The sequence below is a fragment of the Alcaligenes sp. CHO6 genome (genome assembly GCF_037120595.1).
Taxonomy (GTDB): domain Bacteria; phylum Pseudomonadota; class Gammaproteobacteria; order Burkholderiales; family Burkholderiaceae_B; genus Alcaligenes; species Alcaligenes ammonioxydans.
Genome location: NZ_JBANCI010000005.1, coordinates 230,687 through 275,167, shown reverse-complemented (window position 1 = coordinate 275,167; position 44,481 = coordinate 230,687). Strand labels below are relative to the sequence as shown.

Sequence of the window (44,481 nt, the reverse complement as noted above, 5' to 3'; positions counted from 1 at the left end):
GGCTGTATTTCCCGGTCACGCCCTGTGCTGCGTCCACGAAGGAATAGGCGACGTTTTGACGGAAAGGGCCGCCGGCCAGCTTCAGGGTGCCGTCGATATGGGCGGCCCCCCCGACGACCAGACGATCGTTTGCACCAGCAGGGCCAACCTCCAGTTCATGTATTGAGCCAGCATGGGCGGTGTAATCGCCGCTGACGGTCAGTGTGCCCACCGAGTTGCCGGGGGCCAAGGTGCCGTAGTTATCGACCTGTGCGACCGTACCGGCCCCCCCCAGCGTTCCCTCACGCTCAACGATCACAGCAGAAGCCAGCGTGCCATTGACGGCCAGACGACCACCGCTGACGGTGGTGTCGCCGGTATAGCTGTTATTGCCCGTCAGCTCCAAAGAGCCGGCGCCGCGCTTGTGCAAGCCGCCTGTGCCCTTGATGTCATTGGCGAAAGTCGAGTTGTAGCCCAGCGTATCGACGTCGAACAGGCGGGTAAATTGCGCGGGCCCTTGCACGGCCTTGCCTACATTCATCAGGCCCCAGCCGTACGTGCTGGGGTCGCCCATGTCGGTGGCGGTAGTCAGCAGGGTTTGCTGCAAATGATAAGCGGTGAAATAGGGGAAGGCCTCCTTGACCAAAGCCGCTCCACCCGCGACATGCGGGGCGGCCATGGAGGTGCCGCTAAAAGCGATATAGCCACCCGAGGAATTGACCGAATTGATGCCGGGCTTATCGTCACCCCCCGGGGCGGCCAGACACCACTCGGCAGCAACTCCGCATTTATTGGCGTAGGAAGCCAGGGAGCCATCCTCAGCCAGGGCCGTTACAGCCAGCCAGTTGTCTTTCAGCTCGGGGAACCAATAGGGGGAGCCAGCCAGCAGGTCAGGGTGGTCCTGAGATTCGTTGCCGGTAGCAAATACCATGAGAGAGCCTGCTGCTACGCTGTTGTGAAATGCGTTGATCGCCAGCGGCTGCCAATCCAGTACACCTTCGGGGGAGCCATAATCCACGACATTGCAGGGGGGGGGGGAACTGACATCATTGCAGCCATTGACCCCCAAGCTGCTGTTGATGATAGGCAGCTTGAACTGTGCCAAATAGTTCCAGCCTTGCGAGGCGACGCGATCAAAGGCGGCGGCCGCTTCACGCGGGTCGGGTTCATATGGATCATTGCCAAGCATGTCGTCGTCCTCATCCGTGCCGTCGTAAGCGACGGCAAAAAGCTGACTGTTGAACGCGACACCATGCATGCCAACGCCGTCACGACGTGCGCCGATAATGCCTGCAACGTGGCTGCCGTGACCTGACGGTGGGTCGGAGTCTATGCCTTGGCCGTTGGCGTAGGCGGTATTTGTGTTGAAGTCAAAGCCGCCTGCAATGGCCCCTGCAAACTCAGGGTGCTTGGCCTCAATGCCAGAGTCCAGATAGCCGACAGTGACGCCTTTGCCGGTAAAACCCAGTGAATAGGCTTTGGCGGCATTGACCATATCTAGACCAGACTGGCGCTTATATTCTTTGCTGCGCCATTGTTCCAGTGTGCTGTCAGGCTCAGCATACGCAATGCCGGGCAAAGCCAGGGTCAGCATCGCCATCTGCACCAGAACATAGGTGCTGCGTGTCTTGTTCGACATCTCTTCCTCTCCAGGGGGGTCTTAGACGTGGCGGCAAGTCGTCGTGCATGGGTACCGATCAGTTTTCCGCATTACATTTAACGTCATGGCCGTTGAATCTTATAGCGACTGAATTTACGTTTTGTCATTTTTAGCGTTTGAGAGCGGCAAAAACGTGACACCTTTATCTCTTGGCGAGGCGGGTGCGCGGAGGCTTTACGTAGGAAGAGGGGCGTTTAATCGAGGGGCTGCTCAACTGCTGAGAAAACCAGCGGCTCCGGATTTTATTGCGGTAGCGGCAGCAAAGTGACAACAAATCGGCCTTTTACCCGAAACCCACTAGACTGAATTTGCGGTGGAAAACCGCAGTAAGCGGTCAAGGCACAGGCAATGGAGTAGAGCGGTAGTGCGTATTGATTCAAGGAGGCGTCAGTCCTGACCTGTTGATGATTCTGCCAACAGGGCACGTACCGGTTCAGGCTTCAACGTACGTGCGGCAGCAAAGCCTGCAATATGGCGCACGCGTACCAGATCCAAAGCAAAGAAGTGAAAGTCCGTGAAATGACAGAGAAACTCCATATCGGGGAAGCGTCTTATATAGGCTTTCCGGGCCTGATCAAAATCGGCCTGACCTCGTTCGAGCTGGCGGGCCAGCACCTGAAAGGTGACGCGTGGCAGGTCATGGACGGCATCCTGTCCATGTTCGCTTTGGCTGACCATCAGACTGGCGTCGGGACGTTGCATGAGATAACGGGTGTGGGCCGCCATTTCACTGATGTGAATGATGATGTTGGCTTGCTCGGGGCAGATCGCAAAGGGAACGCGGGAAACCACCGGCAAACCCTGGTTGCTGAGCGTGCCCAGCGAAGCAGTCCGTTCGCTGCGCAGTAGGCGTTGGAGGCTGAGCAACAATGGATCATCCATAGACATAAAAACACCTATTCTGAAAAAGCGTCCATACAGCGTCTTGTGCGGGAGGTGCTGCGAAGGGGATATTAGCTTGAGTGGCCCGACAGAAAAGCCTCCTCATGGCACCGTTGTCGCGTTATCCGTTGCCGGGCACCTTTATCTTGCTAATGGCTCAGCGATCAAGAAAGCCCCATGCTGCTTCTTCGTGTAGCTGCCCACCGAGGAACGCTTTTACCTGGGGGGCTGCCCAGTGCTAAACAATACCGATATGGCATTTACAAAACAGGCCGACATAAAGCCGGCCTGTTTGCGGAATGTGAGGCGCGAGGCTTACACCAGCACGCGCTCGATACCACCGTCGTTGGCACGGCGGACGTAGTCCGCCATCCAGTTCTCACCCAGCATGTGCTTGGCCATTTCCACCACGATGTAATCCGCATCCATCTTGGTTTCGTCCTCGTAACGGGACAAGCCTTGCAGACAGGAAGGACAGGAAGTCAGCACTTTGACTTCGCCCTGGAAACCATCGGCGCGAACAGCATCCTGGTTCTTCTGCAGCTCTTCGTGTTTGCGGAAACGGATCTGCGTGGAGATGTCTGGGCGTGACACCGCCAGCGTGCCGGACTCGCCACAGCAGCGGTCTGCCTTGATGGTGCTATCGCCCACCAGGGATTTGACCGTTTTCATGGGGTCCTGCAGCTTCATGGGACTGTGACAAGGGTCATGGTACATATAGCGTACGCCTTGCACATCTTCCAGTTTCAGTCCTTTTTCCAGCAGAAACTCGTGAATATCGATCAGACGGCAACCGGGGAAAATCTTGTCGAACTCGTAGCCTGCCAACTGGTCGTAACAGGTCCCACAGCTCACCACCACGGTTTTGATGTCCAGGTAGTTCAGGGTGGTGGCCATGCGATGGAACAACACACGGTTGTCGGTGATCATCTTCTCGGCTTTGTCGCTTTGGCCGCTGCCACGCTGCGGGTAGCCACAGCACAGATAGCCTGGAGGCAGCACAGTCTGCACGCCAACATGCCAGAGCATGGCCTGGGTTGCCAGACCGACTTGCGAGAACAAGCGCTCCGAACCACAGCCGGGGAAATAGAACACGGCTTCCGAATCTACCGAGGTGGCTTCGGGATTGCGAATGATAGGGATATAGTCCGAGTTCTCGATGTCCAGCAGTTTACGGGCAGTCTGTTTGGGCAGGCCACCGGGCATCTTGCGGTTGACAAAGTGAATGATCTGCTCGCGAATCGGTGCCTTGCCAATCGTGGCAGGCGGCGCACTGACCTGTTTGCGTGCCGGCGCCGCCAGCAGATTGTGAGCAGCACGCTGCGCCTTGTAGCCCACCTCGATCATGGCGGTACGCGTCGCTTTGATGACGCGCGGATCTTTGGCGTTCAGAAAGAACATGGCCGCGGCCGAGCCCGGATTAAAAGACTTCTTGCCCATGCGGTTCAGCAAGGAACGCATTTCCATGGACACATCGCCAAAGTCGATATCGACCGGACAGGGGTTGTAGCACTTGTGGCACAAGGTGCAGTGGTCGCCCACGTCTTCAAACTCTTCCCAGTGCTTCAGGCTGATCCCGCGGCGTGTCTGCTCTTCGTACAGGAAGGCTTCGATCAACAAAGAGGTGGCCAGAATCTTGTTGCGGGGCGAGTACAGCAGGTTGGCGCGTGGCACATGGGTGGCACAGACCGGTTTGCACTTGCCGCAACGCAAGCAATCCTTGATGGCGTGTGAGATGGAGCCAATCTCGCTGCGTTGCATGATCAGCGATTCGTGGCCCAGCAGGTTGAAGCTGGGGGTCCAGGCGCGGCTCAAGTCCGCACCGGGCATCAGCTTGCCAGCGTTGAAGTGGTTGTTCGGGTCCACTTCGCGCTTGTAGTTCTGGAAAGGTTCCAGCTCTTCTTGAGTCAGGAACTCGTACTTGGTCAGGCCAATACCGTGCTCACCGGAAATCACGCCGTCCAGACCGCGTGCAATTTGCATGATGCGGGCGACGGTGACATTGGCTTGCTGCAGCATGCCGTAGTCATCTGAGTTCACGGGGATGTTGGTGTGTACGTTTCCGTCGCCAGCGTGCATGTGCAGGGCGACAAATACACGGCTTTTGAGCACGCGGTCGTGAATGGCCTGCAGTTCGGCCAGCACCGCAGCACAGTCGGCGCCTGGGAAAATGTGTTCCAGATTCTCGCGAATCTCGCTCTTCCAGGATGTGCGGATGGTGTGGTCTTGTAATAGCTGGAAGATCGAGGTGTCCGGGTCGGCCTGCAAACGGGCGTCGATGGCGGCGCTGTCCAGCGGCACGCCAATCTCGGCCAGCTCGGCCCGCGCGTCTTTCAGGGGCTTGTCCAGGTTGTCCTGCAACCACTGCCAGCGCTGGCGCACGCTGCGTACCACCTGAAGGGCGTCGTGACGACGCTCGTTCAGAATTTCTTCGCGGGTGTGCTCGGCATCGTTGTGGTCCTCGATCTTGCCAACGGGCAGATCGCCTTGCAGGAAATCTTCCAGCTCACGGGTAAGACGCAGCTTGTTGTCCGTGGATAGCTCGATATTGATGCGTTCAATTTCTTCGGTGTACTCGCCCATGCGGCGTAGGGGGATCACCACGTCTTCGTTGATTTTGAAGGCGTTGGTGTGGCGGGCAATGGCAGCAGTACGGGCACGGTCGGCCCAGAACTTCTTGCGTGCTTCGGCACTGACCGCCACAAAACCCTCACCGGAGCGGCCATTGGCCAGACGCACGACTTCCGAGGCGGCCGTTGCCACAGCATCGGGGTCATCGCCCACGATGTCGCCAATCAGAACCATCTTGGGCAGGCCATCGCGCTTGCTCTTGGTGGCATAGCCCACAGCGCGCAGATAGCGTTCGTCCAAGTGCTCCAGACCGGCCAGAATGGCGCCGATACGCTTGCCTTCGCCATTCAGGTAGTCAATGACTTCCACAATGGAGGGCACGGCCTGTTTGGCCTGGCCGAAAAACTCCATACAGACGGTGCGAGTATGCGCCGGCATGCGGTGCAATACCCAGCGCGCCTGTGTGATCAGGCCATCACAGCCTTCTTTCTGGATACCTGGCAAACCGGCCAGGAATTTGTCGGTTACGTCCTTGCCCAGGCCTTCCTTGCGGAAACGGCGGCCTTCAATGTGCAAGGTTTCGCTGCGCAGCAGTTGGGCGCCGGGGGCGTAACGGCCATCAAACCATTTGACTTCAAAGTGGGCCATTTCCACGTCGTGGATCTTGCCCATATTGTGCTCAAGACGGGTCACTTCCAGCCAGTTGCCCTGGGCATCGACCATGCGCCACCAGGCCAGGTTGTCCAGCGCGGTGCCCCACAGTACGGCTTTTTTACCACCCGCGTTCATGGCGATATTGCCGCCGACACAGGAGGCATCGGCAGAGGTGGGATCGACCGCGAAGACGGTACCTGCGGCTTCGGCCGCATCGGCGACACGGCGGGTAACCACGCCGGCGCCGGTCAGAATCGTGGTGACCGGTTCGGACATGCCAGGCAGCGTGATTTGTTCAGGCTTGCCAATGGTGTCCAGCTTTTCGGTGTTGATCACAACCGAGCGCCAGCTCAGTGGAATGGCGCCACCGGTATACCCGGTACCACCTCCGCGCGGGATGATGGTCAGCTTCAGTTCAATACAGGCGCGAACCAGGGCGGCCATTTCGTTTTCGTGATCGGGCGTGAGCACGACAAACGGGTACTCCACACGCCAGTCGGTCGCGTCAGTGACGTGCGAGACACGCGACAGGCCATCAAACTTGATGTTGTCCTTGGCGGTCAGACGCGAGAGTGAACGCACGATCTTCTGGCGCAGTTCGCGGGTATCGGTAAATTCCTGCTCGAACGCAGCGACGGCACCCCGGGCGGCGTGCAACAGGCGCAAAACCTTTGCATCGCGATCGGGCACGGCACTGTCACGACGCTGATCGATCTCGTTCAGACGATGATTCAGGGCTTCGATCAGTTGATGCTGGCGCTTGGGATTGTCCAGCAGATCGTCCTGCAAATAGGGGTTGCGCTTGACGACCCAGATATCACCGAGGACTTCAAACAGCATGCGGGCGGAGCGGCCGGTGCGGCGTTCGGAGCGAAGCTCGGACAGCTTTTCCCAGGCTTCCTCACCCAGCAGTCGCAGGACAATTTCCCGGTCTGAGTACGAGGTGTAGTTGTAGGGGATTTCACGCAGGCGCGGCGTGTCGTTGTTGCGTGCCTGGGCAGCCAGGTGCTTGCTTGCAATGGGGGCGTTCATGGCGATAATTGGCAAGGCCCGTCAAAGGGCGGCTCAACGAGGAGCAGATAGGCAAAAGACAAGTGTATACGAATCGTCGCCGGGCTGCCCCCTTACTACCGGCGGGAAACAGGGTTAATGAGAGGTTTGCGGCGAGTTTGCAGCAATTTACCAACCCAGCTTGGGGAAAATCCACAGCAAACCGGCAGTCATGGTGATATAGCGCCCCAGTTTGCCCACCGCCATGTAAAACACGCTGGGCCAAAAAGGCAGACGCAGCCAGCCGGCTACCGCGCACAAGGGATCGCCCACGACGGGTAGCCAGGACAACAGCAGGGCGGGCGGGCCCATGCGGATCAGCCAGCGCTGCCCCAGCTCATGCCAGCGGCCAGCGGCCTTGTTTCTGGGCTTGGTCTCGTCCTCATCCGTGCTTTGGGGATGTTTCTCGCGCCAGGCCTCATAGGCTTTTTCGGCCGCCAGGCCCGTGGCATAGCTGATGGCGCCACCCGCCGTATTGCCGACTGTTGCCACCAGCACCGCGGGCCAGAACATATCGGGAGCCAGATTGATATACGCGAAGACAGCCGGTTCGGAACCCAGGGGAAGCAGGGTCGCCGAGACCAGACTGACGATGAAAATGGCACTGAGGCCCACTTCCGGTAAAGACAAGGTGTTCAAGAGCCAAGCAATGAGATCAGAAGTCCAGGCTTGCATAAGTAAAGTGGGTGGGTAAGAGAGGAAATAATGGACGCCAGTGAGGGCTTGCGCCTATGGTATTCTGTTTTTCTTTCCCGGTGAGCGGTCTCAGGCAGGGGCCTGCGGCTGGCCTTGGTGGCAAAACCGGTTGTTAAGTAAAGCTGAGTCATGTCGAACGATTACCTAAAGCGCATTCTGACCTCGAAAGTGTACGATGTAGCCATCGAAACACCACTTGAACCCGCTCCTCAGGTATCGGCACGAATTAGTAACACGGTGCTGCTCAAGCGCGAAGACTATCAGCCTGTTTTTAGCTTCAAGCTGCGCGGTGCCTATAACAAGATGGCCAATTTGTCGGCCGCAGAATTGAAGCGGGGCGTATTGGCCGCGTCGGCAGGCAACCATGCCCAAGGGGTGGCCATGGCAGCGCGCAAGCTCGGCTGCCGTGCCGTCATCGTGATGCCCACCACCACCCCGCAAGTAAAGATTGATGGCGTGCGCAACCTGGGTGGAGAAGTGGTGCTGGAGGGCGAGAGCTATTCCGACTCCTATCAGCATGCTCTGGAGCTGCAAAAAAGCGAAGGTTTGACCTTTGTACACCCGTTCGACGATCCCGATGTGATCGCCGGGCAGGGCACGGTGGCCATGGAAATACTGCAGCAGCATTCAGGCCCGATTGAGGCGGTGTTTGTGGCGATTGGCGGGGGTGGGCTGGCGGCTGGTGTTGCTACCTACATCAAGGCCTTGCGCCCTGAAATCAAGGTCATTGGCGTTCAGACCGAAGATTCTTGTGCCATGGTGCGCAGCATCAAGGCGGGTCGCCGCGTGAACCTGGCCGATGTGGGCCTGTTTTCGGATGGTACTGCTGTCAAACAGGTCGGTTCGGAAACGTTCCGTCTGGTGCGTCAGTACGTGGATGATTTTGTCGTCGTGGATACGGACGCGATTTGTGCGGCGATCAAAGATGTATTTCAGGACTCCCGCAGTGTGCTTGAGCCTGCCGGTGCCCTGGCCTTGGCCGGTGCCAAGCGTTACGCAGCCCAGCACAAGCTTAAAAACAAGACCCTGATTGCGGTGACCTCGGGCGCGAACATGAACTTTGACCGCATGCGCATGGTTGCCGACCGCGCCGACGTAGGTCAGGCTCGTGAAGCACTGTTTGCCTTGACGATTCCCGAGGCCAAAGGCAGCTTTCGCCGCCTGTGCGACGCCTTGGGGACCCGTTCGGTCACCGAGTTCAACTACCGCATGTCCGATCCTGAAAAGGCACACGTTTTTGTGGGGATGTCGATTTCTTCGGAAGCAGAAATCGAGAAGCTGGAAGAGCGATTTGTAAAAAAAGGCTTTGGTACCTTGAACCTGACCGGTAACGAACTGGCTAAAACCCATCTGCGACATATGGTGGGTGGTGTATCCAGTCAGGCGACCGACGAGGTCTTGTTGCGTTTCGAGTTTCCGGAGCGCCCCGGCGCGTTGCGTAAATTTCTCTCCAGCATGAATCAGGACTGGAATATCAGTCTGTTTCATTACCGTAACCAGGGTGACGATTACGGTCGTATTTTGATCGGTATCCAGGTTCCTGCTTCGGACAAGAAAGAGTTCAAGGCCTTTTTGGGCAATCTTGGCTACCCGTATTGGGATGAGACCGGCAACCCCGCTTACAAGTTGTTCCTGTAACACGGGCGAGGACTTGAAGGCCTTAGGGCTTGCGGTCAGCAGCATCCGCATAAAAACACCTCACTTTATCAAGTGAGGTGTTTTTTTGTGCTTGAGTTCGAGAGCGGCAGGCCGGGCCGCGATCCAGCAAGGCGCCTTATGTTGTTGCCCGAGGGCTCGTCAGCAAAGAATGGCTCAGGTTGCCGGATAGTCTTGCGTCCCGAGGGCAGAACGAAGGAGAGCAAGCCGCGACAGAGGCTTTGTTGTTGGCCTCTTGCGAAACTAGGCCAGACAGCGTTTCAGGGCCTGCCGCAACGACTCCAGACTTTCATTGAGGCGCGTGAAGGCCTGCTCCTGACGAGCCGCCAGTGCCTGCGCCTGCTCCACGGTCACCACTTCGAAACCCAGGCTCTGACCGGGTACGCGTTGGGCGATCTGGGCCAGGTCTACGCTGGCGACTTGAGCGATGCGGGCATAGCCGCCTGTAGTTTGCCGGTCGGCCATCAGCACAATGGGCTGTCCATCGTTAGGCACTTGAATGGTGCCAAAACACGTGGGGGCGGACAGCAGTTCTTCAGATGACGTACGGCGTAAGGGCTGACCTTCCAGACGGTAGCCCATGCGTTCTGATGCGGGGCTGATGCGATAGTGCTGGCTTTGAAACAAGACCAGCGACTCGTCGGTAAACAGATCCGCTTGATCCAGAATGACGCGCAGGCGCTCCCGTGGGCTCAGGGCCAGGGCGGCGGGCAGGTAGATGCGCAATTCATCCAGCTCGGCCTGAAGACGACTGAGCACCGTTTCGTCCTTGGGGAGTGGCCGGGCCAGCGCAATCTGGTCGCCTTTTTTCAAAGCGCGGCCTTCAAATCCACCCAGGCCTACACGCATATGGGTGCTTTGGCTGCCCAGTATGGGTTCGACCTGAAATCCGCCATGCACCGCCAGGTACGCACGCGCACCGTGGCCGGGTTTAGCGGCTGGCAGGCTTAGCGTTTGTCCGGCGCGCGCCAGCGTCGGGCGTAGCGCAGCGACGGGCTGGCCATCCAGGGTGGCATCCAGGTCTGCGCCCGTCAGGACAAACAAGGCGGGTTCATCAAAACGCAGGCTGGGGCCTTGTACCGTCATTTCCAGACTGGCCAGATCCTGTTCGGGGGTATTGCCTGCCAGCAAATGGGCCAGGCGGTGAGCACGCTCGTCCATCGCGCCGCTGGGCGATACGCCCAGATGCTGGTGTCCATACCGGCCTCGGTCCTGCAGGCTGCTTAGCATGCCCGGCTTGAGGATATGTACCGTCATGCGGGAGTCCAGAGATCAAATTGTTCGTGCGGCAATGGCACAAAGCGCACCTGGTCGCCGGGGGCAAGCAAGGCCGCGGGAGAGCGCCGGGCATCGAACAAGCTGACCGGCGAGCGGCCGATCAAATGCCAGCCTCCGGGAGACTCGTTGGGGTAAATAATGGTCTGCCGGTTGGCAATTGCCACCGAGCCCTTGGGCAGCACGGTGCGCGGCGTAGCACGGCGCGGTACATTCAGCGGTTCAGGCAAGATGCCCATATAGGGAGCACCCGGTGCGAAGCCCACCATAAATACCAGTTGGGGCTGACTGCCGTGCAGCTCAATGACGTGTTCCTGGCTCAGCCCCAACTGCTCGGCAAGGATTGGCAGGTCGGGGCCGAAGGGGCCGCCGTAGCAAACAGGAATATCCACCAATGCGCCGGGGGCGACCTGATCGCTCACGGCATCCAGGTCGACCAGTGCGTGATGGACATAGTCGCGCAAACGGGCGAGCTGGTCCGTGCTGCCATCGGGATAGAAGTGGATGGCCACCGCCGTAAAGCTGGGGACCAGATCACGGACGCAGGCCGGTGCCTGCTCACGCAGCAGACGCGCAGCCCGGGTACAGCGCAGGCCCGTGTCCAACGATAGCTCGCCGCTGAACTGCACGCGCAGACAGCGGTCGCCCTGTTCGCTAAGTTGCCAGGAGGTATGCATCTTTATTTGGCGAAAAGCGAATCCAGATTGTTGAAGGCTTTGAACTCAAGGGCATTGCCCGATGGGTCCATGAAGAACATGGTGGCCTGTTCACCGGGTTCACCTTTAAAGCGGATATACGGTTCGATGACAAACTGGGTGCCGGCGGCGACCAGTTTGTCTGCCAGGGCCTGCCAGGTGGGCATGTCCAGGACGACGCCAAAGTGTCGAACGGGCACATTATGAGCGTCCACCGCGCTGGTGGCGTTGCTGCCACATTCCGACGGGGCCAGGTGTGCCACGATCTGGTGGCCGTAGAAATTGAAGTCGATCCACTGGTCAGAGGACCGGCCTTCGGGACAGCCCAGGGTCTGTCCGTAGAACTGGCGTGCAACGGCCAGGTCATGGACCGGAAAAGCCAGGTGGAAAGGGCGCAGCTCGTTGGTATGGGACATGCTTGGCTCCTGTGCGGCATAAGGCCGGCAACGTGGTCTTCAGAGCCATTTATTGTAGGGCCAATATGGCCCCGTATGTTCTAGCTGTCCTGGAGTCGGACCCGGCTCTTGGGGAAACGCAACATAAACACGCTGCCTACGCCCAGACGGCTTTGAATCTGCAGATCGGCATTATGTCGCACGATAATGTGTTTGGTGATCGCCAGGCCCAGCCCGGTGCCGCCTGTGGAACGGGAGCGGCCCTTGTCCACACGGTAGAAACGTTCAGTCAGGCGGGGAATATCCTGGGCGGCGATGCCGATACCGGTATCCTGAACGCTGTAGCAGGCTTCCCCATTGTCATTCAAATACCAGCGTACGGTGATGGTGCCATCCTTGGGGGTATAGCGCACCGCGTTGGTAATCAAATTGGAGACGGCCGAGCTCAGCTCGGTTTCCATGCCCTGAATGGCAATGCGGGGATCTATGTCCGTGACAAAGCTGTGCTGCCCGCCCGAAATGGCCTCGCCCTGTTTCAAGGCGCTTTCAATCAACTGGCTGACCTGTACGACGTCACCTTCGACGGTGGGGGAAGATTCCAGGGTGGACAAGGTCAGCAGGTCGGACACAATCGACTGCATGTGGCGCGTTTGCTCCAGCATCATTTGCTCGTAGCGCTGACGCTGTTCCAAAGGCAGGCTGTCGGCCGGCATATCCTGCAGCGTTTCCAGAAAACCCAGCAATACCGTCAGGGGGGTGCGCAGCTCATGGGACACATTGGCCACAAAGTCTTTGCGGGTCGTCTCAAGCATTTCAACCTGGGTGACATCGCGAGTCACAATCAGGAACTGGCCCAAACCGTAAGGCGTCAATTGCAATAGCAAAGAGCGCTCCCGCCCATCTTTGTTCAGATGCAGCATCAGGGGGCCATCCCACTGGGGTTGGCGGGCGTAGCGGGAAAACTCGGGCTCGCGCAGGATGTTGAAGATGCTGTGGTGACGGTCTGTGGCCAGATTCAGGCCGATGTGCTCACAGGCGGTTTGGTTGCACCATTGCAGTTCCATATCCCCGTTCAGGGTAATGGCGCCGTCGGGCAGCGCCTCGGCTGCCATCATGATGCCGTCTACGTAACGATTCAGGTCCTGAATTTCCTGGCGGTCGCGGCGCAACTGGCGGTAAATGGGGGCCAGAATGGCATCCCACGGGCCGACTGCGGGAGGGGGCGGGTCGTTCAGGTTGCGAGTCCAGCGTTCAACGCGGGATAACTGCAAGGTGCTGATGACCAGCAGTAGGAGCAGTCCTCCACAAAACAGGGCAAGACCGATCAATGGACCGAGCCACCAGGCGATCAGGCTGCCCAACAGGGCCCAGATAACAATAGACGTAAATATGCTGAACATGGGATCAGGCGGTCGGCGCCTTTTCCAGTGGGGAAAGGGCAAAACGATAGCCTGAGCCACGGATCGTTTCAATATGTTTGTCGTGTCCGCTCGGTTCGAGCGCCTTGCGCAGGCGGCGGATATGCACGTCTACCGTGCGTTCCTCAACAAACACATGGTCGCCCCACACCTGATCCAGCAACTGGGAGCGGGTGAAAACGCGCTCGGTGTGCGTCATGAAAAAGTGCAGCAGGCGAAACTCAGTCGGTCCGATGGTCAGGGCCATGCCTTGGCTGGACAGGCGGTGTGTGCTGGGGTCCAACTGCAGGTTGCCAATGGAGATCACATCGTCGGTCAACTGAGGCGCGCGGCGGCGCAACACGGCCTTGATGCGGGCAATCAGCTCTTTGGGCGAGAAGGGCTTGGTGATGTAATCGTCTGCACCGGCCTCCAGGCCGTCCACCTTGTCCTGCTCCGAGCCTTTGGCGGTCAGCATGATGACGGGAATGTGTCGCGTGCGTTCGTCCGAACGCAATTTGCGGGCCAGATTGATGCCCGAAGAGCCGGGCAACATCCAGTCCACCAGGATCAAGTCTGGCAGCTCGGCACGGATGAGGATCTGGGCTTGCTCAGCATCAAAGGCGCGCAGCACTTTATGGCCGGCAAAAGACAGGTTGACAGAGATCAGCTCCTGGATCGCAGGCTCATCTTCCACGACTAATATGCTTGTACTCATTGTTAGCTTCAGACTGGTCCGATAAAAAATAAAAGAGGGGTCAGGTCGGCGGCCTGTCTGTATCGGGCTTGAGCACGGGAACCTGCCGCAGGGCTCAGGCCGCTCAAGGGCAATACGGGAGGCACTTCAATTCCTGACTGCACGTAATACGGCCATCATATGGCGTTAATGTTTCAGGTTTGTGAATGTGCGCGAAAGGGTGGCTGTCAGCGGGCGGGATTTTCGTTTCTGTACCGGGAAATCTGCGTTACGATTATGCCATTATGGAAAAACAGCGTCCTTCTCACCCCTCCGCCCAGAATGCCGATACGCACTTCGGCTTTCAAACCGTGGCCGAAAGCGAAAAAGCGGGCAAAGTCGCCCAGGTTTTTCATTCGGTGGCTAACAACTACGACATTATGAACGATCTGATGTCGGGCGGCCTGCACCGTATCTGGAAAGCCTTCACCATTGGACGCGCAGCCGTTCGACCGGGAATGAAGGTGCTGGATATTGCGGCGGGAACAGGGGATCTGACCAAGACCTTTGCGCGTCAGGCCGGTGCCGATGGCGAGGTCTGGCACACGGATATCAACAGTTCCATGCTGCGCGTGGGGCGTGATCGTTTGCAGGACAAGGGCATCATTACCCCGGTTGCGGTTTGCGATGCTGAACATCTGCCTTTTCCCGACGGCTATTTTGACCGCGTCTCGGTAGCCTTCGGTTTGCGCAATATGACCCACAAAGACCGTGCGCTGGCCGAAATGAAACGCGTGCTGCGTCCGGGCGGCAAGTTGCTGGTGCTGGAGTTTTCCCGCGTGGCCAAGCCTTTGCAGGCTCCTTATGACTGGTACTCGTTTAACGTGCTGCCCCGTATCGGCAAGCTGGTGGCCAAGGATGAGGAAAGCTATCGCTATCTGGCCGAATCCATTCGCATGCATCCTGACCAGGAAACGCTGGCGGACATGATGCGGGACGTGGGGCTGGAGCGCGTGCAGTATTTCAATCTGACAGCCGGTGTGGCTGCGTTGCATGAAGGCATTCGTCTGGACTGATCCGCTGCGAATTCTGTCTTTCTATCACGGCACCCTTGGGTGCCGTTTGTTTTTTGTCTGTCACACAGGGTAAAAAAAACATGGTGCAGGTGTACGTGTCATGTTAATGTTCAGCTTATCGTAAGTTTTCTTGAATAACCGACTGGGATGGTATGGCCGGGGGCTCAACCCCCTGTGTGTCAAGCGCTTGTCCTGGTCAGGAGTTTGTGACTATGTCTGGACGGCTTTCTCGTTACTTCATGGCCGCTGTGCTGGCTTTTAGCACCGGCGCTTTGCTGACCGTTTCCTACGATGCGGAAGCACGTCGTATGGGTGGTGGCTCCAGTTTTGGCCGCCAGTCTTCCAATATCACCAGTAATCGCTCGGCTGCGACGCCGCCAGCCGCGGCCAATAACACGACTCGCTCGGCGGCTCCTGCTGCTGGCGCTGCTGCTGCCGGTACGGCCGCTGCGGGTACGGCTGCCAAGTCGGGTATGTCCCGCTTCCTGGGCCCGATCGCCGGCATTGCCGCCGGCCTGGGCATTGCCGCCTTGCTCTCCAGCATGGGCTTGGGTGGTGCGTTCCTGGAAATGATGTCCAGCCTCTTGCTGATTGGCCTGGTTATTTTCGCTGTGCTGTTTATCGTGCGCCGTTTGCGTGGTTCGGCGGCTCGTCCTGCCATGCAGCAAGCCGGTGGTCAGTCCATGATGCGTAATGCCGAGCCTGCTCGCAGCCCCTGGCAACAGCCCCAGGCTGCGCCGGCACCGGCTCCTGCCGCTGCCCCTGCTGTACAGCCGGCCGCTGCTGCCGCTGTGCCCGCACCTCCGGTCGATGAGAGCTGGTTTATCCCTGGTGACTTTGATACGCCGACGTTCCTGGCCAATGCCAAGACCCAGTTTGTGGAAATCCAGAAGCTGTGGGACAAGGGCGATGTCGAACAGCTGCGTACATTCTTGACCGATGATCTGCTCAAGGAAGCTGCCCCTCAGATCGCCCAGCGTCAGGGTGAGAACGTGACTGAGGTGGTCCTGCTCAATGCGGAGCTGCTGGGCATTGAAAAAGTGGCCGATGGTCACCTGGCCAGTGTTCGTTACTCCGGCATGTTGCGTGAAGAGGCGGGTGCCGAGGCCTTCCGCTTCGAGGAAGTCTGGAATCTGTTTAAAGCTGACGGCGCCGGCTGGCTGCTGGCAGGCATTCAGCAGATCCCGGTTGACCCCAACGCTTGATCTTTATCGAAACAAACAGCCGCCTTCTTGTTCAGGCGGCTGTTCTGTTATGAGCGCTCTCGTTTCTCTGTGATCCCATCTGCCCGTGTTCCTTTAGTCTCGTGCATCCGGCCGTGTGTCTGTCGGGTTAAACTGGCTGTTTTAATTGGACTGGTTTACTCGCCCCGGCAGTAGACTTGCATGGACATGCTTGGTATCCCTTCATTCCTAGAACCTAGCGCCGTGGGCGTGCGTTTGCTCAATGCCTTGCTTGATCGCGAGGACTGGGCGCGCGATCGTTTGCAGGCGCATGCAGGTAAAACCGTCTCGCTGATTGTGGGCCGTTTACAACTGGTCTACACCATCACTTCCCAGGGCAAGCTGGAGCAGGGCCACCCCGCTGTGGTTCCTGATGTGACCTTGACCCTGCCTCAGGACAAGCTGCCGGAGCTGCCACAAATTTTGCAGGATGGCGATTTCAGCCGGGTGGCGCAACTGATGCATGTGCAAGGTGAGGCCGGTCTGGCTAATCTGGTATCTGATCTGGCGGCCAATCTGCGCTGGGATGCGGAACATGATCTGGCCAAGATAGTGGGCGATGTCATGGCGGTGCGTCTGTTCAGTGGCGCGCGACGGGCTGTTTCCGGGCTGCGGGATTTGGGGCAGCGTCTGGCCGGCAATGCCACCGAGTACCTGACCGAGGAAAGTGCCTTGCTGGTCACCCGTCCCGAACTGGATCGGATGCGCGGGCAGGCGTCCAGTTTGGTCCAGCGTCTGAACGAGCTGGACCAGCGCTTGAGTCGTCTTGATGCACGTCGGCGGGAGTCCTGAATATGTTCTCCTTGTGCCGTCTGCTGAGCATCCTGCTGGTTGTATTCCGTTTTCGTCTGGACGAGCTGGTGCTCTCCAGTATCCGCCATCCCTGGGCGTCCCGCCTGTTGCGCGTTGTGCGTCTGGGCCGCAAGCCCAAGCTGCCGCGCGGTGTGCGTTTGCGCCTGGCTTTGGAAAGTCTGGGCCCCATCTTTGTGAAGTTCGGTCAGGTGCTCTCTACGCGCCGGGATCTGATTCCGATGGATATCGCCGAACAGTTGGCCATGCTTCAGGATCGTGTGCCGCCTTTTCCTTCCGACGTGGCGGAGGCGACGATTCAGAAAGCGTTGGGTGCCTCGCCTTACGATCTGTTCCAGGAGTTTGATCGCACGCCCGTCGCCTCGGCCTCGATCGCCCAGGTTCACTTTGCCACCCTTCACAATGGCCGCGAGGTCGCTGTGAAGGTGCTGCGTCCGGGCATGCGTGAGGTCATTCACAAAGATCTGCGCCTGATGCGGGTTCTGGCCGCGTTCATGGAACGTCTGGGACCGGATGCCCGTCGTCTGAAGCCGCGTGAGGTGGTCGCCGAGTTCGACAAGTATCTGAACGACGAGCTGGACCTGATTCGTGAAGCCTCCAATTGCAGTCAGCTGCGCCGCAATTTCACCAAGGATGTCGAGCGCACCCAGTTGCTGATCGTGCCTGAAGTGCATTGGGATTACTGCGCATCCACCGTGTTCACCATGGATCGCATGAAGGGTATCCCCGTCAATCAGATTGATCGTTTGCGTGCGGCCAACGTGGACTTGAAAGATCTGGCCCGCAAAGGGGTGGAGATTTTTTTCACCCAGGTGTTTACCGACGGCTTTTTCCATGCTGACATGCACCCTGGCAATATTTATGTGTCGGATGCCCCTGAGACGCTGGGCCGTTACATTGCCCTGGATTTTGGCATCGTGGGCTCCTTGTCCGAGTTCGACAAAAACTACCTGGCACAGAATTTTCTGGCTTTTTTCCGGCGCGACTACCGCCGGGTAGCCCAACTGCATATTGAGTCTGGTTGGGTGCCGCCAGAAACCCGCGAGGAAGAGCTGGAAGGCTCGGTACGCGCGGTGTGTGAACCGTATTTTGATCGGCCTTTGTCCGAGATCTCGCTGGGGCAAGTGCTCTTGCGTCTATTTCAGACCTCGCGCCGGTTTAATGTGGAAATTCAGCCGCAGCTGGTGCTGCTGCAGAAAACTCTCCTGAATGTGGAGGGGATGGGGCGGGACCTGGATCCGGAACTGGATCTGTGGGATACCGCCAAACCTTATCTGGAAAAGTGGATGTACCAGCGTATTGGTCCATCGGGCTTTTACTCGCGTTTGAAACAGGAAGCCGGGCAGTGGGCCCAGATCATGCCGCAGCTTCCGCGTCTGGTTTATTCCAGCCTGAATAGACCAGAGACAGGGCAGGCGTTGAACCAGGAACTTAAGCTGCTGCGTCAGTCGCAGCAGCAGACCAACCGATTGTTGACCGCCTTATGTGCTGTATTGGCGGTGGCGGTCGGGGTGGCCATCTGGGCTTTGGTGGGGCGTTAAGTGTGACGACCCCGCAGCGTGTCAGTTTTTTTGTGGCTGACATATTTCTGATAACTGCAGGTTCTACGATAGACGCAGGTCCGCCAGCGTATTGCTAAGCTGGCGCTTTCCGGCGCCTTCCGGACGGTAAATGGCCGCCCTCAAGGAACCGCTTGATTCTTTTTAGGAATCGTTATGCTTTACCATGACTTATTTAAATCCATGGAAGCGGTGCGCTGGAATTTTGCGCATGACATACCATGGGATGATTTTGACGGCAGCAAGCTGAGCGACGAGCAGGCTTACACCATCAAAATGAACGCCATTACCGAGTGGGCTGCCTTGCCGGCAACCGAGATGTTCCTGCGTGACAATAAAGATGACAGCGATTTTTGCGCCTTTATGTCCGTATGGTTCTTCGAGGAGCAGAAACACTCACTGGTTCTGATCGAATACCTGCGCCGTTTCCGCCCCGAGCTGATGCCTACCGAAGAAGAGTTGCATAAAGTGCGCTTTGATTTTGATCCGGCTCCCGCCATGGAAACCCTGATGCTGCACTTTTGCGGCGAGGTTCGCCTGAACCACTGGTACCGTCGTGCCGCAGACTGGCACACCGAACCTGTCATCAAGGCCATTTACAAGATCGTGGCCCAGGATGAGGCCCGTCATGCCGGTGCGTACCTGCGCTATATGAAGCGTGCCCTGGTACACAAGGGCCAGGAGTTCGGTCTGCAAGCCCGACTGGCCTTCTCCAAGATTGGAGTGCTGATGGCGTCGGCGCATCGCACGGCCCAGGCATTGCATCCCACCAACTTGCACGTCAACAAGGCCATGTTCCCGGAAGATACCGTGCAGTCCAAGCTGCCTTCACCCGGCTGGCTGGAAAACTGGCTGGATACGCAGATTCGTTTTGACAAGGAATGGGAGCATAAAGTCAGCTCGCGTATCCTGCACAATATGTCCCTTTTGATGGGCAGCTCGTTTGAAACCGTTCAGGAATTGAACCGTTACCGTAAGGAACTGGCTCGTCAGGTTGGATCGGACTCGTCCCTGGTGCAGGCTTGATATGAGTGCGCGTTTCGAGGCCAAGGTGCTGGAACTGCAGGCGTTGCGTGAGGCTGTGGAGCAGGGTCGCCTGGCACGTCCGCTGGTCTTTACCAATGGTGTGTTTGACATCTTGCATCGCGGGCATGTCAGCTACCTGGATGAGGCCGCGCAGCTGGGTGCATCACTGATCGTAGGGGTGAATACCGATGCGTCGGTACGCCGTTTGAACAAAGGCCCGGAGCGCCCCATCAATTCCGAACAGGATCGCGCCGCCTTGTTGGCTGCCTTGGCTTGCGTGGATGCCGTGGTCCTGTTCGATGAGGACACCCCGGAAGCCTTGATTGCCGCCCTGCGCCCAGACTTGATCGTCAAGGGCGGTGACTACGATATGGAAGCCTTGCCCGAAACGGCACTGGTGCGTAGCTGGGGAGGCGATGCCGTCGCCATTCCCTTTGAGTTTCAGCGTTCCACGACAGCACTGGTCAAGAAGCTGCGCGACTGAAAGCGAAATACAAATGGATGTGTTTAATCCCGGCTTGGTCTGGGATTTTTTTTGCTTGCAAGCAGGGAGCTCGAGGGTCTGCTGATGCCCAGGATGGTTTAGTGTTTGATAGATGCCGGAGTATTGGGCCCAAGCCAGACAGGACTGCTCCTGCGTTTATCAGTGGCTGAGCAAGATGTGATGCGGCCCTCGTGCTTGATCTGGTGGGCTGGGCGTATGTGTCTCGGAGGCAGATATTGAGCGTATGTATGAGTTCTCGAGTCTGGCTGGAGAGGTCTTGCTTCTAGGGCCAGATTGCGGTGCCTGGTTCGTGTCTCTTGCCAGCGCAGGCTTCAGGATGCCGGTTCAAGCAGATCGTTGACAGCACGCAGGTCGTTTTCGTTCAAGGTGCCGCTGGCGGCTTTCAGACGCAGACTGTTCATCAGGACCTCGTAGCGGGCTTGTGCCAGACTGCGTCGGGCTTCATAAAGCTGCTGCTGAGCATTGAGTACGTCGATATTGACGCGCACACCGACATCGTATGCCAGCTTGTTGGCCTCCAGTGCATCTTGGCTGGATTGGGTGGCCGTTTCCAGTGCTTTTACCCGCACCAGACCAGTGGTGACACCCGAGAAGTACTGGCGTGTCTGCTGAAGAGACTGCTGAATGGCGAATTGGTAGTCGTAGCGGGCCTGCTGCAGCCGCGAGCTTTGCTCACGAACTTGAGAGCGGGTCTCACCCCCCCGGAAAATGGGAATGCTCAGTTCCAGACCCAGCGCGCTGTTTAAGGAGCGGGGGCCACCGCCGGTTTGGCCGAACAGGGTTTGGTCACTGCCACTACCTGTCTGGGCTTTCAGTGCCAGGGTAGGCTCATGCAGTGCCTGGATGCTTTTCAATTGCTCTTCGGCTGCTCGCGCCTTGATCTCCGCCAAGGCAACGCTTAGGCCAGATTGACGGGACTGATCGAGCCAGTCCTGAAGATTTGCGGGCTGGGGAGCAGGCAAGACCAGGGGGTCACGCAGGCGAGCCAGTGTTTCAGCGCGTTCCAGCGTCAGTGCTGCCAGTTTGTCTCGCGCTACCTGCAAGGCATTTTCCGCCTGAATGACGTTGGCACGGGTCAGGTCCAGCCGTGATTTGGCTTCGTAGGCGTCGGTAATGGTGGTGCCGCCCAGCTCAAAGTTCTGCTCGGCCGCGCGTAACTGCTCCTCAATAGCAGCCTGCTGGGCGGTCAGGGTAGAGAGCGTGTCTTGCGCGGCCAGCACATCAAAATAATGCTGGCTGACGCGCAACATCAAGTCCTGCCGCTCCAGGCTAAGCTGAATATCGGCTCCTTGCGCCAGTAACTGAGCACGTTCGTAGCGTGCCCAGGCATTGCGGTTGTAGATGGGCTGGCTCAGCGTCAGCGTCCAGGCGGCCCGATTGCTGGCTTGTTGATTGGATAGCTGGCCGGTCTGACGGCGCTCCTGGAGCTCGGCCGTACCAATCGCACTGATGTGTGGCAATAATTGCGCCCGGCTTTGCGGAACGAGTTCCTGATCCGCCTGACGGAGCGCTTGGGCGGCGCCAAATTGGGGTTCACGAGCCAAGGCCTGATTCCAGGCCTGCAACAGATCCTGCGCCTGGGCGGTGCTGCTCAAGGCAAGCAGCGAGCACAGCGCCAGTCGCACGGAAATCATGCACCGCATGCGTGCTTAAAAGCGAAACTGCGAAACCGCGGTGCCGCGTAACGGTTTGATCCAGGTATCAAACAAGGGCGTCGTCTCAAAGCTGGCTGCGCTGGTGCGAGTGATGCGCACTGCCGTCATGACCGGATTCTGACCGACCACCACTACCAGGCGCCCGCCGATACAGAGTTGATATTTCAGGGCGTCAGGAATGACAGGGACTGAGCCAGTGACCAGAATGGCGTCGTATTCGGTCGTACCCCAGCCAGCATGGGCGTCGCCCACTTCCACCTTGACGTTGCGCACATTGTTACGCTGCAGGTTCTCCTGAGCGAATGCGGCCAGCTTGCTGTCGATCTCGATAGAGGTCACTTGCTGCGACAGGTGGGCGAGCAACGCCGCCTGGTAGCCCGAGCCAGTACCGATTTCCAGTACGCCGTCGCTGGGCTGCAAGAGCAGTTCCTGCGTCAGGCGGGCTTCCACTTTGGGCGAGAGCATGGTCTCGTGCGTGTCCACGGCATTGATGATCAGTGGCAGCTCGGTGTCCGAAAAAGCCGACGAGCGCAAAGACGGGGGCACAAAGCGTTCACGCTGGACCGCGACCAACGCTTGCAGCACGTTTTCGTCGGATACGTTCCAGGGACGGATTTGCTGCTCCACCATGTAGTAACGGGCACGTTCGAGTTCAGACAGCGCAATATGGTTCATAGCTTCCAGAAAACTAAAGGCTTGGGTAGGGTAGGAACGATCCATTGCTGGATCATCCCCCCCTAAGAACCGGACTTGCGACTTTCACCGCATCCGGCTCAAGCACAACACGTCCAGCAGAAAAAGGATTTTCAGATTATATCTCTGATCACCTTTTCCGTCTGGACTCGAAGCCCTTATCGGGCCGGTTTCGCTACCTGCAAACCAAGGGTATGCACCTTTATGTGACAGACCGGATGCAGAAGCACTCGGTTCGATAGAGCATCTGACCCACCATCCATCCGATAAACCAGGTGGTGGTCATGCCATCCGCTCTCGTAGTCCAGAGGTTCCCCGCACAAGGCGCAGCGCCCTGCTTGGGACATATATAGTTTTGCAGTCTCGGTTCGATAGGCGATGCGTTTAAGCAGCCGCTTCGTCCTTAACTGTTCACCATAGACCTCCCACGATGAATCAAACGGGTTGTACTCTCCCTTGATTTTCTCGTGCCTCACGATCTCTGTATCAGCGAGCTTCAACAGGGTGATCGGGAAGGAGCCTTCTTCTGTCCATATTGTTGCAGCAAACTCGTTCCGACCTGCGATGCTTTGCCAGTAACGGCGGTGGCACCAGGGTCGAGACTTATTCGGATGTCGTCGTCTCGTCCAGCGCACGAGGCGCCAGTAGATCAGATTATCCATCCGACTAAAGGTTTCTTTCGCCACCACCGGTTGGTGGTACTGCGCCCAGCCCCGTAAAACGGGGTTGAGCTTGGCAATGAGATCCTCCTGTTTCACCATTAAGTGCGTTTTTACGATCTCTCTGACCTTGCGATAGAACGCTTGCACGTTCTTCTTGCTAGGCTTGATGAGCAACTTTCCTTTGTACTTGCGAAAGTTCCATCCCAGAAAGTCAAAGCCTTCGTCTATGTGTACAACTTTCGTCTTTTCCGGCGATAGTCGCAGTCCTCGTTGTGCAAGGAAGGCTTCTATCCACGGCCTGATTTCAGTCTCCAGCAATTCTTTCGAATTGCCAGTGATCACAAAATCGTCGGCGTACCGGATTACATTGACTTTCAGCTTCGTGGCTTTCGTCTTTCCGTGTTGCGCACCGAGGTACGCTTTCAGGTCTGATTCGAGCCCGTTTAAACACACATTTGCCAACGTGGGCGAGATGATTCCGCCTTGCGGCGTCCCTTCTTCGGTCGGCGAGAGGCGGCCCTTGTGGACCACCCCGGCTTTCAACCACTTACGCAGGACAACCTTGTTCATGGGAACGTGGTCAACCAGCCATTGGTGGTTAATGTGATCAAAACAGCCTTGAATATCCGCCTCCAATACCCAATGGGCCGAAGCCTTTTTGGATGTGCAGACAAATATTTGCCCCATTGCATCCGCCGTTGAGCGCTGTTTCCGAAAGCCGTAGCTGTTCGGGTCGCTCGTGGTTTCTGCTACGGGTTCAAGCCCTAGCAAATGCAAGGCCTGCATCGCCCGGTCGAACAGCGTGGGAATGCCCAAGGGGCGTTCTTTACCGTTCGCTTTGGGGATGTAAACCCGCCGCAAGGGAAGAGGCTGGTAACCTCTTTGCTGCCTTAACCTGCCTATCGCCGCCCGTTTCAGGGCAGGAGTTTCCCAAAGCTGGCGATCGACACCGGCTGTTCGCTTGCCTTGGTTTTCAGTAACCCGTCTTACCGCCAAGGCTCTGGCGGAAAACGAGTGGGTTAAAGATCGTTGCAGAGCCTTGACCCTGCGCCAATCATTATCCCGCGTCGCCTTCGCGATACGTTGCTGCGTTGTTCGCACGAATTGCTCGACTCGTCGCCAGTCAATGGTGTGCCAGTCTTGCGGCTCGTGTGAGGACGCAGAACCACGGGGAGTGGTCTTTCTCATGCTTTCCTCTTTCCGGTTATCCCGTTAAAAGGACGCACAACGTCCCCGAAGGGATGGTGTACATCCCCTCGGGGTGGTTTGAACGTTTGCAGTCGTCTTGCGACGGTTGCACCTAGTGGAAGTGGGCGTGCTTTCGCACCGGAGCAGAGCCCTATGCCACCCATTACAGGCGGCCATTCGCTTTTTCCACTCTCCCATACCCCCTCATCCAACAGCTTGCCTTGCGGTTTGCCTGCCAGAGGTGCTTACACACCTTGGCGGATAGTGGGGCTTACCACGTTCCCTGATCTACCGACTGATTACGATTTGCATCGTACTCAGACTCTCCGTTTAGGACTCATCTCTCCTGGGACTGCTTTATTGACGACGTGTGAGAATCTTTGACTTCCACAGCCAGCAGCACACCTTTTGGTTATGGCTTATCAGCAGATTTAGCCATTCAATCGTTACCCAGGTTCAAGCGATGATTCACATTACATTGCCCATGCGGAACTAGCCTAGCCCCTTGACCGCCTCTCTGCTGGCAGTGTCCACCCTGATCTTTACAGATCAGAAGTGCCGCTTACGCGGGGGTACGTTGTCTGGTGAGCTTCGCACCCATCCATTACTGATCGAGCACGTCACCATAGGCTACGTGTGGTCGTACACACGGTTATGGCACTTCCTTTCAGAAGGCATAACAAGGCAGATCAGAGCTTGCGCTCTGCGGTTTTCACGTTATCCAAGTCAACTAGTTTTACGCACACAAAGAGTTCCATTCGGTATCGCAGGGATGCCGTATGGATTACTCGGGTTTGGAGTGTCTAGTTGCCCTGTTGGGCAGTCTAGGGGCGTAAGAATGCGAACGAGCGTTTGGTAAACGTCGCCGTAAGGCAGAGTCTCTTCCGTAGAAGTGTCTCTGTCGTTTGAGACACCAGCCAAGGCTAGGTCTTTTGACTTGTGTCAGGCACCTTGATGCACTAACTGATAGCAGTGAGGTAATACCCTGAACCTGCTCCTTGGGGGAGTAGGTCGTTCGGTTCTCAAGGGTTGAACCGACGCAGAAGCGACATCTACGTGTCGCACCAAAGAGCCGATTATAAGCCAGCGCATGGATAAAGATGCGCGCTTGGGCTTAGCAGGACGGCACCATCGCATGCAGCAAAGTGCTGGCGTTACTGACGGCAATGGGCAAAAAGGTATCAAAATCCATGTGTGCCTCGTTGTTGGCATTGTCCGAAATACTGCGTATGCAGACAAAAGGCACGGTATTCAGATAGCACACCTGGGCAATGGCGCCACTTTCCATTTCACAGGCGATAGCGTCAAAGGTGGTGCTTAACCACTGTATTTTATCGTTACATGCAATAAATTGGTCGCCGGTAACAATTCGGCCAGTATGAACCCGATGCCCTTCGATTTGCTGGGCTGCGGTTTGGGCTATCGCCAGCAGGGCCGGGTCCGCGTGAAAATCAAAGGTATCCAGGCGAAAGACCTGTCCGGGCGCCAGCCCCAGGGCTTTGAGCTCCACATCGTGCTGGACCAGGGTATCGGCAATCACAATATCGCCAGGCCGGATGCTGGGTTCAACGGCGCCGGCGATTCCGATATTGATGATGCTGCCTACGGAAAACTCCGAGATCAGCATCTGGGTGCATGCCGCGGCATTGACTTTGCCCACGCCGCAGACCACGGCGACGACGGGCTTGCCCAGATAGCTGCCGCGATGAAAGCTCATGCCAGCGCGCTGGATGGTCTGTGGCGCTTGCAGGCGCTCCAGCACAATCTCCAGCTCCTCGCGCATGGCGACAATAATTCCAAGTGTAGACATAAGACAGGGGCCATCAAGCGGCCCGATCAAACGGCACGTATCAGGACGATGGCCACAGTTTATGGAAATGGTGTACCGGGCCGTGGCCGCTGCCCACCGTCAGCTCACCCGAACGGGCGATGGCTTCGTACAGGTACTTTTTGGCCGCCAGAGCGGCATCAGGCACACGGTCGTATTGGGGCAGCAGGGCTGCCAGCGCTGCCGACAGGGTGCAACCGGTGCCGTGGGTATTGGCAGTATCAATACGCCGGGCCGGCATTTCTATCATTTTGTCGCCATCATGCAGCAAATCGATGCATTCTGAGCCGGGCAGATGGCCGCCTTTCAGGAAAACCCAGCGTTCATCGCTGTGGTTCATCAGACGGCGCAGACGCTCGGCTGCCTGGCGCATTTCCTTGACGGTCTCTACCGGCCGGGCGTTCAGCAATACACCGGCCTCGGGCAGGTTGGGCGTGATCATGGTGCACTGGGGTACCAATTGTTCACGCAAGGCATGCACGGCGGATTTTTCCAGCAGATGATCGCCACTCTTGGCGATCATGACCGGGTCCAGGACCAGATGCTTGGGTTTGAATTGAGCCATGCATTCGGCCACCACCGTGGTGACGGCCTCCTGGCCCAACATGCCGATCTTGACGCCATCAATGCGTACGTCGGCAAACAGAGTGGTGATCTGCTGGCGTACAAATTCGGCGGGAACCGGACTGATGCCGCTTACCCCTTGGGTGTTTTGTGCCGTCAACGCGGCAATGACAGCGGTGGCATAAGCGCCCAGGGCGCTCATGGCTTTCACGTCAGCCAGAATACCGGCGCCGCCGGAGGGGTCAACTCCGGCAATGGTCAGCGTATTGGGAATCATGTCTCGTTCAGGTACGGGAGTGAATCAGCCCTTCGGTTGGGGAGCTGGGGTCGGCATCGTAGTATTTGCGCGGCACGCGGCCCGCCAGATAAGCCTGGCGACCGGCTTGTACCGCCAGGTTCATGGCGCTGGCCATCAGGACAGGCTGCCGGGCGCCAGCGATAGCGGTATTCATCAAGACGCCATCACAGCCCAGTTCCATGGCAATGGCGGCGTCCGAAGCGGTGCCTACGCCAGCATCCACCAATACCGGCACCTTGCTTTGATCGATGATCAGGCGCAGGTTCCAGGGGTTAATAATGCCCATCCCCGAACCAATCAGGGAGGCCAGAGGCATGATGGCGACACAGCCGATGTCTTCCAGCATCCGTGCCTGGATAGGATCGTCGGCACAGTACACCATGACGTCAAAGCCTTCATCCACCAAGGTTTTGGCGGCTTTCAGGGTTTCAGGCATATTGGGAAACAGATTGCCGGAGTCGCCCAGCACTTCCAGCTTGACCAGCTTGTGGCCGTCCAGCAGTTCACGCGCCAGGCGCAGGGTGCGCACGGCATCCTCGGCCGTGTAGCAGCCGGCGGTGTTGGGCAGCAGCGTGTATTTGGAAGGCGGCAGGTAATCGAGCAAGTTTGGCTCGTTGGCATTCTGGCCGATATTGGTGCGGCGAATAGCCACAGTCACAATCTCAGCGCCGCTCGCTTCAATCGCCTGACGCGTCTCATCAAAATCTTTGTATTTACCGGTGCCTACCAATAACCGGGATTGGTAGTGGGTTCCGGCCAGGATAAAAGGATCGTTGTTCACTGTTTGGGTCATGGTGGTGCTTTGTTGCGCATCCGTGCCTGTGGACGGATCAAGAATTGGTTTTTTGCTGGGCAAACATTGCAAGAATAATCCATTTGGGCGGGGCCCGCAGGAAAACCCTTAGGCGGCCTTGCCGGTGCGGGGCAGGGAGGCGGCTCGGGCCAAAGCATGACCCGATGTGCTGGCCACATTGGGCTGTCGACCGGGCAACGCTATACCTTGGCATGGTCGCCTTATGTTCAAGTCTATGCAGACAGGCCTAATGCCCACTGGCTCTGTCAGGGCCGCGATGCGAAAATCCTGTTGCTCCTGATGCACGGGCCTGCCAAGCAGGGTGGGTCTGCCCACACCGGTCGGTTCCAGCGCCGGGTCAGAGTCTGCGGGGGATGGAGTTGGTGGGCGTTTTCCCGTTTGTAGCCGTCCTAAGGCGCAATCAAGGGATCGGACAGAGGGTCGGGCTGGGCACGTCTGAGATGATAAATAGCGGTTTTTGTTTTTTACGATGACAAGAAAGCAGCTCGTGTCCAAGCCGGGCTGGATGGCTGTCCTTGTATCACGAGCGAGAGGTGCGCATGAACCCGACCGAGTCTTTTTACCCTGACCCCAGTCTGTTTGCAGAACCGGCTTCAAGACACCTGAGGCACCGTGGCCAGGGTCATGGGGTCTGCCACGCCCGGCCTTTGCGTTTGCGCAGTACTTATTGGGTGGTGTGCGTGGCCTTGGGCGGGCTTGGTGGCGTGTTGGTGCCGGGTCACAGTGATGCCGAAACCTCCGCGCAGCTCTATGGCACTGTGGATGCCGGTTTGGGCTGGACGCATGTGAGCGGTCAAGGCTCGCAACGAGGCGTTCTCAGTGGCGGACAGGCAGACTCCTTGTGGGGGATTCGGGGCCAGGACTCTCTGGGGGAGGGGGGCGTGCCACCTTCAATCTTGAAAGTGGCATTGATCTGGCCACAGGACGGGGCGACGAGTCGGCGCGGCTATTCAACTACCAGGCCTGGCTGGGGCTGGGGAGCGATCAGTGGGGTGAACTGCGGTTTGGACGTCAGCACACCGTCGGTCAGGAGTTTGTCTCTGCTATTGAAGTGGGCTCCTGGAAAGACTTCGGGATGGGGGCGTTGATGCGTGCCTCGGACATTTATCAGGTCTCTCAGCAGCTCAGCTGGCGTAGCCCACAGTGGGCGGGCCTGCAGCTCGGACTGAGCTACAGCGGCGATGTTGGCGAGCAGAGCTTGTCTGGTTTGGCTGATGCGCGCACAAAGCTATACAGCCTGGCGCTGCGTTATGAGCAGGGCCCTTGGTTACTGGCAGCCAGTCATGAGAGTTTGAGCCGGATCGAATCCAATCGGCCCACCGCCTTGCAGTTGGGGGCCAGCTATGACTTCGGATTTGCTCGTGTGGCGGCAGGCTGGAGTCGTCAGAGCAACGGTTTTGTGGGCTTGAATGGCGATGAAGGCCCGACGTATTGGCAGCAGAGGGGGCTGGGTGGCCTGGGGCCGACGGAGTTTGTTCAGGGCGGCCGCCTGGATACCTGGTACGTGGGCTCGGCCATTCCGCTTGGCAAGGGCGAGGTTCAGTGGCAGTGGTCATTGGGGCGCCCGAACTGGAGGTGGGAAGCGACCGGGGAACAGGCTGGCCGCCTCCAGGTGATGTCTGTCGCTTATGTGCATCCTTTGTCGCCGCGCACCAGCCTTTATGTCTTTGCGGCCCAAGGGCGGCGCTATGACATGGAGACAGCCGTCCATGTCAGTGAACCGCGTACCAGCCGTGTCGCTCTGGGTGTGACCCATCAATTTTAAGCCACGCCAGTTTGTCGGTCGCCCAGCTGGAATGGGCAGTTTGGCCGCGGCACGACACTGGCCAGCCTTTGCAGGCGAACGGCAAAAGGAGGTATCCCTAAGTATAAAAGGGATGTCCAAAGGGTGAGGCCACGTAGGCCAATGCCTTGCAGACAAGCCCTGGGGCACGATGCGAAAATAGTGCCGGTTCGGAAAACCTTCGGATCTTCTTGTTTAACCACTCAGGTTTACAACGCAATGGACCCTGATCCCTCTTCATGGCTTTGTCCCTGTTCCAGGGCGGCCTTCTTAATGACCAATCAAACGGACGCCGGACCACGAAGCGGGCTTCTCTAAGAAGATGAGCACTCTTTCTGGACCCCGGGTCTGAAGGAGAATGCTATGTTCCGTCTCACGCTGTTTCGCTCTGCTCCCTGCAACCTGGCTTTGCAAGAAGCGCTGCGTCAGGCTGCCACCCGCCAGCGTCAGGATTATTTGCTGGAGCTGCTGCAAACACACGGCGCCCGCGAATACGCTTATGCGCTCAATGATCTGTCCGGGCGCGCCATTGAAAACGCTCTGGCGACGTTGCCTACTGTGGAGCGCAGTCAAGTGCTCAAGCATCTGTCTCGGCGTGCTCAAACCCGTCTGGATGATGTGGAGGGCTTGCGTCGTCAACCTACCCATGCGGTATTGACCCTGCCGTCCTTTGTGATGTGAGAGTGCAGCAAGCCTACGCTGAGTGTGGCTGGTTCTGAGGATGGTCCACCAGCCCGCGCTTCGCTTTACCTCGTTTGCGGACCCACGGGGACGGTTAATGTGCCGTCCCCGTTGATTGGACGTCCTGTCTGGCGCTGTACGCTTTTTTGTCTTTATTCCCCTCTACAAGCCAATTACAGCAAGGAAGAGATGTGCGAGACCGGCGTATGGGTGCCTTACTTGGGGGCTGTTTATGACCTTAATGACAACTTCTCGGTCTACGCCAGCTACACCACGATTTTCCAGCCTCAAGACCTGCAAGACGAGAGCGGTCGTGTCCTGGACCCCTTGCGCGGGGATAACTCTGAGGTTGGGCTCAAAGGCGAATTCATGGAAGGTCGACTGACGTCCAGCCTGGCTTATTTTCAGCTGCGGCAGGACAACTTCGGTAAAGAAACGAGAGGACGTACGCCCTCGGGCGGCATCGCGTATGGAGCGGTGCCTGGCGTGCGCACCCATGGGGTAGAGTTCGAGCTGGCGGGTCAACTGACGTCGCAACGGCAGATGCATGCGGGTTACGCTTACAAGCTCTCGCGCCAGGACGGCGATAACGTGTCCATCTTGTCACCCGAGCATCAGTTCAAGCGCTACACCACCTATGATTTCGAGGGCGGCTGGAAGGGACTGACCTTGGGCGGTGGCGCACGTTGGCAAAGCAAAACGTGGGGGGAGGTCAGCCGGCCCGGTTACGCCGGTCAGGTACAGCACCTACACCTGGGGTGAGCCGCGCAATATGATGCTGGCAGTGAAGTATCAGTTTTAAGCGGCAGAAGAAAAACCGTTCAAAAAGCCTGGGCCCGATAGCGGTCCAGTTGTTCGCACAACTGGCGAGTGGCCTCTATCAGCCTTGGGCCGGGACGGTACAGGGCGTCCGGGTTCAGGTTCAGTAACGCGTGGGGACTGAGCCCCAGATGCTTTTCCCAGAACAGATGGCGCGCGCGCAGCTGGGCGGGGTCACGGTAAGCCAGGATGACCACTTGCGGACGCTTGTGCAGAACGTCTTCCAGACTGATAGCGGGTGCGACGGCGGCGTGGCGGGCGTAGATGTTCTGCGCTTTGCAAGTGCTGAGCACATCCTGGATCAAGGGGTCGCGGGCCAAGGTGTACAAGGGTTCGGAGCCTATTTCCAGAAATACGCTGACGGTGTGGCCCAGACGGCTATTCTGGCGCAGGGCTGCGATTTGCTGGTCCAGCAAAGCGGCGGCAGGCACAGCGGCCTCGGCGGTGTCCAGACGGTCGCCAGCCAGACGGATGAAGGCGGGAATATCGTCCAGTGTCTTGGGGGCGGCAAAGATCAGGCGGATCGAGGCTTGTTGCAATTGTCCTTGCAATTCAGGTCCGATCTGGTTGGGCTGCCAGGCCCAGACCTGGTCGGGTTTAAGCGCCAGCAGTCGTTCGGGGTTGACCCGCAAGGCGTCCCCAATGCTGGGCAGATCCTTGGCAGCAGGCGGGTAGTCGCTGGAACTGTCGACGGCGATCAGGCTGTCTTGTGCTCCAGCCGCAAACAGGATCTCAGTGATGTGAGGGGCCAGACTAATTGCGCGTGCGCGGGCTGTAGCGACGGTTGGTGAGGATTGGGTTTCCTGATCGGTCGTGGCGTTTTGTGTTTCTGTATCTTCTTGCTTGTTCTGTATTTCTGGCGTGCTGTGTTCCGTGCTGGTCTGTATCTCGGGCTGTACTTGAGTCTGCACCTGTGCTGGGGCCGGGACGGGCAATGCCAAAGGCAGCACGAACAGGCAACGCAAGCTCCACCGCCGCAGTCCGCTCCAGACAGAGCGCTTGGCGGGCTGTAGACGACAAGTCGCAGGCAAAGAGGGCATCATGCAGCCTCCGTAAATGGCACGGCCCCTGAACGGGGCCGCGCCAGAATTGACCAAGGCCAAGTGAACAGCTTACATACGCCAGGCAAAGTTCAGGAACACGCTGGAGCCAGCGTTGTTGTAACCGCGAGCCAGGGTGTAGTCCTTGTCGAACACGTTGTTCCAGCGCAGCTGGGCTTCCAGGCTGGAGGTCAGCGGGTAGCTGGCGGTCAGGTTAAGCAGACCATAGCTGCCCAGACGTTGTTCGTTTTTCGCATCGTCATAACGGTGGGAAGCGAACAGGTATTCAGCGCCGGTTTTCAGATCCCCGAACGTGTGTTCCACGGCCACTTTGTAGTTTTGCTTGGCACGGCGGATCAGTTGCTTGTCCGTATTTCTATCCTTGGGGTCGGCAAAGTCGGCGCTGGCACTCAAGGTGGTGTCGCCCAGTTGCTTGACGGCTGTCAAGGTCAGGCCCGTGATCCGTGCTTTTTCCGTATTGCTGGTTGTGCATTCGAAATTGGCATCACACACATAGGGGTTGATCATGTCGCGGATGCGGTTCTGGTAGACCACCATCCCCAGTTGGGTCGTGTCGTCGGTATAGCGGATATGGCCTTCCACATTGCGTGATTTCTCCGGTTTCAGGTCCGGATTGCCCTGAAAGCCCCAATTGTAGGGCGAGTACAAGTCCGCGAACGTAGGTGCACGAAAGCCCGTGTTGGCGGCGACACCTACTGTCCAGTTGCTGGTGATGTCTAGGTCATAGCCCAGGCCGCCCGTCACCTTGTTGCCATAGCCACTTATATTGTCATTACGCACGCTGGCTTGCAGGTGGTGTTGATTAATATCGCCACGGTAAATCAGGGCAAAGGCATTGGTGTTGCGCTTGTCGTCCTTGTGCACGGTGCTGTGGCTCATCCGTTCTTCCAGACGTTCGGCCAGCAGGGAGACGGTTTGACCCTGGGCGACAGTCAGGTCGTTTTGCCAACTGTATTGGCGCTGCAAGGTAGCGTATCGAGCGGCAAAAGCCCGGTTCTCTACGGTTTCTTTGCTCAATGAGGCGTTCAGGCGGCTGGTCCACTTTTCGGACAACTGGTTGGTGCTGGTCAAACCATAGGCTTGCTGGCGGGTCTGTGTGCTGGGGGTACGGCGCTCGAACAGACCGTTGTCGAACTGACCATCCATGTAGCTGTTGATAGCGGTCAGCCCCAAATGCTGGCCTTTTGACCACTCATATCCCAACGAGCCGTTCAGCCCGTGCTGGGTGTAGCCGTTTTTGTCGGGGTTGTAACTAAAGGACAGGGGATTGGTGGCATTGAAGCCGTCGCTGCTACCGTAGCTGGAGGCCAGGCTGTAATCCCAGCCTTGGGCCGCACCAGAAAAACCGGCGCTGGCCTTGAAGGTATCTTGCGAGCCCAGGCCCATATTTCCCCAGGCGCTCAAGGCACGTTCGCCGCCGCCTTTTTTGGTGATGATGTTCACCACCCCTCCGATGGCATCCGAGCCATACAGGCTGCTGCCGGCGCCACGCACAATTTCAATGCGCTCGATCAGGGCTGGATCAATTGCCTGCCAGTTCACCGAACCACTGGCAGAGCTGTTGATGCGCATGCCGTCGATCATCACGCGGGTATGTTGCGGGTTGGTGCCGCGCAGGTAGACGCCGGTTGTGGTTTGTGGGCCACCGCTGCTGTAGATTTCTACTCCGGGCTGACGCTGCAAAATATCGGCGACGCTGCTCTGGCCTGCTTTTTGCAAGGTTTCCTGATCAATGACAGTGACGTCACCCACCACGTTTTTCAGTGGCTGTGCCAGGCGGCTTGGCGTAACCACAATGTGATCCAGCTTGGTGACAGAAGTGGTTTGGGCCGTGGCGATCAAGGGCAGGGCGCCCGCCAGGGCGACCATCAAGGGTCTGATGGACAGTAGAGTCATGGAGATTCCTGTGAGATGTGCGTCCCCGCACATCGATAAGCGAAGCTGTCCACGGGAGGACGGCCGTAAAGTCAGGGTCAGAAGCAGGCTGGTGTCGGGCTTTGCGCGTAGCAGGTACCGTTGCGGGGGCAGCACGTTTGGCAGTTTCAGTATGAACCGCTCACGTTTCCCATTTGACTTTCCCAGGCCCAGCGGAGTGTGGGCCGGAAAGCACCTCTTTCCGAGCCGAAAATGTTACATGCCGTGGGGGCAAAGGTTAAGTGTTTAGGTCGGATTTCCCGTACAAAGCGCTACAATTGTGGCGCCAATCCACCATTCTTGTGCTTCTTGCTGCCAGAGGCTGTCAACATCCCGTTTCGTGTTACGGAGTTTTTAGTGTCCTATCCCGCTTTGCCTTACCCGATCTCTGCCTACACCCGTGGTGCGGAGTTTGCCCGACGTCTGGGGCAGCAAATCCTGATTCTGGACGGTGCAATGGGCACCATGATTCAGCGGTACAAATTGGGCGAGGCCGATTTCCGTGGCGAACGCTTTGCGGATCACCACAAGGATGTGAAGGGCAATAACGAATTGCTGTCGCTGGTGCGTCCCGACATTATTCGCGAGATTCACGACCAGTACCTGGCGGCCGGGGCCGATGTCATCAGCACCAACACCTTTGGTGCGACGGATATAGCCCAGGGTGATTACGATTTGCAGGGCATCAGCTATGACCTGAACCTGGCGTCGGCGCAACTGGCCTGTCAGGCGCGTGATGCCTTCAGCACGCCCGAGTGGCCGCGTTTTGTGGCTGGTGCGCTGGGCCCACAACCTAAAACGGCTTCCATCTCTCCCGATGTGAATGACCCCGCCGCCCGCAACGTCACCTTTGAGCAACTGAGGGTGGCCTACACCGAGCAGGTGCGTGCCTTGCTCGATGGCGGCGTGGATATCCTGCTGATCGAAACCGTTTTTGACACGCTCAATGCCAAAGCGGCTGTCTTTGCCCTGGAAACGGTCTTTGACGAACGTGGTGAGCGCGTTCCTGTCATGGTGTCGGGCACGGTCACGGACGCTTCGGGCCGCATTCTGTCCGGCCAGACGGTGGAAGCCTTCTGGAACTCCATGCGTCATGCCCGTCCGATTACGATTGGCCTGAACTGTGCGCTGGGTGCCGCCTTGATGCGCCCCTATGTGGCCGAGCTGTCCAAGATTTGCGATACCTACGTTTGTGTCTACCCGAACGCCGGCTTGCCCAACCCCATGGCCGAAACCGGCTTTGATGAAACCCCCGCCGATACCTCCAGCCTGCTGCAGGAATTTACGCAAGCGGGTCTGGTCAATATGGTGGGTGGGTGCTGTGGCACGACGCCCGAGCACATTGCCGCCATTGCCGAGCTGTGCCGTAAGCTGCCTCCACGAGTTGTTCCTGAGGTGCCCGTTAAAACCCGCCTGTCGGGTCTGGAGCCTTTGAACATTGATGAAGACACCCTGTTTGTGAACGTGGGTGAACGTACCAACGTCACGGGCAGCAAGGCTTTCTTGCGCCTGATTCAGCAGGAAAACTACGAAGAAGCCTTGTCGGTGGCGCGGCAGCAGGTGGAAAACGGTGCGCAGATTATCGATATCAATATGGATGAGGGCATGCTGGACTCAGCAGCCTGCATGCATCGCTTCCTGAACATGATCGCCTCCGAGCCGGACATTGCGCGCGTGCCCATCATGATCGACAGCTCCAAATGGGACGTCATTGAAACTGGTTTGCGCTGCGTGCAAGGCAAGGCCATCGTGAACTCGATCTCCATGAAAGAGGGCGTTGAGCCTTTCCTGGAGCACGCTCGTTTGTGCCGCAAGTATGGCGCCGCCATTGTGGTGATGGCCTTTGACGAGCAGGGTCAGGCCGATAGTTACGAGCGTCGGGTAGAGATTTGCGAACGTGCTTACCGTTTGCTGGTGGATGAGGTGGGCTTTCCGCCTGAGGACATCATCTTCGACCCCAACGTGTTTGCCGTGGCAACCGGCATGGATGAGCACGCCAACTATGGGCTGGACTTTATTCGGGGTGTAGGCTGGATTCACAAAAATCTGCCGCACGCCCGCTTGTCCGGCGGTATTTCCAACGTCAGCTTCTCCTTCCGTGGCAACGAAGCCATGCGCGAGGCCATCCACACCGTTTTCCTGTACTACGCCATTCAGGAAGGCCTGACCATGGGGATTGTGAATGCGGGCCAACTGGGTGTGTATGCCGATATCGAACCGCATCTGCGCGATCTGATTGAAGACGTGATTCTGAACCGGGCCGAACCTAAGGGCAAAACCGATCCGGCTGATGAGCGCACCCCCACCGAGCGTCTGGTGGAAATGGCCGAGAGCGTCAAAGGCTCGGGCGCCAAAAAAGAGGAAGATCTGAGCTGGCGTGAAACCACGGTCGAGCAGCGCTTGATCCACTCGCTGGTGCATGGCATTACCACCTTCATCGTGGAAGACACGGAAGAGGTGCGTCAGAAGATTGCTGCTCAGGGCGGTCGTCCCATCAGCGTCATTGAAGGGCCGTTGATGGACGGCATGAACGTGGTCGGTGACCTGTTTGGTCAAGGCAAGATGTTCCTGCCGCAGGTGGTGAAGTCTGCGCGTGTGATGAAGCAGGCCGTCGCCCACTTGGTCCCTTTCATTGAGGAAGAAAAGCGCCAGATTGAAGCGGCAGGTGGGGATGTGCGCTCCAAGGGCCGCATGGTGATTGCCACGGTGAAAGGCGACGTACACGACATTGGCAAGAACATTGTGTCCGTCGTGATGCAGTGCAATAACTTCGAAGTGGTCAATATGGGGGTGATGGTGCCTTGCGCCGAGATTCTCGCCAAGGCCAAAGAAGTGGAAGCCGATATCGTGGGGCTGTCCGGCCTGATCACCCCCAGTCTGGAAGAAATGGCCTATGTTGCGTCCGAGATGCAGCGTGACCCTTACTTCCGTGAACGCAATATCCCTCTGATGATTGGTGGCGCGACCACCAGCCGGGTCCACACGGCGGTGAAGATTGCGCCGCATTACGACGGCCCGGTCATCTACACACCGGACGCCAGCCGCTGCGTCGGTGTGGCCACGCAGCTTGTCTCGGATAATGTGGAAGAGTTTCTTGCCGAAGTGCGCGAGGAATATGAACAAGTGCGCCAGCGCCATGCCAATCGTAAAGCCACCCCTTTGATTTCGCTGGAAAAAGCGCGCCAGGACAAGCCTGCGATTGACTGGTCGACCTATGTCCCGCCACGCCCCAAGTTCATTGGACGCCGCACCTTCAAGAATTATGATCTGGCCGATATTGCCCAGTTCATCGACTGGACGCCGTTCTTCCAGACCTGGAGCTTGTTTGGCAAGTACCCGGCCATTCTGGAGGACAAGGTGGTGGGCGAGCAGGCCAAGACCTTGTTTGCCGAAGGACAGGCCATGTTGAAAAAGATCATTGAGGGCCGTTGGCTGACCGCCAATGGCGTCATTGCCTTTTACCCCGCCAATACGGTCAATGGCGAGGACATCGAGGTCTATTCGGACGAATCGCGCAGCGAAGTCCTGTTTACCTGGCGTAATCTGCGCCAGCAAGGCGTCAAGCGTGAAGGCGTAGATAGCAAGTGTCTGGCCGACTACATTGCTCCCAAAGAAAGCGGCGTGGCCGATTACATCGGCATGTTTGCAGTCACCGGCGGGATTGGCGTGGACAAGCTGTCCGAGCGTTTCCAGGCCGCAGGGGACGATTACTCAGATCTGATGATCAAAGCACTGGGGGACCGTTTTGCAGAAGGCTTTGCAGAATGTCTGCACGCTCGTGTCCGCACGGATTTGTGGGGGTATGTGACGGACGAACGTCTGTCCAACGAAGAACTGATCGACGAGAAATACCAGGGTATTCGTCCCGCACCGGGTTACCCGGCGTGTCCGGAGCACGTGGTTAAACACGACATGTTCCGTGTTCTGCAGTGCGAAGACATCGAGATGTTCATCACCGACAGTTACGCCATGATTCCGGCTTCCAGTGTGTCGGGCTTTTACTTCAGCCACCCGCAGTCCAAGTATTTTAACGTGGGCAATATTGGTGAGGATCAGTTGCAGGACTACATCAAGCGCAGTGGCCGTACGGAAGAAGATGTGCGCCGCACCTTGTCGGGCGTGCTGGGCTGATATGGGAACGACGGGGCCTGGTACGGGAGGCGCCGAGAGCACCTCCCAAACCCGACGTCAGGCTTTGGGGCGGTTTTTGCGTCATGCGCGAGAACGTATCCGGCCGCTCGACGTCGGTCTGGCCCCGGGAGTGCGTCGTCGTACTCCTGGTTTGCGCCGCGAAGAGGTGGCCCAGCTGTGCGATATCAGCACCACCTGGTACACCTGGATCGAGCAGGGCCGCGATGTGACCGTGTCCCCGACTGTCTGTGCCCGGCTGGCCACCGTGTTGAAGTTGGCCAGAGCGGAACGTCATTACCTGTTTGAGCTGGCCGATTGCGCCGATCCTGAGCATTGGCAAGGTGATATTCAGCCTTTGCCGCAGGGCTTGAGCGCCTGTGTCGACAGTATCTCCGCGCCTGCTTATATTCTGGACCGCAGCTGGAATGTTCTCGCGCGTAACGAGGCCTTGCTGGACTTGTTTGATGGCTGGCCCGATCGCAGCGAGCAGCCCAATCTGCTGCGTTACATCTTTCTGGACCCGGCCGCACGCGATTTGGTGGTGGACTGGGAGCAGCGTGCCAGCCGTGTCGTGGCCGAGTTTCGCGCCGATGTCGGCGCACATGCGGATGAGGCCGATATACAGGCGCTTATTCAGGAACTGGGGCAGCAAAGCCAGGTATTCGCGTTCTGGTGGGGACGCCAGACCGTGGTGGAGCGGGAGGGGGGATTGCGGGATTTCCGCCATCCCAAAAAAGGTGTCAGGCGTTTTCAGCAGTTTACGTTCCGGCTGGCTATCCGGCCGGACTGCAAGTTGGTGATGCTGCTCACTGATCAGGCTTCGCGGGCAGCGGAGCCGGACTAAGGCAGACACAGCAGATCGGTGCGCCAGGAGACGTTGGGCAAGACTTGCCAAAGCAGGCGGCATACCTTCGGACTGAGCCCTATGCTTTCGTTTTTCTGGTCGTGCGTGGCGCCTGTTGCAACGAATCGCCATCAGTGGGGGATAGTCGGGCAAAAGACAGGCTGGATAAGGCGGTAATCGCACCCAGAATCAGGAAAGCCCAAATCGTATCCTGCGTCTGCACACTGCTGGCACCACGCAGGGCCATGCTGATGTTCAAGGTGACGGCCGCGCAAGCCACGCCCAGACTGATGGCCAACTGCTGCGCCATGGCTGCAAAGCTGCTGGCCTGACTCATGGCCTCGGATTCCAGGTCGGCGTAGGTCAGGGTGTTGACTGCGGTGAACTGCAGGGAGCGGAAGAAACCACCTGCCGTCAGCACGGCAATCATCAGCCACATTGGGGTCGTGGCCTGGAACAGGGCGCACAAGGCGATGAACAGGCCGGTCAGCCAGGCATTGATGATCAGTACATTGCGAAAGCCAAAGCGCCGGATGATGGGTGGGGCCACCAGCTTCATGCCCAGTGCACCAATCGCACCGGTAAAGGTGATCAGACCTGCTGCCAGCGCGCTCATGCCAAAGTTGGTTTGCAACATGATTGCCAGTAGAAAGGGGGAAGCTCCGAGCGAGAAGCGGCACAGGTTGCCGCCCAGTACCGATATGGCAAAGGTTTTGGTGCGCAGCAAGGACAGGTCAATGATGGGATAGGCTACCTGGCGGGCGTGCCAGACATACCACAGGCCGGCGATCAGTCCGGCCAGGGTCAGCCAGCCCAGGGTGGACCAGTTCAGGGTGCCGTGGCCGACGTTCTCAAAGCTGGTTACCAGGGTGGCCAGGCAGATGGCGCTCAAGATAAAGCCCAGCCAGTCCAGGGGAGGCCGGTCGGTGGGATAGTCCTCGCGGATATAGCGTAGTACCAGGGCAATACCCAAGGCTCCGACGGGGATGTTGATCAGGAAAATCCAGTGCCAGCTGGCATACGTGACTAAAAAACCACCCACGGGCGGGCCGATGATAGGGCCGAGCAAGGCGGGTAAAGTCAGCACGGCCATGGCGCTTAAAAGCTGATCTTTAGGGACGCGCCGCAGTAAGATAATGCGTCCTACCGGTACCATCATGGCCCCCGCCATGCCCTGGACCACCCGGGAAATGATCAGTTGGGTCAGGGTCTGGGACAGGGCGCATGCAACAGAACTGGCGGTAAAGAGTAGAATGGCGGCCAGGAACACCTTGCGCGCTCCAAAGCGGTCCGCAGCCCACCCGCTGATAGGCACGAACACAGCCACTGCCAGCAGGTAGCTGGTAATGATGGTATTCATGCGGATGACGCTGGTATCCAGCGACAAGGCCATGGTGGGCAGGGCTGTGGCCACTACGGTCGAGTCCAGCATTTGCATGAACAAGGCACATCCCACAATGTAGGGAATAATGCGTATGGCCCGACGCTCTTGAGGGGACAGGGTTGCCGGTGGTGGGGCAGCTTCGGTCTGTTCAGATGCCATGCGGCGAACTCTCTGGTGTGCGGTGCAGTAAACTCAAACTTTTCTGTTATCCAATTTATTTAGGCGTACAGGTATTATGGCAAAGAATTTCGAATCCGAAATTACCCAGTTTCTCAAACAATATAAAGCTCAGAATCCCGATACCGAAGCGCGTCAGCGTGAGGGGCGTTATCGTCTGTGGGACAAGCAGATTGATCAGGAACTGCAAGATGGTTACAAGGCGGCCCGCACGCCCCAGAAACCTTACGTGTACTACGAAAACAACTAAATCCTTGCGCCGGCGCCTGTGACCGAGATTGCACAGCAGACTGTTGTGGACACGCCAGCTCCTCAGCCCGAGGATGTGCTGGCGCGTCTTTATGGTGAGCCGCTGTTTGCGATTCCCCAGGATCTGTACATTCCGCCCGATGCGCTGGAAGTGTTTCTGGATGCGTTCGAAGGCCCGTTGGATTTATTGCTGTATCTGATCCGCAAGCAGAACTTCAATGTGCTCGATATTCCGATGGCCCAGGTCACCGGGCAGTATCTGGCGTATGTGGAGCAGATTCGCGCCAGCAATCTGGAGTTGGCGGGTGAGTACCTGCTGATGGCTGCGCTGCTGATCGAGATCAAGTCCCGCATGCTGCTGCCGGTGCGACGTGCGGACACGGGTGAAGAAGTGGATGATCCGCGTGCGGAGCTGGTGCGCCGTTTGCTGGAATACGAACGCATGAAGGAAGGGGCGCGCCGTCTGGACCAGTTGCCCCTGGCGGGGCGCGATTTTCTGCTGGCCAATGCCCAGGCCGAACTGGTTATTGAGGCGATCCCGCCGGAGGTGAGTGCAGAGGATTTGCGCGAGGCTTGGCTGGGGATTTTAAAGCGGGCCAAGCTCAACGCCAGTCACAAGATTACCCGTGAGCAGTTGTCGGTGCGGGATCACATGAGCCAGATTCTGCGACGTTTGCAGCATGTTCGCTTTATGGAGTTTAGTGAGCTGTTCAATGAACGTCTGGATCAGGGTGATCCGACAGCGGTGCTTGTCGTGCATTTTCTGGCAATGCTGGAATTGGCACGAGAGTCACTGCTTGAAATCACGCAGGCCGAGCCCTACGCTCCTATTTATTTGCGCCTGACGTATATTCGAGCGCAGGCCGATGGGCCTGATCTTATTCCGTAGCGGAGAATTTTTTGAAAGTCGTTCATAACATCCAAGAACTGCGCGATCAGCTTCAGGGCCAGACACGCGTGGCATTTGTTCCAACCATGGGGAATTTGCATCGGGCTCACCTGGACCTGATGAAGATGGCGCGCCAGCATGGCGACCCGGTGGTGGCCAGTATTTTTGTCAATCGCCTGCAATTTGGTCCTAACGAGGATTTTGATCGTTACCCCCGCACCTTGCAGGAAGATGCGCAGAAGATGGAACAAGAGCGCGATGTGTATGTCTTGTTTGCGCCCTCGGAACGCGAAATGTACCCCGAGCCGCAGAGTTTCCGCGTCAGCCCGCCCGATCATCTGGGGCGGATTCTGGAAGGTCATTTCCGTCCCGACTTTTTCGAAGGCGTGTGTACGGTTGTTCTGAAGCTGTTCTCCTGTGTACAGCCGCGTGTCGCCGTCTTTGGCAAAAAGGACTACCAGCAGTTGATGGTGGTGCGTCAGATGGTGCGTCAATTTCAGTTGCCGGTGGAGATTCTGGCGCACGAGACGGTCAGAGAAGAGGATGGTTTGGCCATGTCCTCGCGCAATCGCTATTTGAGTCCGGAAGAGCGCGCCCAGGCACCGCAGATTTACCAGACGCTGCAAGAGATGAAGGAACGCTTGCAACAAGGTCAAAGCCGTCAGGAGATTGAGGCGTATGCGACCGGCAAATTGACCGATCTGGGATGGAAAGTGGATTACATGGCTTTGCGTCGTCAGTCGGACTTGCTCGAACCGAGCGAGGAGCAGATACAGGCAGGCGAGCCTTTGGTGGCGTTGGCCGCGGCCAAACTGGGCGCAACGCGTTTGATCGATAATCTGGAAATGACTAAAGCCTGATTTCTTGTGTTATTTGGTTAGAAAAGCACAGTTTTTACTGTGCTTTTTTCATATCTGCGTGCTTTTGGTCTGTTTGTCTTTTTGTCTTATTGACCGTGGGGCAGGGGCATACCAAAGCGAGAGGTGCAGGGGCAGGCTGGACTCAATGGGCGCGGTACCCGGCCCCTGGACCCAGTGCAAGGGTCGGGCCTGTACAGGGTGGGTGTCTCTTTAGGGCTGCTGCCGGAGTCTGGTTGGGGGAGCGCACTCGCCGCCGCAGATTTCAAGCACCGATATGGGCTGGTAAATAGCTGTTTTTTTAGGTCACTGAAACGTGGCTATTTATATTAGTCCTATGACAAAAACATCCTGCACAAGTTAACAGTCGCGTAGTCCCTGCCTAAAATGACAAACTCTGTCTATGGTTAATTCTTCACATTACAGGTGGCCTGGCCGCCTGGTACAGATATACGAGACTGATATGGTATTGAATAGCCACCTTCCCGCTTCTGTGCTTTTTGAAAGCCTGACCCCGCGTGAGCGCGATGTCCTGTCCTATATCGCGACGGGTAAGGCGAATAAAGTGATTGCGGCCGAATTGGAGATTTCCCAGCGCACGGTCGAAGCGCATCGGGCACGCGTTTTTCAGAAGTTACGCGTGCGCAATGCGGTTGAGCTGACTCGTTTTGTCTTTAGTGAGCCGGCGCTGCGCGATGTGCTGCCGCCCTGTTTGATGGGCGGGCAGTCTGCACCATAGCACTTAGCGGCAGGCGGGGATTGGCTGGCTGTCCAGCTCACTGACCGGGTCCAGATCCGCTTGTCGGGTCAAGTGGCTCTCCAGCGTGGGACGTTGCTGGTTGAAGGTGTTAACGCGCAAGACATTGTTGTTTACAAAGCTCAGATCTGCCAGGGTCGAGTCATTGTCCGCCAACAAGGCGATGCGGGTGGGCTGTGTGCCGATGGGGACCCAGCAACCGCCCTTGTGGTAGGACTGACCAGCACCCAGCGGGGTGGCTCGTAAACGCCATTGACCGGCTGGCGCCAGGGTCACGCTGATTTTGTAAGGTTCGCAAATGCCACCTTGGGGCGGGCAGGACAGGGTGCCTAGAAATGTTTTGGGCTCGGCCAGTTCGGCAACACTGCGATCGGCCTGGGCGGCCGGGGCTTGCTCGGCGCTGGCCGGGGTAATGGCGCGCAGACCTTCCTGATTGCCAAAGCCCAGATTGATTTGCGAGGGGGCACGGGCGGTGCTGCTGCCTTGTGCCTGGCGCAGGGCGTCTTTCTGGGTAGAGTCACGGCCTTCGTTAGGGGTGGGCTGAACGGGTGCCTGGGCGCAGGCTGCCAGCAAAACAAGCGAGAGCAGGGGCAGTGAACGCAGAGGAGAAATCTTGAGGAAAGACATGGCGGGCTTCCGTGGACTGGTGATAGCTGAATTCTACGCTAGACCTGGCCTGGCGGGACAGTATCAGACCTATCGAGGGTAGGAGGATTGGCGCGGGTACGTTACAGTTTTGTTTTTTATCCGTGGATTGCACATGCTGACAATTGGGCTGACTGGTGGAATTGGATCGGGCAAAAGCCAGGTGGCCAATTTTTTTGCTTCCTGGGGGGCGGCGGTGGTGGATACGGATGTGATCGCCCATGAGCTGACCGCGCCCGGTGGCTTGGCCATTGGGCCTATCCGCGATACTTTTGGTGCCGAAGCCCTGGCCGCTGACGGCTCGATGGATCGGGACTGGATGCGAGCCTGCGTGTTTGCTGATCCGGCCGCCCGTCATCGCCTGGAGGCGATCATTCATCCTCTGATTTGGAACGTAACAAAAGCACAGACCTTGAAGGCGCAGGGATGTTATCTTGTTGTGGTTGTACCCTTGCTGGTGGAGTCAGGACGATGGAGCGACCGTGTGGACCGGATTTGCGTTGTCGATTGTGATGAGGCGACCCAGATCGCGCGCGTGCAAAAGCGCAGCGGGCTGGCAGTGGCCACAATTGAACGTATCATGGCCGCACAAGCGCAACGTCAGCAACGCCTGGCGGTGGCTGATGATGTGGTTCTGAACGATGGGCAGACGACGTTGCCCGTGTTGGAAGAGCGGGCGCGGGCTGTCCACCAACGCTGGTGTGCCTTGACTGCCTGACACCACACCGTGTCTGACCCCCAGCCGACAAATAAAGGTTTTTAAACGCGTGACTCTATACGAATACCCATGCAATGAGCGTGTC

At 57.8% G+C, this 44,481-nt stretch carries 37 protein-coding genes and 1 riboswitch (1 of these 38 running past the window's edge); of the genes, 18 read left to right on the top strand and 19 right to left on the bottom strand.

Features of this window, described 5'->3' with window-relative positions:
- The 4 genes from V6936_RS16520 to V6936_RS16505 all read right to left on the bottom strand — a co-directional run.
- On the bottom strand, positions 1-1,618 hold a 1,618-nt coding region (locus V6936_RS16520; RefSeq protein WP_336580135.1), incomplete at its 3' end, for a S8 family serine peptidase.
- Between the two features lie 408 nt (positions 1,619-2,026).
- Positions 2,027-2,527, bottom strand: a complete 501-nt coding sequence (locus V6936_RS16515; protein WP_039943404.1) for a pyridoxamine 5'-phosphate oxidase family protein — start codon at positions 2,525-2,527, stop codon at positions 2,027-2,029.
- A gap of 309 nt (positions 2,528-2,836) precedes the next feature.
- Positions 2,837-6,778 carry a DUF3683 domain-containing protein gene (locus V6936_RS16510; protein WP_219235172.1) on the bottom strand — a complete coding sequence of 1,314 codons (3,942 nt, stop codon included), beginning with the start codon at positions 6,776-6,778 and terminating at the stop codon, positions 2,837-2,839.
- Between the two features lie 147 nt (positions 6,779-6,925).
- Positions 6,926-7,471: a YqaA family protein gene (locus V6936_RS16505; RefSeq protein ID WP_003802101.1), complete on the bottom strand. Its 546-nt coding sequence runs from the start codon at positions 7,469-7,471 to the stop codon at positions 6,926-6,928.
- A gap of 150 nt (positions 7,472-7,621) precedes the next feature.
- On the opposite strand from V6936_RS16505, the gene ilvA reads away from it, so the two are divergent.
- Positions 7,622-9,130, top strand: a complete 1,509-nt coding sequence (gene ilvA / locus V6936_RS16500) for a threonine ammonia-lyase, biosynthetic (RefSeq protein ID WP_003802099.1) — start codon at positions 7,622-7,624, stop codon at positions 9,128-9,130.
- A gap of 261 nt (positions 9,131-9,391) precedes the next feature.
- Here the strand turns inward: ilvA and V6936_RS16495 are convergent, their stop codons facing one another.
- The 5 genes from V6936_RS16495 to phoB form a co-directional block, all read right to left on the bottom strand.
- Positions 9,392-10,405 carry a biotin-dependent carboxyltransferase family protein gene (locus tag V6936_RS16495; RefSeq protein ID WP_131070943.1) on the bottom strand — a complete coding sequence of 338 codons (1,014 nt, stop codon included), beginning with the start codon at positions 10,403-10,405 and terminating at the stop codon, positions 9,392-9,394.
- Positions 10,402-11,100: a 5-oxoprolinase subunit PxpB gene (pxpB, locus tag V6936_RS16490; RefSeq protein ID WP_336580134.1), complete on the bottom strand. Its 699-nt coding sequence runs from the start codon at positions 11,098-11,100 to the stop codon at positions 10,402-10,404. Before pxpB ends, V6936_RS16495 begins: the two co-directional genes overlap by 4 nt.
- A 2-nt stretch (positions 11,101-11,102) precedes the next feature.
- On the bottom strand, positions 11,103-11,534 hold the full coding sequence (locus V6936_RS16485) for a VOC family protein (RefSeq protein ID WP_003802094.1): 432 nt from the start codon (positions 11,532-11,534) through the stop codon (positions 11,103-11,105).
- A gap of 80 nt (positions 11,535-11,614) precedes the next feature.
- The gene (gene phoR / locus V6936_RS16480; RefSeq protein WP_059318222.1) at positions 11,615-12,913 is read right to left on the bottom strand and encodes a phosphate regulon sensor histidine kinase PhoR; all 1,299 of its coding nucleotides are present in this window, start codon (positions 12,911-12,913) and stop codon (positions 11,615-11,617) included.
- Between the two features lie 4 nt (positions 12,914-12,917).
- Entirely contained in the window at positions 12,918-13,628 is a 711-nt protein-coding gene (phoB, locus tag V6936_RS16475; protein ID WP_035270329.1) for a phosphate regulon transcriptional regulator PhoB, read from the bottom strand.
- A gap of 263 nt (positions 13,629-13,891) precedes the next feature.
- On the opposite strand from phoB, the gene ubiE reads away from it, so the two are divergent.
- The 6 genes from ubiE (at position 13,892) to rfaE2 (ending at position 19,764) form a co-directional block, all read left to right on the top strand.
- Positions 13,892-14,662, top strand: coding sequence for a bifunctional demethylmenaquinone methyltransferase/2-methoxy-6-polyprenyl-1,4-benzoquinol methylase UbiE (gene ubiE, locus V6936_RS16470; RefSeq protein ID WP_039943448.1), 771 nt, complete (start codon positions 13,892-13,894; stop codon positions 14,660-14,662).
- A 212-nt stretch (positions 14,663-14,874) separates the two neighbouring features.
- Positions 14,875-15,867, top strand: coding sequence for a Tim44 domain-containing protein (locus V6936_RS16465; protein ID WP_059318223.1), 993 nt, complete (start codon positions 14,875-14,877; stop codon positions 15,865-15,867).
- A gap of 180 nt (positions 15,868-16,047) precedes the next feature.
- Positions 16,048-16,677, top strand: coding sequence for a ubiquinone biosynthesis accessory factor UbiJ (locus tag V6936_RS16460; RefSeq protein ID WP_003802084.1), 630 nt, complete (start codon positions 16,048-16,050; stop codon positions 16,675-16,677).
- A 2-nt stretch (positions 16,678-16,679) separates the two neighbouring features.
- Complete coding sequence (gene ubiB, locus V6936_RS16455) at positions 16,680-18,236, top strand: ubiquinone biosynthesis regulatory protein kinase UbiB (RefSeq protein WP_059318224.1); 1,557 nt, start codon at positions 16,680-16,682, stop codon at positions 18,234-18,236.
- 174 nt (positions 18,237-18,410) lie between these two features.
- Complete coding sequence (locus tag V6936_RS16450; RefSeq protein ID WP_003802080.1) at positions 18,411-19,280, top strand: ferritin; 870 nt, start codon at positions 18,411-18,413, stop codon at positions 19,278-19,280.
- Position 19,281: 1 nt separating this feature from the next.
- A complete protein-coding gene (gene rfaE2 / locus V6936_RS16445; RefSeq protein ID WP_003802078.1) occupies positions 19,282-19,764 on the top strand; it encodes a D-glycero-beta-D-manno-heptose 1-phosphate adenylyltransferase in 483 nt (160 codons plus the stop codon).
- Positions 19,765-20,096: 332 nt separating this feature from the next.
- On the opposite strand, the gene V6936_RS16440 is transcribed toward rfaE2, so the two are convergent.
- The 6 genes from V6936_RS16440 to V6936_RS16415 form a co-directional block, all read right to left on the bottom strand.
- Complete coding sequence (locus tag V6936_RS16440) at positions 20,097-21,419, bottom strand: TolC family outer membrane protein (RefSeq protein ID WP_336580133.1); 1,323 nt, start codon at positions 21,417-21,419, stop codon at positions 20,097-20,099.
- Positions 21,420-21,434: 15 nt separating this feature from the next.
- The gene (locus tag V6936_RS16435) at positions 21,435-22,115 is read right to left on the bottom strand and encodes a protein-L-isoaspartate O-methyltransferase family protein (protein WP_003802073.1); all 681 of its coding nucleotides are present in this window, start codon (positions 22,113-22,115) and stop codon (positions 21,435-21,437) included.
- Between the two features lie 176 nt (positions 22,116-22,291).
- A complete protein-coding gene (gene ltrA, locus V6936_RS16430; protein ID WP_336580132.1) occupies positions 22,292-23,983 on the bottom strand; it encodes a group II intron reverse transcriptase/maturase in 1,692 nt (563 codons plus the stop codon).
- A 1,114-nt stretch (positions 23,984-25,097) separates the two neighbouring features.
- Positions 25,098-25,793 carry a 5'-methylthioadenosine/adenosylhomocysteine nucleosidase gene (locus V6936_RS16425; RefSeq protein ID WP_336580131.1) on the bottom strand — a complete coding sequence of 232 codons (696 nt, stop codon included), beginning with the start codon at positions 25,791-25,793 and terminating at the stop codon, positions 25,098-25,100.
- A 40-nt stretch (positions 25,794-25,833) separates the two neighbouring features.
- On the bottom strand, positions 25,834-26,652 hold the full coding sequence (thiD, locus tag V6936_RS16420; RefSeq protein ID WP_003802069.1) for a bifunctional hydroxymethylpyrimidine kinase/phosphomethylpyrimidine kinase: 819 nt from the start codon (positions 26,650-26,652) through the stop codon (positions 25,834-25,836).
- Positions 26,653-26,659: 7 nt separating this feature from the next.
- Entirely contained in the window at positions 26,660-27,466 is an 807-nt protein-coding gene (locus tag V6936_RS16415; RefSeq protein WP_003802067.1) for a thiazole synthase, read from the bottom strand.
- 862 nt (positions 27,467-28,328) lie between these two features.
- Between V6936_RS16415 and V6936_RS16410 the strand changes: the two genes are divergently transcribed.
- The 3 genes from V6936_RS16410 to V6936_RS16400 all read left to right on the top strand — a co-directional run bounded on the left by V6936_RS16410 (position 28,329) and on the right by V6936_RS16400 (position 30,713).
- The gene (locus tag V6936_RS16410) at positions 28,329-29,252 is read left to right on the top strand and encodes a porin (protein ID WP_336580130.1); all 924 of its coding nucleotides are present in this window, start codon (positions 28,329-28,331) and stop codon (positions 29,250-29,252) included.
- A 381-nt stretch (positions 29,253-29,633) separates the two neighbouring features.
- Positions 29,634-29,951 carry a hypothetical protein gene (locus V6936_RS16405; protein WP_003802063.1) on the top strand — a complete coding sequence of 106 codons (318 nt, stop codon included), beginning with the start codon at positions 29,634-29,636 and terminating at the stop codon, positions 29,949-29,951.
- 189 nt (positions 29,952-30,140) lie between these two features.
- On the top strand, positions 30,141-30,713 hold the full coding sequence (locus tag V6936_RS16400; protein WP_219235155.1) for a TonB-dependent siderophore receptor: 573 nt from the start codon (positions 30,141-30,143) through the stop codon (positions 30,711-30,713).
- 59 nt (positions 30,714-30,772) lie between these two features.
- Here the strand turns inward: V6936_RS16400 and V6936_RS16395 are convergent, their stop codons facing one another.
- Complete coding sequence (locus V6936_RS16395; protein ID WP_230406207.1) at positions 30,773-31,813, bottom strand: ABC transporter substrate-binding protein; 1,041 nt, start codon at positions 31,811-31,813, stop codon at positions 30,773-30,775.
- 69 nt (positions 31,814-31,882) lie between these two features.
- Complete coding sequence (locus V6936_RS16390) at positions 31,883-33,727, bottom strand: TonB-dependent receptor domain-containing protein (protein WP_240209286.1); 1,845 nt, start codon at positions 33,725-33,727, stop codon at positions 31,883-31,885.
- 69 nt (positions 33,728-33,796) lie between these two features.
- A riboswitch (cobalamin riboswitch) is annotated at positions 33,797-33,960 on the bottom strand.
- A gap of 142 nt (positions 33,961-34,102) precedes the next feature.
- On the opposite strand from V6936_RS16390, the gene metH reads away from it, so the two are divergent.
- On the top strand, positions 34,103-37,876 hold the full coding sequence (gene metH, locus V6936_RS16385) for a methionine synthase (RefSeq protein ID WP_240209285.1): 3,774 nt from the start codon (positions 34,103-34,105) through the stop codon (positions 37,874-37,876).
- A gap of 1 nt (position 37,877) precedes the next feature.
- On the top strand, positions 37,878-38,720 hold the full coding sequence (locus V6936_RS16380) for a helix-turn-helix transcriptional regulator (RefSeq protein ID WP_003802055.1): 843 nt from the start codon (positions 37,878-37,880) through the stop codon (positions 38,718-38,720).
- 79 nt (positions 38,721-38,799) lie between these two features.
- Here V6936_RS16380 and V6936_RS16375 read toward each other — a convergent pair whose 3' ends face one another.
- On the bottom strand, positions 38,800-40,263 hold the full coding sequence (locus V6936_RS16375) for a DHA2 family efflux MFS transporter permease subunit (protein ID WP_003802053.1): 1,464 nt from the start codon (positions 40,261-40,263) through the stop codon (positions 38,800-38,802).
- Positions 40,264-40,339: 76 nt separating this feature from the next.
- Between V6936_RS16375 and V6936_RS16370 the strand changes: the two genes are divergently transcribed.
- From V6936_RS16370 to V6936_RS16355, 4 genes are all read left to right on the top strand, one after another.
- On the top strand, positions 40,340-40,531 hold the full coding sequence (locus tag V6936_RS16370) for a DUF3460 family protein (protein WP_003802050.1): 192 nt from the start codon (positions 40,340-40,342) through the stop codon (positions 40,529-40,531).
- A 45-nt stretch (positions 40,532-40,576) separates the two neighbouring features.
- Complete coding sequence (locus tag V6936_RS16365) at positions 40,577-41,419, top strand: segregation and condensation protein A (RefSeq protein ID WP_003802048.1); 843 nt, start codon at positions 40,577-40,579, stop codon at positions 41,417-41,419.
- An 11-nt stretch (positions 41,420-41,430) separates the two neighbouring features.
- A complete protein-coding gene (gene panC, locus V6936_RS16360; protein WP_003802045.1) occupies positions 41,431-42,279 on the top strand; it encodes a pantoate--beta-alanine ligase in 849 nt (282 codons plus the stop codon).
- Positions 42,280-42,739: 460 nt separating this feature from the next.
- On the top strand, positions 42,740-43,015 hold the full coding sequence (locus V6936_RS16355) for a response regulator transcription factor (protein WP_003802043.1): 276 nt from the start codon (positions 42,740-42,742) through the stop codon (positions 43,013-43,015).
- 3 nt (positions 43,016-43,018) lie between these two features.
- Here V6936_RS16355 and V6936_RS16350 read toward each other — a convergent pair whose 3' ends face one another.
- A complete protein-coding gene (locus tag V6936_RS16350; protein ID WP_003802039.1) occupies positions 43,019-43,660 on the bottom strand; it encodes a hypothetical protein in 642 nt (213 codons plus the stop codon).
- Between the two features lie 133 nt (positions 43,661-43,793).
- Between V6936_RS16350 and coaE the strand changes: the two genes are divergently transcribed.
- Entirely contained in the window at positions 43,794-44,396 is a 603-nt protein-coding gene (coaE, locus tag V6936_RS16345) for a dephospho-CoA kinase (RefSeq protein WP_003802037.1), read from the top strand.
- A gap of 49 nt (positions 44,397-44,445) precedes the next feature.
- On the top strand, positions 44,446-44,481 hold the 5' portion of the coding sequence (gene zapD, locus V6936_RS16340) for a cell division protein ZapD (RefSeq protein ID WP_039943397.1). It continues 720 nt past the right edge of the window; only the first 36 of its 756 coding nucleotides appear in the window; the start codon lies at positions 44,446-44,448; its stop codon lies off the right edge, out of view.

Excerpts from the sequence above, each read along its gene's own strand:
- V6936_RS16515 (WP_039943404.1), bottom strand. The coding sequence starts at position 2,527 with ATGTCTATGGATGATCCATTGTTGCTCAGCCTCCAACGCCTACTGCGC.
- V6936_RS16510 (WP_219235172.1), bottom strand. The coding sequence starts at position 6,778 with ATGAACGCCCCCATTGCAAGCAAGCACCTGGCTGCCCAGGCACGCAAC.
- V6936_RS16505 (WP_003802101.1), bottom strand. The coding sequence starts at position 7,471 with ATGCAAGCCTGGACTTCTGATCTCATTGCTTGGCTCTTGAACACCTTG.
- ilvA (WP_003802099.1), top strand. The coding sequence starts at position 7,622 with ATGTCGAACGATTACCTAAAGCGCATTCTGACCTCGAAAGTGTACGAT.
- V6936_RS16495 (WP_131070943.1), bottom strand. The coding sequence starts at position 10,405 with ATGACGGTACATATCCTCAAGCCGGGCATGCTAAGCAGCCTGCAGGAC.
- pxpB (WP_336580134.1), bottom strand. The coding sequence starts at position 11,100 with ATGCATACCTCCTGGCAACTTAGCGAACAGGGCGACCGCTGTCTGCGC.
- V6936_RS16485 (WP_003802094.1), bottom strand. The coding sequence starts at position 11,534 with ATGTCCCATACCAACGAGCTGCGCCCTTTCCACCTGGCTTTTCCGGTC.
- phoR (WP_059318222.1), bottom strand. The coding sequence starts at position 12,913 with ATGTTCAGCATATTTACGTCTATTGTTATCTGGGCCCTGTTGGGCAGC.
- phoB (WP_035270329.1), bottom strand. The coding sequence starts at position 13,628 with ATGAGTACAAGCATATTAGTCGTGGAAGATGAGCCTGCGATCCAGGAG.
- ubiE (WP_039943448.1), top strand. The coding sequence starts at position 13,892 with ATGGAAAAACAGCGTCCTTCTCACCCCTCCGCCCAGAATGCCGATACG.
- V6936_RS16465 (WP_059318223.1), top strand. The coding sequence starts at position 14,875 with ATGTCTGGACGGCTTTCTCGTTACTTCATGGCCGCTGTGCTGGCTTTT.
- V6936_RS16460 (WP_003802084.1), top strand. The coding sequence starts at position 16,048 with ATGGACATGCTTGGTATCCCTTCATTCCTAGAACCTAGCGCCGTGGGC.
- ubiB (WP_059318224.1), top strand. The coding sequence starts at position 16,680 with ATGTTCTCCTTGTGCCGTCTGCTGAGCATCCTGCTGGTTGTATTCCGT.
- V6936_RS16450 (WP_003802080.1), top strand. The coding sequence starts at position 18,411 with ATGCTTTACCATGACTTATTTAAATCCATGGAAGCGGTGCGCTGGAAT.
- rfaE2 (WP_003802078.1), top strand. The coding sequence starts at position 19,282 with ATGAGTGCGCGTTTCGAGGCCAAGGTGCTGGAACTGCAGGCGTTGCGT.
- V6936_RS16440 (WP_336580133.1), bottom strand. The coding sequence starts at position 21,419 with ATGATTTCCGTGCGACTGGCGCTGTGCTCGCTGCTTGCCTTGAGCAGC.
- V6936_RS16435 (WP_003802073.1), bottom strand. The coding sequence starts at position 22,115 with ATGAACCATATTGCGCTGTCTGAACTCGAACGTGCCCGTTACTACATG.
- ltrA (WP_336580132.1), bottom strand. The coding sequence starts at position 23,983 with ATGAGAAAGACCACTCCCCGTGGTTCTGCGTCCTCACACGAGCCGCAA.
- V6936_RS16425 (WP_336580131.1), bottom strand. The coding sequence starts at position 25,793 with ATGTCTACACTTGGAATTATTGTCGCCATGCGCGAGGAGCTGGAGATT.
- thiD (WP_003802069.1), bottom strand. The coding sequence starts at position 26,652 with ATGATTCCCAATACGCTGACCATTGCCGGAGTTGACCCCTCCGGCGGC.
- V6936_RS16415 (WP_003802067.1), bottom strand. The coding sequence starts at position 27,466 with ATGACCCAAACAGTGAACAACGATCCTTTTATCCTGGCCGGAACCCAC.
- V6936_RS16405 (WP_003802063.1), top strand. The coding sequence starts at position 29,634 with ATGTTCCGTCTCACGCTGTTTCGCTCTGCTCCCTGCAACCTGGCTTTG.
- V6936_RS16400 (WP_219235155.1), top strand. The coding sequence starts at position 30,141 with ATGTGCGAGACCGGCGTATGGGTGCCTTACTTGGGGGCTGTTTATGAC.
- V6936_RS16395 (WP_230406207.1), bottom strand. The coding sequence starts at position 31,813 with ATGATGCCCTCTTTGCCTGCGACTTGTCGTCTACAGCCCGCCAAGCGC.
- V6936_RS16390 (WP_240209286.1), bottom strand. The coding sequence starts at position 33,727 with ATGACTCTACTGTCCATCAGACCCTTGATGGTCGCCCTGGCGGGCGCC.
- V6936_RS16380 (WP_003802055.1), top strand. The coding sequence starts at position 37,878 with ATGGGAACGACGGGGCCTGGTACGGGAGGCGCCGAGAGCACCTCCCAA.
- V6936_RS16375 (WP_003802053.1), bottom strand. The coding sequence starts at position 40,263 with ATGGCATCTGAACAGACCGAAGCTGCCCCACCACCGGCAACCCTGTCC.
- V6936_RS16370 (WP_003802050.1), top strand. The coding sequence starts at position 40,340 with ATGGCAAAGAATTTCGAATCCGAAATTACCCAGTTTCTCAAACAATAT.
- V6936_RS16355 (WP_003802043.1), top strand. The coding sequence starts at position 42,740 with ATGGTATTGAATAGCCACCTTCCCGCTTCTGTGCTTTTTGAAAGCCTG.
- V6936_RS16350 (WP_003802039.1), bottom strand. The coding sequence starts at position 43,660 with ATGTCTTTCCTCAAGATTTCTCCTCTGCGTTCACTGCCCCTGCTCTCG.
- coaE (WP_003802037.1), top strand. The coding sequence starts at position 43,794 with ATGCTGACAATTGGGCTGACTGGTGGAATTGGATCGGGCAAAAGCCAG.